We start from the raw sequence: 55,014 nt of genomic DNA, 5'->3' as shown, positions 1-55,014 counted from the left end.
GTGGCGGCGCACCGCGTACGAAATAGCCATGATTGTTGCGGATCGTCTGGCGCACCGGGCCAAAGTCCCGTGGCGGTGGGCCGCCGCGATGGTTGTTCTGCGGACCGCGGTGATCATCGCCACGATTGTCGTAATGGCCCTGTTGCTGACCGCCGCGGTCATGATCGTCGCGTTGATCGGCGCTGGCGTGCAGCAACGGGGTGGCACTGAGCATCAGCACACCCAGGCTGGCAATCAGACGTTTCGGCATTTTCATCGGGTCTTTCCTCACTGCACCTACAGCAAAAAGGGCTTCAGAACGTAGTCCTGAAGCCCTCGGTCTTGCTGTTTAGTCTGTACCGCGAGGCTCTAATTCCTCTGTATCAGGAACTTTACCTTCAGCTGACCCGGGCCTTACGCACGCCATCGGCCAGCGCCGCGCACAGGCTCAGCACGCCATCAACGGCCTGATCCGGCGTCGTCGCATTGGCGATGTGATCGATCAACGCCGACCCCACCACAACACCATCGGCCAGACGCGCAATGGACGCCGCTTGCTCCGGTGTACGAATACCGAAACCGATGCTGATCGGCAGATCGGTATGGCGGCGCAGACGCGCAACGGCTTCTTCGACATGCTCCAGCGTCGCCGCGCCGGCACCGGTTACGCCGGCAACAGACACGTAATAAACGAAACCGGAACTGCCGTTCAGAACGGTCGGCAGACGCACGTCATCGGTGGTCGGGGTGGTCAGGCGGATGAAATCCAGACCGGCAGCCTGGGCCGGGTCGCACAGCTCACCGTTATGCTCGGGCGGCAGATCGACCACGATCAGGCCATCCACGCCGGCCTCTTTGGCGTCGGCAATAAAGCGGGGGACGCCGTACATGTGGATAGGGTTGAAGTAACCCATCAACACCAGCGGCGTGTCGCTGTTGCCTTCACGGAACTCGCGAACCATTTGCAGGGTTTTCGCCAGGTTCTGTTTGGCGCCCAAGGCGCGAATGTTGGCCAGCTGGATCGCCGGGCCGTCGGCCATCGGGTCGGTGAAGGGCATGCCCAGCTCGATCACGTCGGCGCCAGCACCAGGCAAGCCTTTGAGGATCGCCAGGGAAGTGTCATAGCTCGGGTCGCCGGCGGTGACGAAGGTCACCAGGGCGGCGCGGTTTTGTTCCTTGAGTTCGGCAAAACGCGTTTGCAGGCGGCTCATCAGTGTTTCTCCTGCGTTGATTGTTCCATATGGTGCATCACGGTTTGCATGTCTTTGTCGCCACGGCCGGACAAGTTGACCACCATCAGGTGATCTTTCGGCAGGGTCGGTGCGCGCTTGAACACTTCGGCCAGGGCATGGGCGCTTTCCAGCGCAGGAATAATCCCTTCAAGACGGCAGCATTTATGGAATGCGTCGAGGGCCTCGTGATCGGTCACAGAGGTGTATTGAACGCGGCCGATATCATGCAACCAGGCGTGTTCCGGGCCGATACCCGGATAGTCGAGACCGGCGGAGATCGAGTGGGCGTCGATGATCTGGCCGTCGTCATCCTGCAGCAAGAAGGTACGGTTGCCGTGCAGTACGCCCGGTACACCGCCATTCAGGCTGGCTGCGTGCTTGCCGGTTTCGATGCCGTAACCGGCCGCTTCAACGCCAATGATCTCGACGCTTTTGTCATCAAGGAACGGGTGGAACAGGCCCATGGCGTTGGAGCCACCGCCGATGCACGCCACCAGGCTGTCCGGCAGACGACCTTCCTGAGCTTGCAGTTGGGTACGGGTTTCCTTGCCGATAACGGACTGGAAGTCGCGAACCATGGCGGGATAGGGGTGCGGACCGGCCACGGTGCCGATCAGGTAGAAGGTGCTGTCGACGTTGGTCACCCAGTCACGCAGCGCTTCGTTCATCGCGTCTTTCAGAGTGCCGGTGCCGGCCACCACCGGGATCACTTCGGCGCCCAGCAGTTTCATGCGGAACACGTTGGCTTGCTGACGCTCGATGTCGGTGGTGCCCATGTAGATCACGCAATCGAGGCCAAAACGCGCGGCCACGGTGGCGGTTGCCACGCCGTGCATGCCGGCGCCGGTCTCGGCGATGATGCGTTTTTTGCCCATGCGCCGCGCCAGCAGGATCTGGCCGATGCAATTGTTGATCTTGTGCGCGCCGGTGTGGTTCAGCTCTTCGCGCTTGAGATAAATTTTCGCGCCGCCGCAGAACTCGGTCAGACGTTCGGCGAAATAGAGTGGGCTTGGACGTCCGACGTAGTCGCGCTGGAAGTAGGCCAATTCTTCTTTGAATGCAGGATCTTCCTTGGCCGTTTCGTACTCGCGGGCCAGATCGAGGATCAACGGCATCAGGGTTTCGGCGACGTAGCGGCCGCCGAACGAGCCAAACAGGCCGTTGGCGTCGGGGCCGTTGCGCAGATTAGTCTGGGTCATGGGTCGCTCCGGTTGAATGCGTGAGATGACAATGACGCTCACTCTACCCCTGACGTCCCGAGCTGAAAACCGATAAGATCGCCGCAACCTGTCAGGAAAACTCACAGATCCCATGAGCCACGATCTTCCCCCGCTGAACGCGCTTCGCGCATTCGAAGCCACTGCCCGCCTGAACAGCGTCAGTCAGGCCGCCGAGCAGCTGCACGTCACCCATGGCGCGGTGAGTCGGCAACTGAAAGTGCTTGAAGAGCATCTCGGCGTCAGTCTGTTCGTCAAGGAGGGTCGCGGCCTTAAACTCACAGATGCCGGCGTGCGATTGCGTGATGCCAGCGCTGAAGCCTTCGAGCGTTTGCGCACGGTCTGCGCCGAATTGACCCAGAGCACCGCTGACGCCCCGTTTGTGCTCGGCTGTTCCGGAAGCCTGCTGGCGCGCTGGTTTATTCCGCGTTTGGGCCGGTTGAATGCTGATCTGCCGGACCTGCGCCTGCACCTGTCTGCCGGAGAAGGCGATCTCGATCCCCGTCGTCCGGGGCTGGACGCTTTACTGGTGTTCGCCGAGCCGCCATGGCCTGCGGACATGCAGGTTTACGAATTGGCGAGCGAACGCATCGGCCCGGTCATCAGCCCACGCTTCGCCGGTTACGAACGGCTTAAACAGGCACCAGCACGTGCATTGTTAAACGAGCCATTGTTGCACACCACTTCACGTCCGCAGGCCTGGCCAAGCTGGGCGCAGCAAAGCGGCCTCGACGCCAAAGCGTTGAAGTACGGGCAGGGTTTCGAGCATTTGTATTATTTGCTGGAGGCGGCAGTGGCCGGCCTGGGCGTAGCAATTGCCCCTGAACCATTGGTGGCCGAAGACTTGAAGGCAGGTCGCCTGGTTGCGCCATGGGGCTTCAGTGAAACTCCGGCGCAACTGGCGCTGTGGCTACCCAAGCGCGCCGCGGACGGGCGCGCTCGGCAACTGGCGCAGTGGCTCAAAAACGAACTGCGCCAAGCAGATTAGTCGCCGCGTTTGCACAGCAAGTAAGCCGCCAGCAGACCCAATGCACCGACAGCGACACCGGCTGTCGTCCAAGGGTGTTCCTGGGCGTAGTCCCGAGTGGCGATCCCGGTTTCACGGGTTTTGACTTTAACTTCCTCATACGCATCGCTGAGCAAATGACGCGAATGCTTGAGTGCGCTCTCAGCGTTGGCTTTCAACGCCTTGAGGGTTTTACGCGACTCGTCCGAGGCATCGTCTTTCAGGTTTTCCAAAGATTTCAGCAGACTCTCGATCTCGGCTTCCATGCTTTGCAATGAGGCTTTACGTAAAGAGGTGTTGGCCATGGTGGCTCTCCTGCATTGATGATGAGTGACGTGTGTTGGTTGGGACTTCAGGGGGGCGAGAAAGTGCAGTAAATCTGAACTTCTGCGCCACGAAAGCCGACAGAAGTAATACGAAAAATCACTGCTAGGCTGTATTTCACACCCTGAGGAGAACGCCATGACTGACCATCACACGTACAAGAAAGTCGAACTTGTCGGCTCGTCCACCAGCAGCATTGAAGACGCCATCAACAACGCGCTGGCCGAAGCCAATAAAAGCATCAAACACCTTGAGTGGTTCGAAGTGACCGAAACCCGCGGGCACATCAAGGACGGCAAGGCTGCGCACTTCCAGGTGACGCTCAAAGTCGGGTTCCGGATTGCCAGCAGCTGAGTTTGCGCTAGTCTTCTGAACTTGCGCGCTGGCCGAGTGCCATAGGGAATGGCAAAGCGCTACATGAGTGCATCCGGCTGATGGCTGGATGCTCCCCTTTGATCCGACCAGGGAATGCGACCGATGAAGAAGTTTATGTTGGCGGTAGGTTTGTTGAGCCTTGCGGGTGCAGCCTTTGCTGACGGCAAGCCGTGTGAAGAGCTGAAAGCCGAAATCGCCGCGAAACTGGATGCCAAGGGCGTTTCCAATTACTCACTGGAAATTGTCGACAAAGGCGCTGCGGCTGACGGAAAAGTCGTCGGCGCCTGTGAGAAAGGCACTAAAGAAATAGTCTATAAACGCGGTTGATCCCGTCCAGACGTAAAAAGCCGACGCAATGGCGTCGGCTTTTTTATGGGCGCTGTTTCAGCGTTAGCCTTTCATGACCTGCGCCAGCAGCTCGTAGGAATGCACGCGATCGGCATGTTCGTACAGGTCGCAGGTGAAAATCAGCTCATCGGCCTGGGTCTGCTCGATCAGCACGTCCAGCTTCGCCCGGATTTTCTGCGGGCTGCCCACCATCGCCAGTCCCAGGAAATCATGCACCGCTGCTTTCTCATGGGACAGCCATAGGCCATCCATGGTTTTCACCGGCGGACGCTGCACCAGGCTCTGGCCACGCATCAACGCGAGGATGCGCTGATAAACCGAAGTTGCCAGATACTCGGCCTGCTCGTCGGTGTCTGCCGCAACCAGTGGAACACCCAGCATCACGTAGGGCTTGTCCAATACCGCTGAAGGCTTGAAGTGATTGCGGTAGACGCGAATCGCCTCATGCATATAGCGCGGTGCGAAATGGGAAGCAAAGGCGTAGGGCAAACCGCGCTCACCCGCCAGTTGTGCGCTGAACAGGCTAGACCCCAGTAACCAGACCGGGACGTTGGTGCCGGTGCCAGGCATGGCGATGACTCGCTGGTCCGGCGTGCGTGGGCCGAGGTAGCGCACCAGCTCCGCCACATCTTCAGGGAAATCGTCGGCGCTGCCGGAACGTTCACGACGCAAGGCGCGGGCGGTCATCTGATCGGAACCGGGGGCGCGGCCCAGGCCCAGGTCGATCCGGCCCGGATACAGGCTTTCGAGGGTGCCAAATTGCTCGGCGATCACCAATGGCGCGTGGTTGGGCAGCATCACGCCACCCGATCCCACCCGAATGGTCGACGTGCCGCCGGCCAGATAGCCAAGCAACACCGAGGTCGCGGAGCTGGCGATGCCGTCCATGTTGTGGTGCTCGGCCACCCAGAAGCGGTTGTAGCCGAATTTTTCGACGTGCTGCGCCAGGTCCAGGGAGTTGCGCAGCGACTGGGCCGCGCTGCCGTTCTCGCGCACGGGCACCAGATCAAGGGTAGAGAATTTGATATCGGACAGTCGTTTCATAAGCCTGCTTCTCCAATTGAGGTCGCAGGTTTTTTTTCACAAACGAAAACCTGCCGAATCCATAAGCGTGCTTCATGCAATGAGGGCATATACCCGAGTTTCAATAGCCGAGGCAAAAAAACCTACGAAAACGCTAGGATTAATGAGATCAGATGAACTTTGCACCACCGTCTATCCTCAGAACCCTAGCAACCGAAAACCACGAAGGCGCGACGCTTCGCGCCGGATCTTGAGGAGGCAGACATGGCTATTACCAAGAAAGCATCAGCGCATTGGGAAGGTGACCTGAAAACCGGCATCGGCTCGATTTCCACCGAAACCGGTGTTCTCAGAGAAGCGCCCTACGGCTTCAAGGCACGTTTCGAAGGCGGTAAAGGCACCAATCCGGAAGAGCTGATCGGCGCGGCCCACGCCGGCTGTTTCTCCATGGCTTTTTCGATGATTCTGGGCGATGCCGGTCTCAAGGCTGACAGCATCGATACCAATGCCGAAGTCACACTGGATCAGGTCGACGGCGGGTTTGCGATCACTGCGGTGAAGTTGATCCTGAAGGCAAAAATCCCCGGGGCCACCCAGGCGCAGTTCGAGGAATTGAGCAATAAAGCCAAAGAAGGCTGCCCGGTGTCCAAAGTGCTGAATGCGAAGATCAGTCTGGATGCGACGCTGGTCTAGACTCGTCCAATCGCGTAAAAAAAATCGCAGCCTTCAACAGGCTGCGATTTTTTTGCGCTGAAACAAAACCCGGCTGGCGTCCCTGTGGTCGAATAAATGACAGCAGCGAAAACGCATCAACCTGTGTGCTGCCTCAAAGGAGCTTCAACCATGAAACGTTTTGCCCTGGCGATGATCTGTGGTGCGCTGGCGACTTCGGCAATTGCGGCGCCCAAAGATTGCGAAGAACTCAAGAATGAGATCGAAGTGAAGATTCAGGCGAATGCCGTGCCTTCGTACACGCTGGAGATTGTCTCGAAGGAAGAGGCCGACAAGCATGATGCAGCGATGGTCGTCGGCACGTGCGACTACGGTAGGAAAGCCATCATTTACCAGAAGAACGACCGCTGATATGCCTCACATGAGGCAATAGGACGCTCGGTCTTCAGCGACGATTTCCCGCTTGGCGTTGTACAACCGAGCGCCAGGCGTGAACGCGATCGAACGGCCTTCCAGCACATAACGCTGGCCTGCTTCGAAATGATCGTAGTTGATGGTCAGGTAGCACAACCGCTCCGAAGGACCATTCATCACACCCAAGCTCCCGCCACCGGGCACTTCAAAGTCGAATCGAACAATCAGCTCATGGCTGCCGGGGGTAACCTGGAAAAAACGGCCGTCGCGCAATCGCTGATTGTCCAGTCGTTCTGCCATCAGCAACTTATCGTTGGGGAATGGCGTGGAGAATTCGATCCAGGCCATCTGTGGATTGACCGCCGGTAACGGGCTCTGGCAACCGGCAAAGGCGCCTGCCGCGAGCAATAGCAAAAACCTGCGCATGATGAATGTCCCGATGATTGGTTATTCAGCATAGCGCCGATCAGGTGCGTTGACAGCCTGCCGGTGTGCCTTGGCCTATCACCTTTCGCTGTTGGTCATAGAGCTTGGCCCACGGCCGAAAACCGATATTCCCTGCTTGCAGCTGATATTTCTCACCCGCGTTGAAGCTGTTGAATTTCACATTCAGTTGGCAATCGCGCCATAGCGGCTCAGCGTCCGGCCCGATGTTGCTCGGCTCGACCGGGAACTGATAACGCACCGTCAACTCATGGCTGCCGGGCTGGACCTCGAAATAGCGCTTGTCGGTGGAGGCCTTGTCATCGACTTCCAGCGCCTGCAACGCGGTGTCTTGCTGCTGTGTATCGAGATCGATCCACGCTTGAGCCGGATCATGGTGGGGTAATCCGAATCCTGCACAACCTGTCAGCATCAACAGGCCTCCCGTCAGCATCATCTTGCGCATAGCGGAGCTCCAGTCAGGCGGGATAGTCTTGCGGGCAGACTCTCCAGGGATGTTTTTATTTTGATCAGGCCGCTTCCAAGCCTTGGGTTACTTGATCGCGTTTTGCGCGTTTTGTTTCCGGGTATGCTGTTTTTGTTGCTCAACGGTTGCGCCAGCGTCAGCTATTACAGCCAATTGGCCAGTGGTCAGCTGCAATTGCTGCGAGCTCGGGAGCCGGTTTCCGAAGTGATTGCCGACCCTGCTCGCGATCAAAAGCTGCGCGCGCATCTGACCCAGTCGCAAAAGGCCCGGGCGTTCGCCAGCCAGCAACTGCATCTGCCGGATAACCAGAGTTACCGTTTGTATGCCGACATTGGCCGACCGTTTGTGGTCTGGAACGTCTTCGCCACGCCGGAATTTTCCCTGACGCCGCAAAACCACTGCTTTCCCGTCGCCGGTTGTGTCGCCTACCGCGGCTATTACAAACAGAGCTCCGCCCGCGGCGAGGCAGCGTTGTTGCGACTGCAAGGTATGGACGTGTCGATCGGTGGCGTCGAGGCCTATTCGACGCTCGGCTGGTTCAACGATCCGATTATCAGTTCGATGATGGGTTGGGGCGACGAGCGGTTAGCCACGCTGATCTTCCATGAACTGGCACACCAGCGTGTTTATGTGAAGGACGACACCGAGTTCAACGAATCTTTCGCCACCTTCGTGGAACAGGAAGGCACTCGGCAGTGGCGTGCCCATCGTGGGCTGGCGCCGGACAATGGCGCCCAGGCGCAGCAACGCTATCAGTTCACTCAGTTGGTTCTGGATACGCGCTCGCGGCTTGAACGGCTGTATGCCCAGCCGCTACCCGCCGAACAGATGCGTCAACGCAAAGCAGCAGAATTCGAGCGATTAAGAGCCGAGTACCGGCAGATACGCGACAGCCAATGGGCCGGGGATAAACGCTACGACGCGTGGATCAACGCGCCGATGAACAATGCCCGGCTGTTGCCGTTTGGGTTGTATGACCAATGGGTGCCAGCGTTTTCCACGTTGTTCAGGCAGACGGGCGGGGATTGGGTGGCGTTTTATGCGGCGGTGGAGAGGCTTGGTGCGCTACCGGCCGGAGAACGAAAAGTGGCGTTGAAAGTGTTAGCGGAATTGAAAATTTCCGTTGATTGAACCGGCCTCTTCGCAAGCCCGCTCCCACAGGGATCTCCGTATGTCGCAAATCCACTGTGGGAGAGGCCTTGCCCGCGAAGGCGTACTTGCTAGCGCCGCAAAAACGCCTGGTGCATCTCATCCAGCGTTTCAAAATGATAGGTCGGCGCTTCAGCGTTCAGCTCTTCGTGGCTGCCAAAACCGTAACCCACCGCTGCCGCATCCAGCCCATTGCTGCGCGCGCCGATCAGGTCGTGCTTGCGGTCGCCGATCATCAGCGTGTTGGTCGGGTCCAGGCCTTCTTCGGCCATCAAGTGGGCGATCAACTCGACCTTATTGGTCCGCGTGCCATCCAGCTCGCTGCCGTAAATCACCTTGAAGTGTTTGGCGAAGTCGAAGTGCCGGGCGATTTCCCGGGCGAAGATCCACGGCTTGGAGGTCGCGATGTAAAGCTGGCGCCCTTGCCCGCCCAGCGTTTCCAGCAGCGGCGTGACGCCATCGAACACGCGGTTTTCATACAGACCGGTGACCTTGAAGCGCTCGCGATAGAAATTCACGGCCTCCCACGCCTTCGGTTCGTCGAAGTCGTAGAACTGCATGAACGCCTGCAACAACGGCGGGCCGATGAAGTGTTCGAGTTTGGTCAGGTCGGGCTCTTCGATACCGAGTTTGCTCAAGGCGAACTGAATCGAACGGGTGATGCCCTCACGCGGGTCGGTCAGGGTGCCATCGAGGTCGAACAAAACGGTTTGGTAATGCATGTTGAATCCTGAATAAGAGCGCCGGAGTCAGAGCTGATCGTAGCCTTCAGCCAGGTGCAGGTCCTTGAGCTTCACGTAATTCGCCGCGCTGTAGGTGAAAAAGGCTTTTTCCTTGTCCGTCAGCGGGCGGATTTGTTTCACCGGACTCCCGACATACAGAAAACCACTGTCCAGGCGCTTGCCCGGTGGCACCAGGCTGCCGGCGCCGATGATCACATCATCCGCGACCACCGCACCGTCCATGACAATGCTGCCCATGCCAATCAACACCCGGCTGCCCACGCTGCAGCCATGGAGCATGACTTTATGCGCGATGGTCACGTCGTCGCCAATCAGCAACGGAAAGCCATCGGGGTTGAACGGCCCGGCATGGGTGATGTGCAGCACACAGCCGTCCTGCACGCTGGTGCGCGCACCGATGCGGATGCGGTGCATGTCACCGCGGATCACCGTCAGCGGCCAAACGGAGCTGTCATCGCCGATTTCGACGTCGCCGATCACCACCGCCGAACTGTCGACAAAAGCGCCTTTGCCCAGCAGCGGCGTGTGGTTCTGATACTTGCGAAGGGTCACGATAGGGTTTCTCTCTGTTGCCGATAGCTGCGGTGAGCGTCGATTGTAATTAAGATGGCTGCATGTTTCTTCCAGCCAAGGTGCCAAACGTGAGCGTGAACAACCCTCTTTTGCAGTCCTACGACCTGCCGCCGTTCTCGGCGATCCGGGCCGAACACGTGCAACCGGCCATTGAACAGATCCTGGCTGACAACCGCGCCGCCATTATCGAGATCCTCAAAACCCAGGGCAAACAGCCGACCTGGGCCGGCCTGGTGCTGGCGATGGACGAACTCAACGATCGCCTCGGCGCCGCCTGGAGCCCGGTCAGTCACCTGAATGCCGTGTGCAACAGCGCCGAATTGCGTGAGGCCTACGAGTCCTGCCTGCCAGCGCTGAGCGCCTACTCCACCGAGCTGGGCCAGAACCGCGAACTGTTCGAGGCCTTCGAAGCCCTTGCCAACAGCCCGGAAGCCGCCGGTTTCGACGTCGCGCAGAAAACTATCCTGGAACACTCCCTGCGTGACTTCCGCCTGTCGGGTATCGACCTGCCAGAAGCCGAGCAAAAACGTTACGCCGAAGTACAAAGCAAGCTCTCCGAACTGGGCAGCCGCTTTTCCAACCAATTGCTCGACGCGACTCAAGCCTGGACCAAGCACGTTACCGACGAAGCCGCCCTCGCCGGACTGACCGATTCGGCCAAGGCGCAAATGGCTGCGGCAGCCCAGGCCAAAGATCTGGAAGGCTTCCTGATCACCCTGGAATTCCCGAGCTACTTCGCGGTGATGACCTACGCCCACGACCGAGCCCTGCGCGAAGAAGTCTACGCCGCCTACTGCACCCGTGCGTCGGACCAAGGCCCGAATGCCGGTCAGAACGATAACGGCCCGGTGATGGAAGAAATCCTCGACCTGCGTCAGGAACTGGCAAAACTCTTGGGTTTCGCCAGCTTCTCGGAGCTGAGCCTGGCCACCAAGATGGCCGAATCCAGCGATCAGGTGCTGAGTTTCCTGCGCGATCTGGCCAAGCGCAGCAAACCGTTCGCCGCCCGGGATCTGGAACAGCTCAAGGCCTACGCCGCCGAACAGGGCTGCCCGGACCTGCAAAGCTGGGACAGCGGTTTCTACGGTGAAAAACTCCGCGAACAACGTTACAGCGTTGCTCAGGAAGCCCTGCGCGCTTACTTCCCGATCGACAAAGTGTTGAGCGGCCTGTTCGCGATCGTTCAACGTCTGTACGGCATCGAGATCGCCGAGCAGAAAGGCTTCGACACTTGGCACCCGGACGTTCGCCTGTTCGAGATCAAGGAAAACGGCCAGCATGTCGGCCGCTTCTTCTTCGACCTCTACGCCCGCGCCAACAAGCGCGGTGGCGCTTGGATGGACGGCGCCCGCGACCGTCGTCGCACGGCTGAGGGCGTGCTGCAAAGCCCGGTGGCCAACCTGGTGTGCAACTTCACACCGGCCGACAGCGGCAAGCCTGCGTTGCTGACCCACGATGAAGTGACCACCCTGTTCCACGAATTCGGTCATGGCCTGCATCACCTGCTGACCCGCGTCGAGCATGCCGGCGTATCCGGCATCAACGGCGTGGCCTGGGATGCGGTCGAGCTGCCAAGCCAGTTCATGGAAAACTGGTGCTGGGAGCCGGAAGGTCTGGCGCTGATTTCCGGTCATTACGAAACCGGTGAGCCACTGCCCCAGGATCTGCTGGAAAAAATGCTCGCGGCGAAGAACTTCCAGTCCGGCCTGATGATGGTGCGTCAGCTCGAATTCTCGCTGTTCGACTTTGAACTGCACGCCACCCACGGTGACGGCCGCAGCGTGCTGCAAGTGCTCGAAGGTATACGCGACGAGGTCTCGGTCATGCGTCCGCCGGCTTACAACCGCTTCCCGAACAGCTTCGCGCACATTTTCGCCGGCGGATATGCGGCGGGTTACTACAGCTACAAATGGGCTGAAGTACTCTCGGCAGACGCCTTCTCGAAATTCGAAGAGGACGGCGTGCTCAATGCCGAAACCGGTCGCGCCTTCCGCGAAGCGATCCTGGCCCGCGGCGGTTCTCAGGAACCGATGGTGCTGTTCGTCGACTTCCGTGGCCGTGCACCGTCGATTGACGCACTCTTGCGCCACAGCGGCCTGAGTGAGGACGCAGCAGCATGAGCGAGGCACCTGTGAAGACGAAAAAACGCTTCATCGCCGGGGCGGTCTGCCCGGCCTGTAGTGAGCCGGACAAGTTGATGATGTGGAGCGAAGACGATGTCCCGCATCGCGAATGCGTGGGCTGCGGCTATTCCGACACGCTGAATGAACAAGGCCTGTCCGTTCCCAAGGAATTGGGGACGCGGGTCAATGTTTCGGCGCTGAAGGTACCGGACGCCAAGGTTCAGGCCGTACAGTTTTTCCCGAACCCGAAACTGAAGAAAAAGCCTGACGAGCAGCACTGAGTCATAGCCACCTTCCACTTCTGAACGAGTGGAAGGTGGTAACTATCTACCACCTCTCCCTCGCGCTTCCTTTGTAGGCTGATCGAAACCAGCCAAGTTGTTCAAGGAAGACGCCATGCCCGACACCAATCCGCTTTTACAGTCCCATTACCTGCCGCCCTGGTCGCAGGTCCGCGCCGAGCATCTGCTACCGGCCATCCAAACCATCATTGCTGACAATCGTCAGGCCCTGACCGACATCATCGAGTCCCAAGCCATGCTCCCGACCTGGGATGATCTGGTGCTGGCCGTCGATGAAACGAATGCACGGGTAGATGAAGCCATGGCCATCATCGAAATCCTCAGCACGGTCAAACAGGACAATGCCTGGGAGCAGGCGAGTACCCGGTGCAGCAACGCCGTGGCGCTTTACAAGTCCGACCTGCGGAGCAATAAGGCACTGTACCGGGCCTACCAACGGCTGGCTCAAGGCTCGGTCGCGATAAATTTCGACGAGCCTCGCAAAGCGGTACTGAACAAGATTTTGCGCAGGTTTCGCCTGTCAGGCGTCGACTTGCCTGCCGAGCAACAGCCGCAAATGGCACGCATCAACCTGGACATCAGCGCGCTGCAAAGCCTGTTTTTGACTCAACTTCAGAGCGCCACCGCAACCTGGACCAAGCGAATCGACGACATCGAGCGACTGAGTGGTTTATCCGGGGCGACAAAGGATCGCCTGGCGCTCAACGCGCAGCAGGCCGGACATGACGGCTGGCTCATGCGCCTGGACCAGAACACCTACCAGCAAGTCATGACCCGCGCCGAAGATCGGGCCCTGCGCGAAGAATACTTCGTGGCCTACACCACACGCGCTTCCGATCAAGGCCCTCACGCCGGACAATTCGATAATGGTCCGGTACTGGAGTTGCTGCTGGCCCGGCGTCACCAGAAAGCTCGCTTGCTTGGTTATGAAAACTTCGCGCAACTCAGCCTGGAAACGGAAATGGCCGAGTCAACCGCACAAGTCGACGGCTTTCTGCGACGGCAAGCAGTGCTGGCAACGCCAGACCTCGAAAAGGATGCAGAGGTGCTCAAGGCTTTTGCTTTGGAGCACGGCATCGAGCAGGTCCAACCCTGGGACCAGGAGTTTCTCGCCGAACAATGGCGCCAGCACCAGCACAACGGCGTCTTGAAAAACCTGAAGGCCTATTTTCCTCTGGACGGAACGTTACTTCGGCTTTGCCTCTTCTGCGAACGCATGTTCGGGATTCAGATCATCGAGCAGAAAGCGTTCGACCGCTGGCACAACAGTGTGCGCCTGTTTGAAATCAGAGAGCATGGGCAGGTAATCGGGCATATCTACCTCGATCCTTTTCACCGGGAGGAGGCTGCGGACTATGCCTGGACCGCGACGCCGAGAACCCGGCGAGAGAATGCCGAAGGTCAGTTGACGCTGCCGACGGCCATTCTCTTTGGCAACTTCACGCCAGGGATCGCCGATCAACCCTGCCTCCTCGTGCACCAGGACCTGCGCGTTCTTTTCCATGAGCTCGGCCATTGTTTGCAGCATGTTCTGACGCGCTCACCCCACTACACCCTTTCCGGCATTTCCCAGCGGGGACGCGACAGCGGAGAGTTCGCGGGGCAGCTGTTCGAACTGTGGTGCCTGTCGCGGGAGTTTCTACTGTGGCTCGCCGCTCACTATCAGACGGGCGAGCGTCTGACCGAAGAACGTGTCGATGCGGCGCTGGCGGCCATTCAATCGCAGAACAGTTGGCAGACTGCACAACTGTTATTGAGCGCTCTGTTCGACTTCGAGCTTCATCGCTGCCAAGGCGATGGCCGTAGCATCCAGCAGGTATTTGAAGACGTGCAGCACGTCGTTCCGCACTTGCAACTGCCATCCTATTGCCGCCTGGCCAATAGCTTTGACTATATGGTGACCGGTTACGGGGCCTCGGTTTACGCCTACAAATGGTCAGGGGTGTTGGCCAGCGAAGCCTTCAAACGGTTTCAGCGGGACTGGATCTTCAACCCCCAAACGGGACGGGCCTTTCGCGAAGCTTTTTTCTCACCGGGCGATTCGCGTTCTTTGCTGACGGCCCTTGAAGACTTCCTCGGACGGCCGATCGAGGAAGTTTTTTTCCCGAAGGCACAGACATCCGCAATGCACTGATGCGATGTTTATTGGACGTGGGCCGATTTGAACCAGCTCTTCATCGAGCAGGCCGCGAATGGACTCGTGCTGCAATCCCCGTTAGCCAGCGCAGTGCGCAGCTTCTCGACATCAGCCTGCATCATGTAGCGAATACCGTCCTTGAAGTGGGTACTGTCGCCAAAGCCACCTTGAGTCATCTCGCTCAGGGCGTCTTCCTTGCTCCAGCCCTGCACGACCACCCGGTACATGGCGGCCATCAGGCCAGTCCGGTCCGAACCGTGTTTGCAGTGCATCAGCACCGGACCTTTGGCTTCGGCAGCCTGAACGGTGCGAAGGGCCTTGAGTACATCCGCGTCATCCACGTGATTGGTGCGATAAGGCAACTGCACCTGATCGATACCGGGCGTGGCCAACCAGCTTGAGTCCGACTCGGGCAGGAAGTTGATCACGGTGGCGACCTTGAGTTTTTTCAGCAACGGGACGGCTCCGCGGTCGGGCAATGCACTGCGGTAGAGGGTTGGAGACATCTGGAAGAGGTTGTACTGCACTTCAACCGATTGAGCCCACTCCGCTGGACGGGGTGCGCCCGCGTCGTCAGCGTGGGCGAACGTCAGGTTGAGGAATGCGACCAGCGACAGGCACATCGCAGGGATAAGGCGTGGGGACATGCTCGGCGACCGTATGCTGAAGAGGCGGGATGACGCGGCCAGATTGCGCCCTGATCAGTCAAAGACCCGTGAGCCGTCTGTCAAAGAATTGTGAATCAGCCCGTTGGCAAACGATTTATCAACCATGCATGACAGTTCTTCATGCCCCCTTACAACTAGACCTGCATAAAATTTCACACAGGCTTAATTGATAAATTGATTTAAGGATTGACGATACTGGAATACGTTTTTGCCAAGGCCAACAGTTTATCCTTATCATAACTGTTGATATCGCCGTCACCGTCCACATCGCTATTGACTACGTTGATATTGAAAGACCGGCCACCATCATTTGAGGACGCCATCACGTAGACAGAGTCCACCAAAGCCTCCGTAGACAGCTCATTCACGGGATCCCACCCCAACTCCTTGCGAGCAAGTTGCATCGACACCCGGGCCTCCCGTGGATTGGCAATACTCGGCGCCAGCAATTGTAAAAAGATACCGCGTTGATTAAAGAACGACATTTATTAATTCCCTTTAATGAGTAAGTACACACAACTACGTGCAAAGCGAATACTACTTATCAAGTTAGCGCAGGGGCTATTCGATATATGTTTCCCGGCGTTGCGCCAAGTTGTACTTATCGGTCAATTGCACAGCAAATGGTTGTCCTGTTTTGCCAGAGCGCCGAACGGCACTGGTCGGTGGGCTCAACCTTCGATACTGTATGCACATACAGCTACGAGTATCGTCCGATGAGCATTCCCCTGCCACCCCGCGGCCGCGGCACCGCCACCAACCCGCACAACCGCTTCGCGCCAAACCGCTCGGTGGTGGAGGACGATGGGTGGTATCAGGAGGCGCCGACGACCCAGGGCACCGAGGTGCGCATCGAGACCGCTAAAACCATCATCACCCGCAACAACTCGCCGGACTTGCCCTTCGATCGCTCGATCAATCCCTACCGCGGTTGCGAGCACGGCTGCATTTATTGCTACGCACGGCCCAGCCACGCCTATTGGGACATGTCGCCGGGGCTGGATTTCGAAACCAAGCTGATTGCCAAGACCAACGCCGCCGATGTGCTGGAAGAACAGCTGTCCAAACGCGGCTATCAATGTGCGCCGATCAACCTGGGCTCCAACACCGATCCTTACCAGCCGATCGAACGCGAACACCGGATCACCCGCCAAACCCTGGAAGTGCTGCTGCGATACCGTCACCCGGTGACCATCATCACCAAGGGCTCGCTGATTCTTCGCGACCTGGACCTGCTGGCCGAGCTCGCCGAGCAAAGGCTGGTGGCGGTGATGATCAGCCTGACCAGCCTGGACGATGAACTCAAACGCATCCTCGAACCTCGCGCCGCTGCGCCCAAGGCTCGATTGCGCGCGATCCGGGTGATGCGTGAAGCCGGGATTCCGGTAGGCGTTCTGTGTTCGCCAATGATTCCGATGATCAACGACAGCGAACTCGAAAGCCTGCTGACCGAAGCGCACGCGGCGGGTGCTCAGAGTGCTGCGTACATGATGCTGCGCCTGCCACTGGAAGTGGCGCCGTTGTTCGAAGAATGGCTGGCGGCCCATTATCCTCAGCGGGCGGCCCATGTGTTGAGCCTGATCCGCCAAAGCCGCGGTGGCGAGCTCTACGACAGCCGGTTTGGCAGCCGGATGCGCGGCGAAGGTCCATTTGCCGACCTGCTGGCGCAACGCTTTGCCAAAACCATCAAGCGCCTGGGACTCAATCGGCGGGAAGGTTTCAATCTGGATTGCGAAGCCTTTTGTCCGCCGGGTCGCCAGATGTCGCTGATTTGAGGACAATTGGCCTATGGTTGAGGGGTGGGAAACGTGCGACGCACTTAGGCTGGTCACGTTTTTTGTGATCTGGAACACACGTTCTAGAGCGGTTCATTCAGTTTGAGTTAAGTTTCGACCGCTACCTTGTTCATCGAGTGACTGACGGGTCGATATTTCCGGCCCGGATGTTTTTTAAACAGCCACTGGCTTCACACCGGACAAAACGGGAAAATTCCCTGACTCCGCCAATGAGGATGAATTCATGAGTGACAAGGATAAACAGCCGTTGGCTGCATCGGCTTCAGCCCAGCCCGAGGCGGAAACCGCCGATGCAGCGTTGAAGCATATCGTTGACGGCTTTTTGCATTTTCATCATGAGATCTTTCCGCAGCAGGAAGAGCTCTTCAAGAAACTCGCCACCGCTCAACAGCCAAGGGCGATGTTCATTACCTGCGCCGATTCGCGCATCGTGCCTGAACTGATCACCCACAGTTCGCCTGGCGATCTGTTCGTGACCCGCAATGTGGGCAACGTCGTACCGCCTTACGGTCAAATGAACGGTGGCGTTTCCACCGCCATCGAGTACGCGGTGCTGGCGCTGGGCGTGCAACACATCATCATCTGCGGCCACTCCGATTGTGGCGCGATGCGTGCGGTGCTCAATCCCGACAGCCTGGAAAAGATGCCCACGGTCAAAGCCTGGCTGCGGCATGCGGAAGTCGCGAAAACCATGGTGCATGACAACTGCAACTGCACCGACGAAAACGAAACGATGCACATCCTCACCGAAGAGAATGTCATCGCCCAATTGCAGCACTTGCGTACTCATCCCTCGGTAGCCTCGCGCATGGCGAACGGTCATCTGTTCATCCATGGCTGGGTCTATGACATCGAAACCAGCGCAATCAAAGCTTATGACGCCGATCAGAGTCGTTTCCTGCCGCTCGATGGCAGCCATCCGACTCCGGTGGCGACGCCCAAAGCGCGCTTCTAAATTTTCCTAAAAATCTGTGTGGTTTGACCCCGGCCGCTGTTTCAGCGGCCCGGCCTCGCCATGCCTGAAGAAAACTTCGGGAGAATCAACATGCGTGCAGCGCAACTCAAAGCTGTTCTGCCACGGGAGCTGCTCGCTTCCGTGGTGGTGTTTCTGGTGGCCCTACCCCTGTGCATGGGCATCGCCATCGCCTCGGGCCTGCCACCCGCCAAAGGCCTGATCACCGGGATCATCGGTGGGCTGGTGGTGGGCTGGATCGCGGGTTCGCCGCTGCAAGTCAGTGGTCCGGCGGCAGGTCTGGCCGTTCTGGTGTTCGAACTGGTGCGCCAGCATGGCATCGCCATGCTCGGGCCTATCCTGCTGCTGGCAGGGTTCCTGCAACTGGTCGCCGGACGATTGAAGCTCGGCTGCTGGTTCCGGGTGACGGCGCCTGCGGTGGTCTACGGCATGCTGGCCGGGATTGGCGTGTTGATCGTGTTGTCACAGGTGCATGTGATGCTCGACTCAGTGCCGAAACCGTCCGGCTTGGATAACCTGGCCGCCTTCCCCGCGGCCGTGGCGCAAGCCTTGCCTTCTTTTGGATGGCAGGCCGGTTTGCTCGGGCTCGCGACGATAGCGGTGATGTGGCTGTGGGAAAAACTCCGGCCCTATTCCCTGCGCTTCATTCCGGGTGCGCTACTGGGGGTAGGTCTGGCGACTGTCGCCAGCCTGATGCTCGCCTTGCCGGTCAAACGGGTCGAAGTCCCGGCCAATCTGGCGGAAGCCATCGACTGGCTGAAACCGGCAGACTTGCTTAACCTCGCCGACCCGACCTTGCTGATTGCCGCCTTCGCCGTGGCCTTCATCGCCAGCGCCGAAACCCTGCTCTCGGCCGCAGCAGTAGACCGCATGCACAGCGGCCAACGCTCGGACTTCGACCGGGAATTGTCGGCTCAGGGTGTTGGCAACATGCTCTGCGGCTTGCTCGGTGCGTTGCCGATGACGGGCGTGATCGTGCGCAGTTCGGCCAACGTCCAGGCCGGCGCCACCACACGAATGTCGACGATATTCCATGGCCTGTGGCTGCTGGCGTTCGTGTTGCTGCTGTCGAGCGTACTGCAAAGCATTCCCGTGGCGAGCCTGGCGGGTGTGCTGGTTTACACCGGTTTCAAATTGGTGGACCTGAAAGCCTTCCGCAGCCTGGGTCGATACGGCCGGATGCCGATGTTCACTTACGCGGCGACAGCGCTGGCGATCATCTTCACCGACCTGTTGACGGGTGTGCTGATCGGCTTCGGCCTGACCCTGGCCAAACTGGCGTGGAAAGCCTCGCGGTTGAAGATCAGCCTGATCGATCTGCCCAAGGACGGAGAAATGGAATTGCGACTGATCGGAGCGGCGACCTTTCTCAAGGTGCCGGCGCTGACTCAGGTGCTGGGGACCATCCCCGCCGGCGCGACCGTGCATGTGCCGCTCAATAACCTGAGCTACATCGATCATTCGTGCCTGGAATTGCTTGAGGAATGGGGGCGGGCCAATGCGGCCAAGGGTTCGACGCTGTTGATTGAAGCGCGGGGGTTGAAGCGCAGGCTGGAAGGACGGTTGCGGACGACCACCGGAGTAGGTTCCACGGCATAAAACACCAACAATATGGGAGCGAGCCTGTTCGCGATGGCGGCGTGTCATTCAACATTAATGTCGACTGATACAACGCTATCGCGAGCAGGCTCCCTCCCTCTGGGGATGGTGTCGATTCCAAAGAATCAGGCGGCGGGCTGATCCAGCTCCAGACCCACGCCTAACCGTCGGGACATGCATGGCCAGCGCTTCCACGCGGCGCCGGTATCCGGGCTGCTGAGTTTTTCACGGTAGCTTTCCACCGACTCCAGCGCAAAGCTTTCGTCGTCGAGCATGCTGTCCACGGCGTGATGCACCGCCTCATCGAGTTGGTTGGCAAATTCCTCACCGATCAGCTGGTGAGCAATCAGGTTGGCGACAGTCATGTCCAAGGGGATCAGTGGCTGGCCAAAGTGCTTGATGTACAGGTCGTTGACCTCTTCGACAAACCGATGCGCCAGATAGGCCTCGTCCAGCAGACTGTCGAGCCCGATGTGCCCGGCCATGAGCGCTGGCGGCTGGAGGAAGTACTGCTCGGCGATTTCCAGCACCGGTTTGATCTGTGACTCGATACCCGCTTCCCTGGCAACTTCATTGGCTGCATCCAGCAGATCAGGCACTTCATTGATGTAAGCGGCGACAAAACGCGTCAGCACGCCCTTGGCATCCGCCTCCGGAAGTTGGATCGATGGGTGAAGATGAGGCAGTTTGCTTTCCAGTTGACGCGTTAGCAGGCCAGTCTCGGCCTCGTGTTGTTGGGCTTTTTGGATCTGCTCGCGCAATGCGGCGGTGTTCATGAAAACTCCAGGAAACAAAGGCAATGAAATAGGGAAGACATAACTTAGCTGGCATCCAAAAATGGCTAAGACGCATTTGTCATAAATATTTCATCCTTGAGACGTCAAAGTTATATCGATGTGCCACCACTCGCCTGCATCCTTCTCCATTCGTGACCTGGAACGCAAGCCCTAGCTGTTTCAGATGATTTACGCCCCCACATTGCGAGGTAGCAGTCGCTGTCTATACTCGGGGTGGAATGGAGTTAGCTGATGACGTCCGACTGCACACGCAGCAAGACCCGGCGATTCAAGTTCGTAGTCTGAAAAAGCCGCTCCCTTGCCGCAGGTGAAAGCCGGCGGGATAACAAGAACGATAAGGGGAACCCGCAATGATGCGACATCCACACGTCTGGATGGGCCTCCTGTTGTGGTCGATTTTCAGTCAGGCGCAAGCCGCCTGGACTGTAAATATGGCGCCGGGAGCGACTGAAATCAGTCACGCAGTATTTGACCTGCACATGACCATTTTCTGGATCTGTGTAGTGATCGGCATCATCGTCTTCGGCGCCATGTTCTGGTCGATGATCCTCCACCGCCGCTCGACCGGGCAGGTGGCCGCGAAATTTCATGAAAGCACCACCGTCGAAATCCTCTGGACCATCGTGCCCTTCATCATTTTGGTGGCCATGGCGGTACCGGCGACGGCGACCCTGATCAAGATGTACGACGCCAGTGAGCCGGATATCGATATCCAGGTCACCGGTTATCAGTGGAAGTGGCACTACAAATACCTGGGCCAAGACGTCGAGTTCTTCAGCAACCTGGCCACCCCCGCCGATCAGATTCACAACAAGGAAACCAAGGGCGAACACTACTTGCTCGAGGTCGACAAGCCGCTGGTGCTGCCGATTGGCGCCAAGGTGCGCTTCCTTGTGACCTCCGCCGACGTCATCCACTCCTGGTGGGTGCCGGCCTTCGCGGTCAAGCGCGATGCGATCCCGGGGTTCGTCAACGAAGCCTGGACCCGTATCGACAAGCCCGGCATTTACCGTGGCCAGTGCGCCGAGCTGTGCGGCAAGGACCACGGCTTCATGCCGATCGTGGTCGAGGTCAAGGAAAAGGCCGATTACGAAAAATGGCTGGGCGAGCGCAAGGCCGAGGCCCTGCAGCTCAAAGAACTAACCAGCAAGGAATGGACCCTCGACGAGCTCAAAGAGCGCGGCGACAAGGTCTATCACACCACCTGCGTGGCCTGTCACCAGGCTGAAGGTCAGGGCCTGCCACCGATGTTCCCGGCACTCAAAGGCTCGAAAATCGCCACCGGCCCGATCAAGGATCACCTGAGCATTGTCTTCCACGGCAAGCCCGGCACCTCGATGGCGGCGTTCGGCAAGCAGCTTTCGGAAGTCGATATCGCAGCGGTCGTGACCTATGAACGTAACGCCTGGGGCAACAACAAGGGCGACATGGTCACCCCTAAAGAAGTGCTGGAGCTGAAACAGGCGGAAAGCCAATGACCCGGTCTATTGCGCACCCAAGGAACCGGTCGGGGCTGTGCGCCCCGGCCCGCCCAGCCCATCTGTTTGCAGGAGACAGGCCATGAGCGCTGTAATTGATGACCACGGTCATGCCACCGACCATGCCCACGGCCCCGCCAAAGGCCTGATGCGCTGGGTGCTGACCACTAACCACAAAGACATCGGCACGCTGTACCTGTGGTTTGCGTTCTCCATGTTCTTGCTCGGCGGTTCGTTTGCGATGGTGATTCGCGCCGAGCTGTTCCAGCCGGGGTTGCAGATCGTCCAGCCGGAATTCTTCAACCAGATGACCACCATGCATGGTCTGGTGATGGTTTTCGGTGCGGTGATGCCAGCCTTCGTCGGCCTCGCCAACTGGATGATCCCGCTGATGATCGGCGCGCCGGACATGGCCCTGCCGCGGATGAACAACTTCAGCTTCTGGCTGCTGCCGGCGGCGTTCATCCTGCTGGTGTCGACCCTGTTCACTCCCGGCGGCGGGCCGAACTTCGGCTGGACGTTCTACGCCCCGCTGTCGACGACCTACGCGCCGGAAAGCGTGACGTTCTTCATCTTTGCCATCCACTTGATGGGGATCAGCTCGATCATGGGCGCGATCAACGTGATCGCCACCATCCTCAACCTGCGCGCCCCCGGCATGACGTTGATGAAAATGCCGCTGTTCGTCTGGACCTGGCTGATCACCGCATTCCTGCTGATTGCGGTGATGCCGGTGCTGGCCGGGTGCGTGACGATGATGCTGATGGACATTCACTTCGGCACCAGTTTCTTCAGTGCCGCCGGTGGCGGTGACCCGGTGTTGTTCCAGCATGTGTTCTGGTTCTTCGGTCACCCCGAGGTGTACATCATGATCCTGCCGGCCTTCGGCGCCGTCAGCTCGATCATCCCGGCCTTTTCGCGCAAGCCGCTGTTTGGCTACACCTCGATGGTCTATGCCACGGCCAGTATTGCCTTCCTGTCATTCATCGTCTGGGCGCACCACATGTTCGTGGTCGGCATTCCGCTGGTGGGCGAGTTGTTCTTCATGTACGCCACGCTGCTGATCGCGGTGCCGACCGGGGTGAAGGTGTTCAACTGGGCCAGCACCATGTGGCAAGGTTCGCTGACCTTCGAGACACCGATGCTGTTCGCCGTGGCGTTCGTGATCCTGTTTTCCATCGGCGGGTTCTCCGGATTGATGCTGGCCATCGCACCGGCGGACTTCCAGTACCAGGACACCTACTTCGTAGTCGCACACTTCCACTACGTGCTGGTGCCGGGGGCGATCTTCGGGATCTTCGCCTCGGCCTACTACTGGCTGCCGAAATGGACAGGCCACATGTATGACGAAACCCTCGGCAAGCTGCACTTCTGGCTGTCGTTCATCGGCATGAACATGGCCTTCTTCCCGATGCACTTCGTGGGGCTGGCGGGGATGCCGCGGCGGATTCCGGACTACAACCTGCAATTCGCCGACTTCAACATGGTGTCGTCGATCGGCGCGTTCATGTTCGGCGCCACGCAGATATTCTTCCTGTTTATCGTGATCAAGACCATTCGCGGCGGCGAGCCGGCACCGGCCAAACCGTGGGATGGCGCGGAAGGCCTGGAGTGGAGCATTCCGTCACCGGCGCCGTATCACACGTTCACTACGCCGCCGGAAGTGAAATGAACGCCTTCGGCCTTGCAGGAACGCCTGTGGAAGCTGGCTTGCCAGCGAAGGCTGCCTGCCTGACACACCGCGTCGGCCGCATCGCTGGCAAGCCAGCGCCCACAGGGTTCCCGGTAGGGAGTTGGAATCATGGCTGATTCTATTTCGATGAAAAAACTGGTCACCCGTCTGCTGATGGTGGTGGTGGCGATGTTTATTTTCGGGTTTGCCCTGGTGCCGATCTACGACGTGATGTGCAAGGCGTTCGGCATCAACGGCAAGACCGCCGGGCAATACGAAGGCGAGCAAACCGTCGATACCTCGCGGCAGGTACGGGTGCAGTTTCTGTCGACCAATTCCGCCGACATGTCCTGGGATTTCTACCCCAAGAGCGACGAACTGACAGCCAATCCGGGCGCGGTCAACGAGATGATTTTCATCGCGCACAACCCGACCGATAAGCCGATGAGCGCTCAGGCTGTACCCAGCATCGCGCCGAGCAACGCCGCGGCCTATTTCCACAAGACCGAATGCTTCTGCTTTACCCAGCAAGTGCTGCAGCCCGGTCAACGGATCGAGATGCCGGTACGTTTCATCGTTGACCGTGACATGCCCAAGGATGTGAAGCATCTGACGCTGTCTTACACGCTGTTCGATATCACCGCCCGACATCCACCGGTAGCTGTAAACACTGGCGGCTGAGCGTGCCCGATAAGGAGAACAATAAATGGCAACTCATGAACACTATTACGTACCGGCCCAGAGCAAATGGCCGATCATCGCCACGGTTGGCATGTTCGTCACCGTGTTCGGTCTGGCAACCTGGTTCAACGATCTGAAGGCCGCGCGGCCGGAATCCCACGGCCCGCTGATCTTTTTCGTCGGCGGCCTGCTGCTGGCCTACATGCTGTTTGGCTGGTTCGGCACGGTGATCAAGGAAAGTCGCCAGGGGTTGTACAGTGCGCAGATGGATCGTTCGTTCCGCTGGGGCATGAGCTGGTTCATTTTCTCGGAGGTGATGTTCTTCATCGCCTTCTTCGGCGCATTGTTTTATGTGCGCCATGTCTCCGGTCCGGCCCTCGGCGGGGAAGGCACCAAAGGGATCGCGCATATGCTCTGGCCGAACTTTGAGTTCGTCTGGCCACTGCTGAACAACCCCGACTCGAAATTGTTCCCGCCACCCAAGGAAGTCATCAGCCCCTGGGGCCTGCCGCTGCTCAACACCGTGTTGCTGGTGAGCTCCAGCGTCACCGTGACCATCGCCCACCACGCCTTGAAAAAGGGCCATCGCGGCGCGCTGAAAATCTGGCTGGCGATCACCGTGTTACTGGGCTGCGCGTTCCTCGGCTTTCAGGCTGAAGAGTACATGCATGCCTACCACGAACTGGGCCTGACCCTGGGTTCTGGCATCTACGGCGCGACCTTCTTCATGCTCACCGGTTTCCACGGCGCCCACGTGACCATGGGCACCATCATCCTGTTCGTGATGCTGATGCGGGTCATGCGCGGGCACTTCGATAACGAGCACCAGTTCGGGTTTGAAGCGGCGAGTTGGTATTGGCACTTCGTGGACGTGGTGTGGATCGGCTTGTTCGTTTTCGTCTACGTGCTCTAAGGCTTACCAGGGCACATGCGACACCAGCTGGCCGCTGAAAAAACCCCAGGCAATCAAGCCGACGGTAATGGCGGCCAGGGCAACACGAACACTCAAGGCAATGACGAGGCGGTTCGAGCTGCTGTCGTCCTTGACCAGAAAAAACAGGCCGCTGAACAGGCTGACAACCGTGGCAATCAGCATCAGGACGATGGCTGCTTTGAGCATGGTGAGACTCCGGGGGTAAGGCGATGCACTTGAGTATAGCTATCGCGATGACCGACTTTCTGGCGAAGCCATGAAGCGCTTTCGCCCGGGCGTCGTGCCGACGCTGGTGGTCGCATTCCTGCTGCCGCTGCTGGTGTCTCTCGGCTTCTGGCAACTGAACCGGGGGGCGGAGAAAAGCGCGCTGCTGCACACCTACGCCGAGCGCCGTGCCGCCGAACCGATGGCCAGCACCGAGCTGCAACACACCGAAGACCCAGCGTTCCGCCGCGTCCGACTGCACGGCCGATTCGATGCCGCGCACAGCCTGCTGCTGGATAACCGTCAGCGTGACGGCAAGGTCGGCGTCGAGCTGCTGCAACCGTTTCAGGATCAGGCCACCGGGCTGTGGCTGCTGGTCAATCGCGGCTGGCTGCCGTGGCCGGACCGGCGTACACCGCCGCAGTTCACCACGCCGACGCAAACGCTGAGTCTTGATGCCTGGGTCTACGTTTCGCCCGGCGCGACCTTTCAATTGCATGCTGATCCGAACACCACCACCTGGCCTGAATTAGTCACCGCCGTCGATTCATCGAAGCTCTGGAAGGCGCTGGACCGTGAAGGTTTTGCCTACGAATTGCGCGCAGAAACCGGACCCGCGACTTACCAGGCCGATTGGCCGGTGGTGGCCATGGGGCCGGAAAAACATATCGCTTATGCCGTGCAGTGGTTCGCCATGTCGATCGCCCTGCTTGGCCTTTTTATCTACCTCGGCTGGCACAACGCAAAGGAGAAACACCATGGGAGCGGCCATGAATCCACCCAGCATGTCTGAGGCGAAAACGCCGGCGAACCGGCGCAAGGGTCGCTTGCAGTTGTTGCTGATCCTGCTCGGGGTGATCGGTCCGATGATCCTCGCCACGGGCATGTACAAGTTGCAGTTCTGGGTGCCGGAGGGTCGCAGCTATCACGGCGAACTGATCGGCAACGGCCAGACCCGCGCCGACCTCGGCGTGCAGGCGCAAGAGCAACGCTGGCAGATACTGGTCACCGCGCCGAAAGATTGCTCGGTGGACTGCCAGCAACTGGTGTATCTGGCGCGGCAAATCCAGATCGGCCTCGGTCGCGATGCCTCTCGCGCCAGTCATGCATTGGCCGCCGCACAACCGCTGAGCAGCGACTACGAAGCCAAGCTGAACCGCGAATACCCGCAACTGCAGCGCTTTCCCATGGACCTGACCACCTTCAGTAAGACCACCGGCGACAAAACCGTGCCGCAACTGTGGATCATCGACCCGCACGGCAATCTGGTGCTGCGCTACGACCCGACGGTGAAGGGCAAGGATCTGCTCAACGACCTGCGCCATTTGCTGAAACTGTCGAACATCGGATAAGGGCATCGTCATGGCCAAACCTGGATTTCGCCTCGCGCTGTTTGCCACCCTGCTGGCACTGATTGTGGTGCTGCTCGGCGCCTACACCCGCCTGACCCACGCCGGCCTCGGCTGTCCGGACTGGCCGGGCTGCTATGGCTTTATCAGCGTGCCGAAAAGCGAAGCCCAACTGGCCCATGCCGAACTGCATTTTCCTGATGCACCGGTGGAAGCCCACAAGGGCTGGAACGAGATGGTCCACCGCTACTTCGCCGGTGCGCTGGGGATGATGATTGCAGTATTGGCCGGCCGCGCCTGGGTTCATCGGCGTCATCCAGGGCAACCGGTGAAGTTGCCATTGTTTTTACTGGCCGTGGTGATTGCCCAAGCGGCTTTCGGCATGTGGACGGTGACGCTCAAGCTCTGGCCGCAAGTGGTGACGGGGCATTTGCTCGGGGGTTTTGCCACGCTGAGCCTGTTGTTTCTGCTGACCTTGCGCCTGTCCGGCGTGCTGCCGGCGCTGACCGTACCGCGTCGTTTGCAGTATTGGGCCACGGCCGGGTTGCTGCTGGTGATCGGGCAGATCGCCCTCGGTGGCTGGGTCAGTTCCAACTACGCCGCCGTGGCCTGCATCGACTTTCCGACGTGCCACGGCCAATGGCTGCCACCGGCGGACTTCGCCAACGGTTTTCACCTGACCCAACACATCGGCCCCAATTACCTCGGCGGACAACTGGACAGCGATGCCCGCACCGCGATTCACGTCACTCACCGCATCGGCGCGCTGCTGGTGACGCTGGTACTGCTCGGGCTGGCGTGGCAACTGAAAGTCGTCGGCATGACCCGCCTCGCCGGGCTGGTGCTGATCGCCCTCGCCGCCCAAATCACCCTCGGCATCAGCAACGTGCTGTTCCACCTGCCGCTGCCGGTGGCCGTCGCCCACAACGCCGGCGGCGCCGCGCTGTTGCTGACGATGGTGCTGGTCAATTACCACGCGCGAACCCGTCTGGTTCGGGTCAAACAGCAATCCCCTGCGCGCTGGCGCTTCAGCCCGCGTAAACATTCAGCCGGGCCCATAACAATAAAAGGAGAGATGCCATGGCGACTCTGATCGGCGCACGTCCCAGTCAGGCGATCTGGCGTGACTACCTGGAGCTGACCAAGCCGAAAGTGGTGGTGCTGATGCTCATCACCTCGCTGGTCGGCATGTTCCTCGCGACCCGCGCCGGGGTGCCGTGGACGGTGCTGGTGTTCGGCAATCTGGGAATCGCCTTGTGCGCTGGCGGTGCGGCGGCGGTGAATCATGTGGTGGACCGGCGCATCGACGCAGTGATGGCGCGCACCCATAAACGTCCCTTGGCCGAAGGCCGGGTTTCACCGACGGCGGCACTGACGTTCGCCTTGGTGCTGGCGGTGCTGGGTCAGGCGTTGCTGCTGGCGTTCACCAACCCGCTGACCGCTTGGCTGACTCTCGCCTCCTTGCTCGGTTACGCGGTGGTCTACACCGGTTTCCTCAAACGCGCGACGCCGCAGAACATCGTCATCGGTGGCCTCGCCGGTGCCGCCCCGCCCCTGCTCGGCTGGACGGCGGCCACCGGCCACATCAGCGCCGAACCACTATTGCTGGTGCTGATCATCTTCGCCTGGACCCCGCCGCACTTCTGGGCACTGGCGATTCACCGCAAAGAAGAATACGCCAAGGCCGACATTCCGATGCTGCCGGTGACCCACGGCGAGCACTACACCAAGATTCACATCCTGCTTTATACCTTCGCACTGCTGGCCGTGAGCCTGATGCCGTACGTGATCCACATGAGCGGCATGCTTTACCTGATTTGTGCGCTGGGACTGGGCGCAAGGTTTCTGCAATGGGCCGTGGTGCTGTACCGTGGCACTCGGCCGCACGCAGCGATCAACACGTTCAAGTACTCTATTTACTACTTGTTCCTGCTGTTTATCGCGCTGCTCGTAGACCACTACCTACTGTTGAACCTATGACTCGAACCCAGAAAACCGTCTTCATCCTTGTCGCCCTGATCGCGCTGGTCCTGGGCCTGACCATCAACAAAGTGCTGTCCGGCAAAGGCCAGGGCGACCCGACCGCGTTGATTGACGCCGGGATCATCCTGTTGCCGCAAAGCCGTAATCTGCCGGACGTGACGATGACCGATCAGGACGGCAAACCGGTAGCCGTCAACGCGCTGAAAGACAAATGGAGCCTGCTGTTCTTCGGCTACACCTTCTGCCCGGACATCTGCCCGACCACCCTCGCCCAACTGCGGCAGATCAAGAGCGAATTGCCGCCTGAGGCTGTGGAAAAACTGCAGATCATTCTGGTCAGCGTCGATCCCAATCGCGACACGCCCAAGCAGCTCAAGCAATACCTGGGCTATTTCGATCCGCAATTCCTGGGCCTGACAGCGTCGTCGGTGGAAGACATTCAGAAACTGGCCAACGCGGTGAGCATTCCGTTTATTCCGGCGGACACCAGCAAGCCGAATTACACGGTTGACCACAGTGGCAACCTGGCGGTGATCGGGCCGGACGGCACACAGCGCGGGTTTATTCGCGCACCGTTGAACAACGCAAAGTTGGTGGCGCAATTGCCGGTGATGCTTAAACGCAAATAAGCGACGCGAATCCCTGTGGGAGCCCGGCTTGCCGGCGATGGCGATCTCACGGACGCCATCGCCAGCAAGCCGGCTCCTGCAAGGTCCGTGTTTCGGGCATAAAAAATGGGGCGCATTGAATGCGCCCCATTTTTCGTTACAGCTTCAAATCAGAACGCCGGCACGACCGCGCCTTTGTACTTCTCGAGAATGAAGGCTTTCACTTCCGGGCTGTGCAGCGCGGCAACCAGCTTCTTCATGTCTTCGCTGTCCTTGTTGTCCGGGCGGGCAACGAGGATGTTCACGTACGGCGAGTCGCTGCCTTCGATCACCAGCGCATCCTTGGCCGGATCGAGCTTGGCTTCCAGCGCGTAGTTGGTGTTGATCAGCGCGAGGTCGACCTGGGTCAGCACGCGCGGGATGGTCGCGGCTTCCAGTTCGCGGATTTTCAGGTCTTTGGTGTTCTCGGTGATGTCCTTGACGGTCGACAGGATGTTGTTCGAATCCTTCAACTTGATCAGGCCAGCCTTGGCCAGCAGCAACAGCGCACGGCCGCCGTTGGTGGCGTCGTTCGGGATCACCACGTTGGCGCCGCCCGGCAGTTCGGTCAGCGCTTTGTATTTGCTGGAGTAAGCACCCAGCGGTTCCAGGTGCACGCCGGCCACGGAAACCAGATGGGTGCCCTTGGCCTTGTTGAACTCATCGAGGTACGGCTGGTGCTGGAAGAAGTTGGCGTCCAGACGTTTCTCGGCCACTTGTACGTTCGGCTGAATGTAGTCGGTGAAGACTTTGACCTTCAGGTCCACGCCTTCTTTGGCCAGGGCCGGTTTCACGAATTCGAGGATTTCTGCGTGCGGGACCGGGGTGGCCGCGACGGTCAGGGTGTCGGCATGGGCGGAAAAGGCTGCAACGGCAGCAAACGCGACGAGTAGTTTTTTCATTCAGCTAACTCCTTGTGAATATCCGCTTGCGGCGCCTGTTTGCGGCGCCCGCCAGCAAATGGCCTGCTCATAAATTATTTGCGCGAAAAGTGTACGACCAACTTGTCGCCAACGGTTTGCAACACTTGAACCAGCACCAGCAGCAACACCACCGTGACGACCATCACGTCAGTCTGGAAGCGCTGGTATCCGAAACGGATCGCCAGGTCACCCAGACCACCCGCGCCGACCACACCGGCCATCGCCGTGTAGGACACCAGTGTAATAGCTGTCACCGTAATCGCCGCGAAGATGCCCGGACGGGCTTCCGGCAGCAAGGCATTGGTGATGATTTGACGTGTCGTCGCGCCCATGGCCTGGGTCGCTTCGATGATGCCGCGATCCACTTCACGCAAAGCGGTTTCCACCAGACGCGCGAAGAACGGCGTGGCACCGACCACCAACGGCGGAATCGCACCGGCGACACCCAGCGAAGTGCCGGTGATCAACACGGTGAACGGGATCATCACAATCAGCAAAATGATGAAAGGCAATGAACGCAGGATGTTCACCGCCAGCGACAACATCGCGTATACGCCTTTGGCTTCCAGCAACTGACGCGGGCTGCAGAGAAACAACAGCACGCCCAGCGGCAAGCCCAGCAAAACGGTGAACAACAGCGAACCGCCGAGCATCAGCAGGGTGTCGCCAGTGGCCAGCCAGATTTCGAACCAGTCGATATTGGAGAAGAAACTTGTCAGGGCGTCCATCAACGCAGCACCTCCATGTGGACATCAGCCGCGGTGAAGCGGGCAAACGCCGCCTCCATGTCGCCGCCGGTGACTGCCAGGGTCAGTTGCCCGTAGGGAATGTCTTTGATGCGGTCGATACGACCGGCCAGGATGCTGTAGTCCACGCCCGTTTCCCGAGCGACGGTTCCCAGCAATGGCGCGTAGGTCGCTTCGCCCTGGAAGGTCAGACGCACGATACGGCCCGGCACGTGAGCAAAATCGTCGCGCTGTTCGCTGTCGTCGATCTGCTCGTCTTCCTGCACGAAACGCTTGGTAGTCGGGTGCTTGGGATGCAGGAACACCTCGGCGACCGAACCTTGCTCGACGATCACGCCAGCGTCCATCACGGCCACCTGGTCACAGACGCGACGGATCACATCCATCTCGTGGGTGATCAGGACGATGGTCAGCTTCAACTCGCGATTGATCTCGGCCAGCAATTGCAGGACCGACGCCGTGGTCTGCGGGTCCAGGGCGCTGGTGGCTTCATCGCACAGCAGGATTTTCGGCTTGGTCGCCAGGGCGCGGGCGATGCCGACGCGTTGCTTCTGGCCACCCGACAACTGCGCCGGGTACTTTTTGGCGTGGTCGGACAGACCTACCCGCGCCAGCAACTCGGCCACACGCTGGTCGATCTCGCTGCGCGACAGTTCACCCGCCAGGGTCAGCGGCAACGCGACGTTGTCGGCCACGGTCTTGGATGCCAGCAGGTTGAAATGCTGGAAAATCATCCCGACCTGCTGACGGAAGCGTCGCAAGCCGTTGGCGTCCAGCGCCGTGACTTCTTCGCCGTCGACGATGATCTTGCCGCCACTGGCGTTCTCCAGGCGATTGATCAGACGCAGCAGGGTACTTTTTCCCGCACCGGAATGACCAATCAGGCCGAAGACCTGACCGTTCTCAATCGACAGACTGGTCGGGTGCAGGGCGGGAATATCCTTACCGGCGACGCGGTAGGTTTTGTGGACGTTTTGAAACTCGATCACGTAGCGAACCTTGTGGGGCGCGTTGAAAAAGGATCAGCGGTTAGCCGGGCGCGCATTTTAGCCTGTCCGTATAGAGGTTATTAGCATTTATTCCGCATTCAACCTTCGATTTGGCAATAACGCGATCAAAGGTCAGAAAAAAGGAACGGCTAAAAACCCCATCAGTCATTAATAAGGCAACTCGAAAACGCCCCCGGTGCCGTGCCTGGGGCCTGCATAAGCTTCCTGGCTACGGCAGGAATCGCAACGAGGAGTCTACGACTGATGAGTACTAAAAAACCTGCCGCCCCCAAAAGCGCTCTGGCCGGAACCGATACCCTGGACCGCGGCAACACCAATACCAAGCTCGACAGCCTGGAAAAATTTCGCTCCGACGCCACCGAACAGGCCTTGCGCACCAACCAGGGCGTGAAGGTGTCGGATAACCAGAATACGTTGAAGGTCGGCGCTCGCGGGCCGTCGCTGCTGGAAGACTTCATCATGCGTGAAAAAATCACGCACTTTGACCATGAGCGCATTCCAGAGCGCATCGTCCATGCCCGCGGCACCGGCGCTCATGGTTACTTCCAGAGCTATGAAAACCATTCAGTGCTGACCAAGGCTGGCTTCCTGCAGGATCCGGGCAAGCAAACCCCGGTGTTCGTGCGTTTTTCCACCGTTCAGGGTCCACGCGGGTCAGGCGATACCGTGCGCGACGTACGAGGTTTCGCCGTGAAGTTCTTCACCGACGAAGGCAACTTCGACCTGGTGGGCAACAACATGCCGGTATTTTTCATACAGGACGCAATCAAGTTTCCTGACTTCGTTCACGCGGTAAAACCCGAGCCACACAACGAGATGCCTACCGGCGGCTCGGCGCATGACACTTTCTGGGATTTTGTCTCGCTGGTGCCCGAGTCGGCACACATGGTGATCTGGGCAATGTCCGACCGGGCGATCCCGAAAAGCCTGCGCAGCATGCAGGGCTTTGGCGTGCACACGTTCCGGCTGATCAACGCCGAGGGCAAATCGCGCTTCGTCAAATTCCATTGGCGCCCGACTGCCGGCACGTGTTCGCTGGTGTGGGACGAAGCACAGAAGCTCGCCGGCAAGGACACCGACTATCACCGGCGCGATCTCTGGGAGTCCATCGAGATGGGCGATTACCCGGAATGGGAGCTGGGCGTGCAGATCATCGAAGAGGAAAACGAACACAGTTTCGACTTCGACATCCTCGACCCGACCAAACTGATCCCGGAAGAACTGGTACCGATCACGCCGCTGGGCAAAATGACGCTGAACCGCAACCCGGACAACTTCTTCGCCGAAACCGAACAAGTCGCCTTCTGCCCGGGACACATCGTGCCGGGGATCGATTTTTCCAACGATCCGTTGCTGCAAGGTCGGCTGTTTTCCTACACCGACACGCAGATCAGCCGACTCGGCGGGCCGAATTTTCACGAGATCCCGATCAACCGTCCGGTGGCGCCGTTCCATAACGGCCAGCGGGATGCGTTGCACCGCACCACCATCGACAAGGGTCGTGCGTCCTACGAGCCCAACTCCATTGATGGCGGCTGGCCGAAAGAGACGCCGCCAGCCGCTCAGGACGGCGGCTTCGAGAGTTATCCGGAACGCATCGACGCCAACAAGATCCGTCAGCGCAGCGAGTCGTTCAGCGACCACTTCTCTCAGGCGCGGCTGTTTTTCCACAGCATGAGCAAGCACGAGCAGGAACACATCATCTCGGCTTACAGTTTTGAGTTGGGCAAGGTGGAGCGAGAGCATATCCGGGCGCGCGAAGTGAACGAGATCCTCGCCAATATCGATCTGGAACTGGCCAAACGCGTGGCGCAAAACCTCGGCTTGCCCGCTCCGAAAGCCGGGACGGTCGAAGTGCGCAAAGTCACACTGGATCGCTCACCCGCGCTGAGCCAGGCGAACTTGCTACCGGGCGATATCAAAACCCGAAAAGTGGCGATTCTGGCGGCCAATGGAGTTGATGGCGCAGCTATCGATGCCATGAAGAAAGCGCTGATGGCAGAAGGCGCGCATGCCAAATTGCTTGGCCCGACTTCGGCGCCGGTGACCACCGCTGACGGCAAGTCACTGCCCGTGGATGCTTCGATGGAAGGGCTGCCTTCGATTGCATTCGACGCGGTGTTCGTGCCCGGTGGCGCGGCATCCATCCAGGCGTTGAGCGGTGATGGCGTGGCGCTGCACTACGTGCTGGAGGCTTACAAGCATTTGAAGGCAATCGCGCTGCAAGGCGAGGCGAAGCAGTTGCTGGATGTGCTGAAGCTGGAGGCTGATGCAGGGTTGATCGTGGGGACGGATGCCAAGTTGATCAAGCCGTTTTTCGCCGCGATCGGGCAGCATCGGGTGTGGGATCGGGAGCCTAAGGCCAAGGCGATTCCGGCTTAAGGTTTTGTATCGATAGCAAGGACGCTATCGCGAGCAGGCTCGCTCCCACAGGGTTACAGGTTGACCACAAATCCACTGTGGGAGCGAGCCTGCTCGCGATGCTTTCAGGGTTTACGCGGACTCAAAACCATCTGCGCCGGAATGTTGCGCAGGATCTGTTTTTCCAGATTCAGATCAAACCCCGAGTCCAGCTTCTTCACTCGCTTGGTCAACAACGTCGCCAACCAAGGGTAGTCCTGCGTACGTGGCGCCTGAATGCTGACATCACACTGATAATTCACCACATCGGCGGCGATAGCGTCGAGTTGCCGACGAAGTTTGCCCATGTCGGTGAGATTCAACGCAACCGTGGTGCTTTCAGCCGTCGGATCAATCACTTTTGCCTGCGGCTTGGCTTCGGCAGCCTTTAGCGCTGCTTCGGCTTTATCCAGTTCAGCTTTGCGCGCATTGACGATGGCATTGTTGACCCCGCCGGTCAGCGCCGGCGCCTTGGGCATCAACGCGCGAGCGCGGCTCAACGCTGTCGCGGCAGCATTCACATCACCTTTTTGCAGCACGATGCGACTGCGCAACAGGTAGGCTTCAGCCAATTGACGCTGGTATTGCTCAAGGGATTGATCGTTGGGTGACTCGGCCTGCAAGGCGCCCAATTGACCTTCGGCAGTAGCCAGTTCGCTGCTGGCGAGACTTTGCTCAAGCTGTGCGATGGCCGTGGCCCGCGCATCAGTGGCCTCGGGGGCCGCCGGTGGCGTGCTTTGGCATGCGCCCAGTAGCAGCGAAAATGCGACAAGGAGCAGATAACGGGAGGCGAACGGCTTCATTCCTGCGACTCTCTATTTGCGCAAAAAACGAGCAAGTCTACACCCCTCGACGGGGCAGGACAAAACTCAGCAGAAACAGTGCGGCGGCCGTCACAACAATCGATGGGCCCGCCGGGGTGTCCTTGAACCACGACAACGCCAGCCCGCCACACACCGCGAGCATGCCCAGCAGGCTCGCGCCCAGTGCCATCTGTTCCGGTGACCGGGCGTGACGTTGTGCCGCAGCGGCGGGGATGATCAACAGCGATGTAATCAGCAACACACCGACAATTTTCATCGCCACCGCGATCACCACGGCGATCAGCAACATCAAGGTCAGGCGCAGCGCCGGCACGGGCAAACCTTCTACCCTGGCCAGTTCTTCATGCACCGTGATCGCCAGCAATGGCCGCCACAACGTTATCAGCAAAGCCAGAACAGCGGCGCTGCCCCCGAGAATCCATGCCAGATCGGTCGGGCTGATCGCCAGCAAATCGCCGAACAGGTACGCCATCAGGTCGATCCGCACTTCGTGCATGAAGCTTAGTACGACCAGCCCCAGAGAGAGCGTGCTCGGTGCGAGAATTCCCAAAAGCGTGTCGGACGCCAGCGGCTGACGCTGTTGCAAAGTCACCAGCAACACCGCCAACAGCAAACAACCGACGGTGACCGCCACCGTCGGACTGACATCCAGCAGAAAGCCCAACGCCACGCCGAGCAAAGCGGCGTGGGACAACGTGTCGCCAAAATAAGCCATGCGCCGCCAGACCACGAACGAACCCAACGGGCCCGCCACCAGCGCCAGTGCCAGACCTGCAAGCAGGGCGTAGAGCAGAAAATCAGCCATGCTTGCAGCTATCTCCGTGAACGTGAGGTTGGGCCGACGGGGCCGCGCTGACCACCGAACCATGCAGATCATGCGCGTGGTCGTGATGGTGGTGATAAATCGCCAGGCTTTGGGCGTTCTTTCCGAACAGCTCGACGAAAGCCGGATCGCCGCTGACCTGCTCGGGATGGCCGGAACAGCAGACGTGACGGTTGAGGCAGACCACTTGATCGGTGGTGCTCATCACCAAATGCAAATCGTGGGAAACCATCAACACGCCGCAGCCGTGACGGTCACGCAGACGGGTGATCAGGCTGTACAACTCGGCCTGACCGGCCACGTCTACGCCTTGCACCGGTTCATCAAGCACCAGCAATTCAGGCTCGCGCAACAGCGCCCGGGCCAGCAGCACGCGCTGCATTTCACCGCCGGAAACGCTTTGCACCGGGCTATCGATCACCTGTTCGGCGCCGACTTCCTTGAGGGCGGCCAAGGCGCGAACACGATCCACGCCCGGCACCAGGCGCAGAAAGCGCAACACCGACAGCGGCAGCGTCGGATCGACGTGAAGTTTTTGCGGCATGTAACCAACGCGCAGTTTCGGCTTGCGCCATACGCTGCCGCTGTCCGGCTTCAACAGACCGAGCACCGCACGCACGAGGGTGGTTTTGCCGGCACCGTTGGGGCCGATCAGGGTGACGATCTGCCCCGGCTCGACGCTCAGCTCGATGTTATCCAGCACGTTTTGCCCGGCAAACGTGACAGCAACCTGCTCAAGGCGGATCAGCGCGTTGCTCATCAAACCCCCTGGCAACCCGAGCAAAGGCCGACCACTTCAACGGTCTGGCCTTCGACAACGAACCCGACATCCTTGGCGCTGGTGACAATCGCGTCGCTGATGGATTTCTGTTCGAGTTCGATGGCGGCGTGGCATTCGCGGCAGATCAGGAACTGGCCCTGGTGCGCGTGTTCCGGGTGATTGCAGCCGACAAAGGCGTTCAGCGAGGAGATGCGGTGCACGAGGCCGTTTTCCAGAAGGAAATCCAGCGCACGGTACACGGTCGGCGGCGCGGCGCGGCGGCCGTCCTGCTCACTGAGCACCGCAAGGATGTCGTAGGCACCCAACGGCTTATGGCTTTGCCACACCAGTTCCAGCACCCGCCGGCGCAGGGCTGTCAGGCGCAGGCCTTGACGTGCGCACAAGGCATCGGCCTCAGACAGTGCGCTATGCACGCAATGAGAGTGGTCGTGGGGACGGCTGGCAATCGGTGTTTTAGGCATGAGCGGCGACGAGTTTTGTGAGAGACGTTATTATGTTACCCGTTCTCGCCTCTACGAGTGGTCATCGTGTCCCGACTTTTTTCTGTATTTGTCGCATTTGTCGCCAGTTTTCTGCTGATCGGTTCTGTCCAGGCCGACGTCAAAGTCCTCACCAGCATCAAGCCGCTGCAGTTGATTGCCGCTGCGGTACAGGACGGTGTGGCGATTCCGGAAGTGCTGCTGCCGCCGGGAGCTTCGCCGCATAACTATGCGCTGCGCCCGTCCGACGTACGGAAGGTGCAGTCGGTGGATCTGTTGTACTGGATCGGGCCGGGCATGGAAGGTTTCCTGCCTCGCGTAATGAATGGTCGTACGCTACCGAGCGTTGCCGTGCAGGATTTGCCGGGACTGAAATTGCGCCGTTTCGCCGAAGACAGTCACTCGCACGCCGAAGAAGCCGACGAGCATGATCACGATCACCGTCCGGGCAGCCTGGACGCGCATTTGTGGTTATCGCCGGTCAACGCTCGGGTGATCGCAGCGAAAATGGCCGCGGACCTGAGCTCTATCGATCCGGACAACGCGGCGCGCTATCAGAGCAATCTCAAAGCATTTGATGACCGTCTCGACGCGTTGGACCTGCGCTTGAAGGCGCGGCTGGCGAGTATCGCAGGCAAACCGTACTTTGTGTTCCATGAAGCGTTCGACTACTTCGAAGACGCTTACGGCCTCAAGCACACTGGTGTGTTCAGCGTCGCCGCCGAAGTGCAGCCTGGTGCCCAGCACGTCGCGGCGATGCGCTCCCGTTTGCAGGAAGTGGGCAAGACCTGTGTATTCAGCGAACCACCGTTGCGGCCGCGCCTGGCGGAAACGCTGGTGGCAGGTTTGCCGGTGAAACTGGCGGAGCTGGATGCGCTGGGCGGGTATACGCCGGCGACTGCTCAGGGGTACGAGCACATGCTGGAGAAGTTGGGGAATGATTTGGCGGGGTGCCTGGAGTCGTTGTAGTCCAGAAAATCGTGTCGCCCCAATCGCGGGCAAGCCACGCTCCCACAGGGCCTGTGTCGTTCGCCAATATTATGAACAACACAGGCCCTGTGGGAGCGTGGCTTGCCCGCGATGCTTTTAGAGGGCGAACGGCAACGGCGTACTGACCTTCTGCCGCTGCGCCAATCGCAATTGAAACTCCATCGGATCGTGAATCAACACGTCCTGCCCGGCGAATGTCTCTGCGGCAATCAATCGCGACAGCCAAAACCGCACACAGGCCACACGCAGCATGGTCGGCCACAACTCGGCCTCGGCAGCGGTGAAGGGTCGCAACGCGGCATAAGCCCCCAGCAACGCCCGCGCTCGTGGGCCGTCGATCAACCCGTCGTCGTCCGAACACCAGTCGTTCAAGGCAATCGCCACGTCGTAGAGCATCGGCCCCGAGCACGCGTTGTAGAAGTCGATCAACCCGGTCAGGTGCGTGCCTTCGAACATCGCGTTGTCGCGGAACAGGTCCGCGTGGATGTTGGCCCGTGGCAGCGCCAGGATTTTCTCTTTTTGCTGTGTGATTTCGTCCAGCGCCCGCTGCAGCAAATCGCTCTGCTCGGCATTCAGGTGCGACAACAGCTGCGTGCCCTCTTCCAGCATCCAGTCCAGGCCGCGGTCGGTCTTGCGCTTGATCATGTTGGCCTGGGTTGCCAGATGCAGGTGTCCGAGCAACTCACCCACTTGGGCGCAATGCTGTGCGTTGGCGACCTTGATGTGCTTGCCAGCCAGACGCGGCTGCAACAACGCAGGCTTGCCGGCCAGTTCGCGCAAGGCGATGCCGTCGGTGGTGCGCAAGGCATAGGGCACCGGCAGATCGGCTTCATGCAGCACGTCCAGCAATTCGATGAAGAACGGCATCTCCTGAACCGGACCGCGCTCAACCAGGGTCAGGACAAATTCGCCCTGCTCCAGGCTGATAAAGAAGTTGGTGTTTTCGCTGCCGGCAGCAATCCCCTGGAAATCAAGCAGGCGGCCGAGGCCGTAGGGGGCGAGAAAGGTTTCCAGCTCGGGCCGAGCCAGCGGGGTGAACACAGACATGTTTTAACTGCCAGTACGGGCGCCGCTGCTTGAGCCAGCGCCGATTGAAATTAAGAAACTACTTCCACTCAAAAATCTTCCACGACGGAATCAGCATATCCGGCTGATCCGAGCGGATGAAGTTCGCATCCGACCCGTCCGCGCGTACCAGGAAATACGGCGGTGCATTCTTCGGCGTAACCTTGATCGCATACAGGAAACCGTTTTGGCGGTACTCCTGAATGACTTTGTCCCCTTCCGTGCGGATCGTGACTTCCGGCTCCGGAGTCGGTGCATCATCCGCCGCCATGACGGCCAGTGGAACGGTTGCAAACAAGCCAGCCAGCAACAGGCGATTTAGTGTGCGCATGATAACCTTGTCCCTTTGTCGTCAACGGTCCCGCTATTCTAGCGCCGGACCCGCCGAAAAGGTTGATCCTGCTCATGAGCCAAGCCCCCCTCGTCCTGGTGGACGGTTCTTCTTACCTGTACCGCGCCTTTCACGCCCTGCCACCGCTGACCACGTCCAAAGGTCTGCCGACCGGGGCGGTCAAAGGCGTGCTGAACATGCTCAAGAGTCTGCGCAAGCAGTACCCGGACAGTCCGTTCGCCGTGGTGTTCGACGCCAAGGGCGGGACATTCCGGGACGAAATGTTCGCCGAGTACAAGGCCAACCGCCCGAGCATGCCCGACGACATGCGCGTGCAGATCGAACCGCTGCATCAGAGCGTGATCGCCCTGGGCTTCCCGCTGCTGTGCGTCGAAGGCGTCGAGGCCGATGACGTGATCGGCACCCTGGCGCGCAGCAGTGCTGCCGCTGACCGCCCAGTGATCATCTCCACCGGCGACAAGGACATGGCGCAACTGGTCGACGGCCACATTACCTTGGTCAACACCATGACCGGTAGCAGCATGGACGTTGAAGGCGTGAAGGAGAAATTCGGCGTCGCTCCCGAGCAGATCATCGATTATCTGGCACTGATGGGCGATTCGTCCGACAACATCCCCGGCGTTCCGGGCATCGGCCCCAAGACCGCTTCCGGACTGTTGGTCGGCGTAAACGGCGGCCTGACCGAGCTGTATGCCCAGCTCGATATCGTCCCGACCTTGCCGATTCGCGGTGCGAAAACCCTGCCGGCCAAGCTCGAAGAGCACAAGGAGATGGCTTTCCTCTCCTATCAGTTGGCAACGATCAAGATCGACGTGCCGCTGGACATCGGCCTTGATGACCTGCAAATGGGCAAGCCGGATCACGACAAGCTCGCCGAGCTCTACACCCTGCTCGAGTTCAAAAGCTGGTTCGAAGAAAACCAGCGTGACGCCAAGCGTTCCGGCCAGGAAGTCACCGCGCCGGTGGTTGAAGAAGCGGCCGTCGAGAGCGAACTCAAATACACCACGATCCTCACCCAGGCCGATTTCGACCTGTGGCTGAAGAAACTCAACGACGCCAGGCTGATCGCATTCGATACCGAAACCACCGGCATCGATGCGCAGCAGGCGCAACTGGTCGGCCTGTCGTTCGCGGTACAAGCCAACGAAGCCGCCTACATTCCTCTGACCCATTCCTACATGGGCGTGCCGGATCAACTGGATCGCGACACCGTACTTCGCGCGCTGAAACCGATTCTGGAAGATCCGAACAAACTCAAGGTCGGCCAGCACGCCAAGTTCGACATGAACATCCTGGCCAACTGCGCCATCGGCGGCGATCAGAGCTGCGGCATCACCGTGCAAGGCATCGCCTTCGACACCATGCTCGAATCCTACGTGCTGGACTCGACCGCGACCCGCCACGACATGGACAGCCTGGCGCTCAAGTACCTGAATCACACCACCACCAGCTTCCAGGACATCGCCGGCAAAGGCGCCAAGCAGCTGACCTTTGACCAGATCTCCCTGGAACTGGCCGGCCCGTATGCCGCCGAGGATGCCGACGTAACGCTTCGCCTGCATCAAACCCTGCAGGAAAAGCTCAATGCAATTCCGAGCCTGAGCAAGGTCCTGAGCGACATCGAAATGCCGCTGGTGCCGGTGCTTGCGCGAATCGAACGTCAGGGTGCGTTGGTCGACGCCAACCTGCTGGGCATCCAGAGCGTTGAGCTGGGCGAAAAGATGGTCGCGCTGGAGCGTGAGGCATTTGCCATCGCCGGTGAGGAATTCAACCTCGGTTCGCCGAAGCAATTGGGCGTGATCCTGTACGAAAAACTCGGTCTGCCGATCCTCAGCAAAACCGCCAAGGGTCAGGCTTCAACGGCCGAAGCGGTGCTGGCGGAACTGGCCGAGCAGGATTACCCGCTGCCCAAAGTGCTGATGCAATACCGCTCGATGAGCAAACTGAAAAGCACTTACACCGACCGCCTGCCGGAGCAGATCAACCCGCGCACCGGGCGGATTCACACGTCTTATCATCAGGCTGTCGCGGCGACGGGACGTTTGTCGTCCAGCGATCCGAACCTGCAGAACATTCCGATCCGCACCGCCGAAGGTCGGCGGATTCGTCAGGCGTTCGTAGCGCCAAAAGGCTACAAGCTGCTGGCCGCGGACTACTCGCAAATCGAACTGCGAATCATGGCTCACCTGGCCAAGGACGAAGGTTTGCTGCACGCCTTCCGCAATAACCTGGACGTACACAAAGCCACCGCCGCCGAAGTGTTCGGCGTCGAGCTGGCAGAGGTCACCACTGATCAGCGCCGCAGCGCCAAGGCGATCAACTTCGGTTTGATCTACGGCATGAGTGCGTTTGGCCTGGCCAAGCAGATCGGCGTCGATCGCAAACAGTCCCAGGCGTACATCGACCGCTATTTCGCCCGCTATCCAGGCGTTCTTGAGTACATGGAGCGCACCCGCGCCCAGGCGGCCGAGCAAGGTTTTGTCGAGACCCTCTTCGGTCGTCGTCTGTACCTGCCGGAAATCAACGCGAAAAACCCGGCCCTGCGCAAAGGCGCCGAACGCACGGCGATCAATGCGCCGATGCAAGGCACGGCGGCGGACATCATCAAGAAAGCCATGGTGGCTGTGGATAACTGGCTGACCTCATCAGGTCTCGACGCCAAAGTCATCCTGCAGGTACACGATGAGTTGGTGCTTGAGGTGCGTGAAGACCTGATCGATCAGGTTCGTGAGGAAATTCGCGTGCACATGAGCGAAGCCGCGAAGCTTGATGTGCCGCTGCTGGTCGAGGTTGGCGTAGGCAATAACTGGGATGAGGCTCACTGATCTACAGGATCGTAATGCTGCGGCATAGTGCCGCGGCAGACGGGCGAAGGGCGCTTATTTCGGATAGCGATCCGGCTTATTTCAAATGGTTTCTGAAACGCCGGAACTAAACCTGTGAAGTGCCACTCAGAGTTACTGAATGGCTGGTGAAGCCCTTCAATGCTCCTATGTTGTGTTAAGTGTTGGCAGATATCTGGACCCCGCCCTAGCGGTCCGGAACTTGGACCCCGGAACTTCCCCCTCCCCATAAGAAGTCCGGGGTTTTTTTTGCCTGCGATTTACTGCTCGACGGGCTCCGCGCCCTTGTCCGCCAGCTCCATCCAGCCCGCCAGTACAGTGTAGGCGTCTTCCAGGCCCAGACGTTTTGGCGCCGAAAACAGTTGAATGGTGATCGCATCACCCCAGCCTTTGCGGATATCCGACTGCACCTTGAGCAGGACGTTTTTCGCCGCGCCGTAGGTCAGTTTGTCCGCTTTGGTCAGCAGAATGTGCATCGGCATGCCACTGGCGACGGCCCAATCGAGCATCAGCAGGTCGAAATCGGTCATTGGATGACGGATGTCCATCATCAAAATCAGGCCTTTCAAACTCTCGCGACCACCCAGATAAGCTTCCAGGTGACGCTGCCAGTGCAGCTTCAACGGGATAGGTACTTTCGCGTAACCGTAACCTGGCAGGTCGACCAGACGCCGATCATCGTCTAGCTTGAAGAAGTTCAAGAGTTGCGTGCGACCCGGGGTTTTCGAGGTCCGCGCCAGGCTGGCATGCGTCAGGGTGTTCAACGCGCTGGATTTACCGGCGTTGGAACGCCCGGCGAAGGCCACTTCAAAGCCTTCGTCGTCGGGACATTGGTCGACTTTGGCAGCGCTGAGCATGAAGGTGGACTGTTGGCACAGGCCGAGGATGGGGTTCTTGAGTTGCATGGGATTTCCGATGTGGGCGGCGCCGGGAATGGACGCGGCAAGCGGTGTCGTTTCCGTTTCAGTGACGCCAGTATATAATGCCGCAGATTTTGTGTGCGCTTTGTCCCAGCGTAGGATGAAGTTCACGAGAGCGATTGACCTTGATTGCGCATTAGAACGCACAACGCTCTCAACCCTGAAAAGGTCGTTTTATGACGAAATGGCTGCTAGCTGCCGGTGTCTTGATGCCGCTTTACAGCGCTCAGGCTACACAGGATCCGGAAGCTGTGTACAACCGTGTTTGTGGTGCCTGTCATTCCGGCCAACTCCCCATGGCGCCCAGAAAGGGCGATCAGGAAGCTTGGACGCCGAGGTTGGCGAAAGGTATGGAGACGCTGGTGCAACACGTGACCCAGGGTTTCAAGGCGATGCCGCCGCGTGGTTTGTGCATGGACTGCAGTGCCGAGGATTACCAAGTCATCATCCAGTGGATGAGCGAGTGATCCCGGTCCATAACTCTTTAACCCTTAGCCGTAGTTGGATTAGCTGATGAACAAATTGATCGTGAGTCTGCTGTTGACCGTGGGGATTTCCGGTATTGCCCATGCTGCAGGTGATGCGACTGCTGGTCAGGCGAAAGCCGCAGTATGTGGCGCCTGTCATGGCCCGGATGGCAACAGCATGGCGCCTAACTTTCCGAAACTGGCAGGTCAGGGCGAGCGTTATCTGAACAAGCAGCTGCACGACATCAAGTCCGGCAAACGCACGGTACTGGAAATGACCGGGCTGCTGACCAACCTGAGCGATCAGGACCTGGCCGATATCGCCGCCTACTTCGCCAGCCAGAAAGGCAGCGTTGGCGCCGCCGATCCGAAAGTCGTGGCTCGCGGTGAAGCATTGTTCCGTGGTGGCGACATTGCCAAGGGCCTGCCAGCCTGCACCGGCTGCCACTCGCCTAATGGCGCAGGCAACGCGGCCGCCGGCTTCCCGCACCTGGGTGGCCAGCACGCGCAATACATTGCCAAGCAGCTGACCGACTTCCGCAAGGAAGAAGGCGGTCGTAGCAACGATGGCGACACCAAAACCATGCAGACCATTGCCAAACGCCTGAGCGACGAAGACATCGCTGCGGTGTCCAGCTACATTCAGGGCCTGCACTAAGACCGGCGGATAGGGCGTTATGCGAGGTGTACATCTCCTGCAACGTTAACGCTCTATTAATCCGTCGCAGCAAGTATAAAAAGGGTGGCTCAGGCCACCCTTTTTTGTGCCTGCTGCCGTTACACTACAGAACTCAAGCCCGCCACGACCTGTCTGAAAACAGGTCGCGCGAGGCGACCAAAATTGTCCAGGAGTAAAGCATGCGTAATCTGATCATCAGCGCCGCACTCGTCGCTGCCAGCCTGTTCGGCATGACTGCCCAAGCCGCCGAAGCACCTGCCGCCCCTTATGTCGAACTGAGCAATCCGGTTCCGGTTGCAGTGCCTGGCAAGATCGAAGTGGTGGAGCTGTTCTGGTACGGCTGCCCGCATTGCTACGCGTTCGAGCCAGTGATCAACCCTTGGGTCGAGAAACTGCCTTCCGACGTGAATTTCGTGCGCATTCCTGCGATGTTCGGCGGCCCATGGGACGCACACGGCCAGATGTTCCTGACCCTCGAAGCCATGGGCGTCGAGAGCAAGGTGCACGCGGCGGTCTTCAATGCGATCCAGAAAGAGCACAAGAAACTCGTCGACAAGAATGAAATGGCCGACTTCCTGGCGGCTCAAGGCGTAGACAAGGACAAGTTCCTGGCGACCTTCGATTCCTTCGCCATCAAGGGCCAGATCAACAAAGCTCGCGAGCTGGCCAAAAAGTATGAAATCTCCGGCGTTCCAACCATGATCGTCAACGGCAAGTATCGCTTTGACGTGGGTTCTGCCGGCGGCGCCGAGCAGGCGTTGCAACTGGCCGACAAACTGGTCGACAAAGAGCGAGCCGCTAACAAGGCTGCTGCCAACTAAGCGCGGCGACTGCCATGCGCCGCTGGGGAACTGAACGCGTCGTAGGCCTGCACGATCCGCGGGTCAACGAACATCACCTGGAATCGACGGGCTTGCCCGCAGACAGCCGTCTGCGCTTGCTCAGCTTCAACATCCAGGTCGGCATCAGTACCGAGCGCTATCGGCACTACCTGACCCGGGGCTGGCAACACCTGTTGCCGCACACCGGGCGTGCCGACAATCTGCAAAAGATCGGCAATCTGTTGGGCGACTTCGATCTGGTCGCCCTGCAGGAAGCCGATGGCGGCAGCCTGCGATCCGGCTACGTCAATCAAGTGGAACACCTGGCACAACTCGGCGCCTTCCCCTACTGGTATCAACAACTCAATCGCAACCTAGGTCGCCTCGGCCAGCACAGCAATGGCGTGCTCAGCCGTCTGCGCCCGTGGGCGATCGAAGATCATCCGCTGCCGGGGCCCAAGGGTCGCGGAGCGATTCTGGTGCGCTTCGGCGAAGGTCCGGAAGCGCTGGTGGTGGTCATGATGCATCTGGCGCTGGGTGCACGTACCCGCAGCATGCAACTGGCTTATATCCGCGAGTTGATTGGCGGCTATAAACACCAGGTGCTAATGGGCGACATGAACACTCATGCCAGTGACCTGCTGCAAAACTCCGCGTTGCGAGACCTCGGTCTGCTCGCGCCGCAACTGGAGGCGACCTTCCCCAGCTGGCGCCCGCAGCGCTGCCTGGACCACATTCTGCTGAGCCCGACCCTGACACTGGAAAAGGTCGAAGTGCTGGCACAACCTATTTCCGATCACCTGCCGGTCGCGGTAGAGATTCGTCTGCCGGGTTCGCTCACGGCCGATGCATTCCCCGCGTTGAGTCCTGCCCCTCGCGGAACCCCTGAATGAGCGACGAAGCACAGCGCTGGAAAGAGAAATACCTCAAAAGCATCGAACAACAGGAAAAACTCGAGCGTCGCTGGGACGCCAGGCTCGACCTGCTGCGCCGTGGTTTGGTGCGCAGTACATTAGCGGCCGAAGGCACCGACCGCGCAGTAGACCAGTGCATGAAAGAAATGCGTGAAGTCATCCGCACCAACGATATGGATGCGGGTCTGGCGGCGCTGCTTCCACGACTGGAAAAAGCTGTACTCGACTCCGAACAGCGTCGCGAAACCCGGGTCAATCAGACCAGTGCCGCCCTGACCTCGCTGGTTGCACAACTGCAAACGTTGCCGCTGCCCCGGGAAGTGAGCCGGCCACTCAAGAACTTCGCCAAAACCCTGGAAGGACGCGTCAGCCAGGCGCGCGAGATCCCGTTGCTGCTCAGCGAACTGAGCGGCCTGCAGGGCAAAGCCTTGAGTCAGCTGGAGAATCCGGCAGAACCTGGTCGTCCGGGTTTACTGCAACGATTGTTCGGCAGTCGTGAAGCGGATGAAGCCACCCCGCAAGCGGCGGCGCCTGAGGCCCAGGTGTCCGCTCCGGTGCCTGTCGAAACCATGGCTGCTTTGCCTGCCGAGGCGCCACGAGTAACCGTCGAATCCTCGCCAGCCGTTGCAGAGCCACCAGCGACCGTGCCCGAAGCCGAAACCGCTGCCGAGCCGCAGGTGATCGAGACGCCAATAGACACCCCGCCGCCCCCGACGGTCGTGGCGTTTGTGCCACCAGTGCTTGAACCCCTGCAAGCGCCCGAACCGGAAACACCGGCACAACCGGAGGCTCAACAACCAAACCAGCCTTCACCCGCCGCAATCACACCGGTTGTCGAGGCTCAACCGACCGGCAATCCCGATGAACTGACTCCGGTGGTGTTTCTCGACAGCCTGCCACTGCCCTCGGCCATGGCCCAAGCGCTGGCCGCCATCGATCCGGAACAGCCAGAACACGATATTCTCTACGCCCTTCCGGACTCGCCCGAGCCATCCTACAGCTCAGTGGCCAAGCACATCGAAGACACGCTACTGGGACTGCTCGACGACTTGTCGCTGCCCGAGCGTCACCGCCCCCAAGCCGAAGCGATGCGTGATCGCCTGCGAAACGGTTTGAACTGGTACGAACTGCTGCCGATCCTCGATGACCTGGCAACCTTGATGCTGGCAATCAACAACAGCGGCCAGCACGAGTTCGAAGTTTACTTGCAGCAACTCAACGAACGCCTTGAGTCGTTCCAGAGCAACTTGCAAGCCGCCAGCGATGGCCATGACGATAACCGATCTGCCGCTCGGCAAATGGACACGCAGATCCGCGAGCAAGTCGACGGATTGCAGAGCAGCATGCAGGACGCCGCAGACCTGGAGGACCTCAAGCACGTGCTGGAGAACCACCTCGAAGGCCTGCTCGGTACCATGGACCAACACCAGAAACAGCGCGACGAACGCGAACAGGAAGTGGCCGTCCGCCTCAAAGGCCTGGCCGAACGGGTGGCGCACATGGAGCAGGAAGCCCAGGGTTATCGCGAACACCTCGAAGAGCAACGCCAGAAAGCCTTGATCGACCCGCTGACCGGGCTGCCGAACCGGGCGGCCTGGAGCGAACGGCTCGACCACGAAATCCAACAGTGGCAGCAGCACGGCAACACCCTTCTGCTGGCCATGCTCGACCTCGACCATTTCAAACGCATCAACGATAACTATGGCCACCTGGCGGGCGACAAAGTACTGAAAATCATCGCCACGGTGTTGCGCAAACGCCTGCGTGGGACAGATTTCATTGCCCGCTTTGGCGGAGAAGAATTTGTCCTGTTAATGCCCGCCACAGCGCCGGCCGTCGGCGCGAAACTTCTGGAAAGCTTGCGCGCGGCGATCGAAGCCTGCCCGTTTCATTTCAAAAGTGAGCCGGTGACCATCACTATTTCCATGGGACTGACAGCGTTCAAGCCCGGCGAACACAGCGATGTGGTGCTTAAAAGAGCCGATCAGGCGCTGTACCGTGCAAAACATGCTGGCCGTAACCGAGTGGAACTGGGCTGACAGCCAATTGTTCCATTTTGTTTAAAAGTTCGCGCCAACCATTCTCGCGCCAGGCAGTACGTTACACTGTTGCATTACTGTCTCGCGTGTATTGCCTTCTGCCATGAAATATCTTGCTCTCATCGTGTCGCTGATCCTGTTGGCCGGCTGCACCAGCGGTCCCCGGTTCGACACCAGCCATCCCTCTGTCAATCACGACAGCCGCATTCAGTTCGTGGTGGTGCATTACACCTCCGCCTCGCTCGAACGCTCGCTGCAATTGCTGACCCGTGGCGAAGTCAGCAGCCACTACCTGATCGGCGACGATACAAACGCCACCCTCTATAAGTTGATGGATGAAAGCCAGCGGGCGTGGCACGCCGGTGAAAGTGAGTGGCAAGGCCGTACCTGGTTGAACTCCAGCTCCATCGGCATCGAAATCGTCAATCCGGGATTCAAGGAAACCCCGACCGGCGGGCGCTACTGGTACCCCTACAGCGAAGCCCAGGTCCAGTCTCTGATCGTCTTGCTCAAAGACATCAGCAAGCGCTATGCCATCAACCCACGCAGCATCATCGGCCATAGCGACATCGCTCCGCTGCGCAAGCTTGACCCGGGGCCGCTTTTCCCCTGGAAACGTCTTGCCGCCGAAGGCCTCGGCGTCTGGCCTGACGAGCAGGCTGTGGCGCGTCAACAAACCCGTTTCGATTTACAAATGCCGAGTATCAGCTGGTTTCAGGGGCAGTTGGCCCGCCTGGGGTATGCCACGCCACAAACCGGTGAACTGGATGTGGCGACGCGTCATGTGATCGCAGCGTTTCAAATGCATTTCCGACCGTCGCGCTTCGATGGCCTGCCAGACGCGCAAACCGCCGCACTGCTTCAGGTGTTGAATCAGACAAAATAATGACGCCCGCCCGACGGTCCGGGCTTTTTCCCAATCAGCAGCTATAACTCATTGGTAATTCTTCGGATATTCCCATATGCCTGCTGCTCGAGAGACACTTCGTAGCTGGTTCTATCGCCCCTGGTTTTTGGCGATACTGGCTGCTGCCTTGAGCACGACATTGCTGATGACCGGCAGCCTTTTCATGGCCTTGCATCAGGTCGAGCAGAATGAAAGCCTGGAAATGAATGCCCAGGGCGAGCGCTTCCTTGCCCGCCTGGAACAGCTTTTCGGACAGCTGCGCGAGAGCCTGGATGATCTCGAAGCTCAACCACTGCGAAGCTGCGACGACGAAATGATCGCGACGTTGCAGCAGGTCACCTTCAATTACCGCTTCGTTTACGAAGCCGCTTATATGGATGCCTCGCGGATCTGCTCGAACCGTCCTCGCCAGGAAGGGCTGTCGCTGATCCGGGCACCGGACATCAAAGGCCCCACCTACAGCTACTGGCTGAACACCACCACCGAACCCGACGAAAACCGGGCCGCGCTGATGCTCGGGCGTGGCAATTTTCGCGTCGCGACGTCTCGCGGGCATTTGACCGACATGGTCGATCTGTCACCGGGAAGCAGCCTTCTGGTGGTACTCGACCACGGCACACGTGCGATCCCGGTTCTGGGATCGTCCCAGGTCTGGCCACCGACCGAACCCTGGCCACCGAAAAGCAGTGATGCCTTGCAGATCACTCAGAGTCACCTCATCTACCGCATGCCGACCAACAACCCAGAGTACCAATTGGTGCTGATCACCCCGCGCACCGGCAAGCATGTGGCGAGCGTCTGGTGGTGGTTACTGCCGGCCAGCCTGGCACTAGGCGTGTGTGTGGGCTTCATGGTGTTTTTGCTGGTGCGCCAGCGGCAGTCGCTGGACGCCGAATTGACCGGTGCGATACGACGAGGCGAGTTGCAGGTGTTGTATCAACCGATCTTCGACCTCGACAGCCGCAACTGTGTCGGCGCCGAAGCGTTGCTGCGCTGGCGTCGGCCGGACGGCACCCTGACCAGCCCCGATCTGTTCATTCCGATGGCGGAGAACACCGGCCAGATCCGCCAGATGACCGACTTCGTCCTGCAACGCCTGCTGGAACAGCTGGGGCAGTTGTTGCGGGCCAATCCGCAACTGTACATTTCGGTGAACCTCGCGGCGTGCGATGTCATGGTGCCGCGAATCGGTCAGGTGATGGCGCGCCTGCTGACTTTGCACCGGGTTGCGGCCAAACAGATTGCCTTTGAGGTGACCGAGCGGGGATTGATTGACGTGGTGGTGGCGCGGGAAAACCTGCAAGCCCTGCGCGATGTCGGGCATCAGGTGTTGATCGATGACTTCGGCACCGGCTATTGCAGCCTCGCCTACCTGCAAACCCTGCCAGTGGACTGCCTGAAAATCGACAAAGCCTTCATCGATGCGCTGGGGCATGACGCCGCCAGCAGTGGCGTGGCACCGCACATCATTCGCATGGCCCAGTCACTGCACCTGAAGGTGATTGCCGAAGGCATCGAGCATGAGGCCCAGGCCCAATTTTTGAGCAGTGAAGGGGTGAAGTTCGGCCAGGGCTGGTTGTTCGCCCATGCATTGAGCGCCGTTCAGTTCATCGAGCTGATTACCCGGGGTAGGCGACTGGCCGGGCGACGCCTTGATGACGAGGCGTAAACGCGCGTTAAACCGCCAGCGCCATATAGAACTGCGTGCCCTGCCCCGGCCTCGAATAAACGCCCATCCGTCCACCGTGCAACTGCACGATTTCCTTGCACAACGCCAGGCCGAGCCCTGCGCCACCCTTCTTGCGCCCAACCTGAACAAAGGGTTCGAAGATACGCCCCTGCTGGCCGTAGGCGATGCCTTCACCATTATCCTCGACGCTGATGATCACCCGCTCCCCATGACGCCGTGCCTGCAAGCGTATCTGGCCCTCAGGGCCGGTATGGCGCAGAGCGTTGTCGATCAAGTTATCGAGCACTCGCTCCAGTTGCGGCTGATCGGCCTGCAACCACGGTAACGGCCCTTGTACCTCGACCAGCAGGTCGATGCCCTTCTCTTGCGCCGAATCGGCAAATCGCGACCGGGCCTGCTCCAGCAGCTCTTCGATGGAGCACGGCGCCAGCGAGAGTTTCTGCAGTCCGTTCTGGTAGCGGGAGAAGTTCAGCAAGTCGTTGATCAACTGCATCAAACGCTGCATCTCTTCATTGACCGTGTCCAGCAGATCAGCTTCTCGCGAGTCCTGCGGGAAATGCGCGCGCTCACGGAACAGGCCGAATGCCATGTGCATCCCGGTGACCGGCGTGCGCAGCTCATGGGAAGCGCGCAACACAAACTCGCTGCGCACCCGCTCGAAAGCACGCTGCTCGGTGACGTCATGCAACACCATCACCGCGCCCAGAATATGGCCCTGAGTATGACTGACCGGTGTGAGGCTGTAGGTGAGCAACCGCGACTCGCCATCGACTTCGATACTCAGGTCCTCCGGCGCCCGCTCCAACGTACCGCCCCGCAGCACCAATTGCAGCTGTTGATCCAGCTCGGGTCGTTCGAGCGCGGTGCCCAGCCCTTGGCCAAGACGATCGGTGTCCCAACCCAACTGGCGCTGCGCCACCGGGTTGAGGTGTTCCAGATGGCCATCGCGGTCGATCATCAGCAGGCCGTCGTCGATGCTGTCGAGCACCGCCTGCAAACGCTGCTGGCCCGCGAGCAACTCGTCGATGTTGGTGGCCTGATGCTGACGCAAAGCCTCGGCCATGATCCCGAATCGCTTGGTCAGCAGGTTCATTTCCACTGCCGAGGAAATCGGCAGGGTTACCTCGAAATTGCCTTGGCCGATGTTGTCGGCGGCCTGGGCCAAGGCCTCGATCGGTTCGCCGAAACGGCGTGCAATCGCATGAGCGGTGACAAAACCGATGATCAGCACCGCCAGTCCGACCAGCCCGAGCAGGCCGGCAATCAGCAGCGCTCGTTCCCGCGCCTGACGTTGCGTTTGATTGATGTTATCCAGCGCTCGCTTGTGCTCGGTAATCAGCCCGTTGCGCAACACGTTGAATTTTTCGGTGAGGTCTTCGTTGCCACTCAGGACATGAGACGGATCGCGTGTCTGGTCAAGCGCCTCAAGAAACCGCAGGTAATCGTCTTTGGCCTTTCTGAACCCGTATGGATTGCTCGCCTGGCTCTGCTCATGGGCGATGCCTTCATCCAGCAGCTGAAAATAATGCTGTTTGGACGCTTCAAACGCTGCAGCATCGGGTTTGTCACCCAGCATGAGGATCAGTTGATCGCCCAAGGTCTGACGCATCTTCAGGCCCAGGTCCAGGGTGACGAAGTTGTTGCGAATCAGCGCTTCCTGGGTTCCCGCCATCTGCATCACGCTGACCAGGCCGAGCAGAAGTCCCAGCAGCGCTACGGTGATCAGGGCGGAAATACTCAAAAAAAGCCGAGTACGCAACTTCATCGCCAGTTTCATCGTGCAAGGCTCACAAGTTGTACTGCTTGCGTTTGCGGTAGAGCGTCGAAGCGTCGATGCCGAGCGTCTTGGCGGCTTGATCCAGGGTGTCGGCGGTAGCGAGGACCGCACCGATGTGAGCTTTCTCCAGCTCATCCAGACTCAACGCTGCGCCGATGCGTGGCGCATTGTTGACCGGAGTTTCGGCCATGCCCAAGTGGCTGATTTCGACCCGCTCCTGTGGACAAATGATGCTTGCCCGCTCGACCACGTTGCGTAACTCGCGGATGTTACCGGGCCAGCGATAGCTGAGCAGCGCTTCACGGGCTTCATCACTGAAACCCCGCGCCGGACGTGCGTATTCCTTGACGAACCGGGCCAGAAAACGGTCAGCCAGGTTCAGGATATCTTCCCGTCGTTCGCGCAGCGGCGGCAGGTGCAACGTGATGACGTTCAGGCGATAGAGCAAGTCTTCGCGGAAACGGCCGTCGCGGACCATGTCTTCAAGGTTGAGGTTGGTGGCCGCGAGGATGCGCACATCGGCGCGGCGGGTGACCGGATCGCCAACGCGCTCATATTCTTTGTCCTGGATGAAACGCAGTAATTTTGGTTGCAACGTCAGGGGAAAATCGCCGATCTCGTCGAGAAACAGCGTTCCTCCATCAGCCTGATTCACTCGCCCGAGGGTGCTTTCGCTGGCGCCGGTGAACGCGCCACGGCTGTGGCCGAAGAGCTCGCTTTCCATCAATTCGGCGGTCAGCGATGGGCAGTTGATGGTGACGCAGGATTTTTTCGCGCGTTTGCTCCAGCCGTGAATGGCCTGAGACAGTTCACCCTTACCCGTACCGGACTCGCCGAGGATCAGGATGTTGGCATCCGTGCTGGCCACCTGGCGTGCGGTTTCAAGCACCACTTTCATCGCTGGGCTGTGGGAATCCAGACCGTCCTTGGGTTTGCGCACTTCACCTTCCAGCGCCTCCAGACGTGCCGACAGTTGCCGCACTTCCAGTTGCTTGGCGGTGGCCAGGCGCAATTGATCGGGGCTGCACGGCTTGACCAGATAATCAGCGGCGCCGGCCTGAATGGCATCCACCGCGGTGTCCACAGCCGAATGTGCGGTGACGATCACCACGCGCATCCACGGCGCCTGAATGCGCATCTGCGCCAACACGTCGAGGCCATTGTCCTCACCGAGGCGCAAATCCAGGAAGCACAGGTCGAACACCTGGCGTTGCAGCAGCGCATCAGCCTGGGCCGCGCTGTTGGCAGTGGCGACGCTGTAGCCTTCGTCTTCAAGACAATATCGGAACGTTCGCAGGATGGCGGACTCGTCGTCCACCAGCAGAATGCGGCCTTGGTGCTCAGTGGCTGATTCCATTTTCCTACGCTCCTTAAAGAATGATCTTGGTTAGTCCCGGAATAATCGGGCAAGTTGCATGGTTGATTCTGGTCGATTCCGACTACAGCAGGGTAGCTCTCTCCTCACCCTACGGCTAATCGCCTGATTTTGTTGTTTTTTTATCAGATAGCCGGTTTTCAGGAGATTCCCCATCTCCCCTTGTGACATCCGCGCCCTCCCCGCAATTCAAAAAAAGTGAAAGTACCTACGGATCTATCGTGCATTACGCACGACTGTGAAAGGGCCATCGTGCAGGATGCGTCCGACACGATTTTCATAAATAACGTAACTAATTGATTTTTATAGTGTTTTTAATCATAAAAAACTGGCACGCAGGCTGCAACAACCTGAATAACCAGGGCATTCAGCAACACCTAGCCCATTACAAGATCACCACAGAAGTGGGAGGAGCTTCAGGATGAATCGCCAACGTGCCGCCCAATTGCGAATCTCGCCACTGCATATCCAGCAAGGTCTGTTTGCTGTTCTGGCGCTCTTGATCACTTTGATCGGCGGCCAGCAGTTTCAGCGTTGGGAGCAGAGCCAGCAGCAAGAAGTGCCACGCGTGCCGATTCAGCATCCGACCCAAACCCACTTCAGCGCCGTCAGCAGCAGCTTCGCCGACAGCGTCCCGATGCGAATGATGGATGTCGACCAGGCTCAGCCTGCGGACGAGATGCCACGTCACGAACGTTGGGTGTTCTAAACACACGAACTTGGCGCGCTCGCTGCGCCGGGATAAGCATCACGAGCAACACCTCTAAATAGAAGCGTAAGGAGAATCACCATGTTGAGCTGGGCAATCACATTCTTGATCATTGCCATCATCGCTGCGGTACTGGGCTTCGGTGGTATCGCGGGCACCGCCACGGGTATCG

At 59.3% G+C, this 55,014-nt stretch carries 58 protein-coding genes (2 of these 58 only partly in view); 33 read left to right on the top strand and 25 right to left on the bottom strand.

The features are described 5' to 3' along the window. From F8N43_RS28655 to trpB, 3 genes are all read right to left on the bottom strand, one after another. Window positions 1-256, bottom strand: the 5' portion of a protein-coding gene (locus tag F8N43_RS28655) for an anti-virulence regulator CigR family protein (protein WP_150630730.1). 188 nt of this gene lie to the left of the window's left edge; 256 of the gene's 444 nt are visible here — the first part of the coding sequence; the start codon lies at window positions 254-256; the stop codon falls past the left edge of the window. Between the two features lie 121 nt (window positions 257-377). Further along, a complete protein-coding gene (gene trpA / locus F8N43_RS28650; RefSeq protein ID WP_150630729.1) occupies window positions 378-1,190 on the bottom strand; it encodes a tryptophan synthase subunit alpha in 813 nt (270 codons plus the stop codon). After that, window positions 1,190-2,410, bottom strand: a complete 1,221-nt coding sequence (trpB, locus tag F8N43_RS28645) for a tryptophan synthase subunit beta (protein ID WP_150640080.1) — start codon at window positions 2,408-2,410, stop codon at window positions 1,190-1,192. The genes trpA and trpB overlap by 1 nt, the downstream gene beginning before the upstream one ends. A 112-nt stretch (window positions 2,411-2,522) precedes the next feature. Between trpB and F8N43_RS28640 the strand changes: the two genes are divergently transcribed. Beyond that, window positions 2,523-3,416, top strand: a complete 894-nt coding sequence (locus tag F8N43_RS28640; RefSeq protein ID WP_150630727.1) for a LysR family transcriptional regulator — start codon at window positions 2,523-2,525, stop codon at window positions 3,414-3,416. On the opposite strand, the gene F8N43_RS28635 is transcribed toward F8N43_RS28640, so the two are convergent. Next, window positions 3,413-3,739, bottom strand: a complete 327-nt coding sequence (locus F8N43_RS28635) for a DUF883 family protein (protein ID WP_008027738.1) — start codon at window positions 3,737-3,739, stop codon at window positions 3,413-3,415. The genes F8N43_RS28640 and F8N43_RS28635 overlap by 4 nt on opposite strands. Window positions 3,740-3,896: 157 nt before the next feature. Here F8N43_RS28635 and F8N43_RS28630 point away from each other — a divergent pair, with 157 nt between their 5' ends. Together F8N43_RS28630 and F8N43_RS28625 are read left to right on the top strand one after the other, a co-directional pair. After that, complete coding sequence (locus tag F8N43_RS28630; protein WP_010465710.1) at window positions 3,897-4,112, top strand: dodecin; 216 nt, start codon at window positions 3,897-3,899, stop codon at window positions 4,110-4,112. 123 nt (window positions 4,113-4,235) lie between these two features. Continuing rightward, on the top strand, window positions 4,236-4,460 hold the full coding sequence (locus F8N43_RS28625; RefSeq protein ID WP_150654690.1) for a DUF1161 domain-containing protein: 225 nt from the start codon (window positions 4,236-4,238) through the stop codon (window positions 4,458-4,460). A gap of 63 nt (window positions 4,461-4,523) precedes the next feature. Here the strand turns inward: F8N43_RS28625 and F8N43_RS28620 are convergent, their stop codons facing one another. Beyond that, the gene (locus F8N43_RS28620; RefSeq protein WP_150654689.1) at window positions 4,524-5,525 is read right to left on the bottom strand and encodes an LLM class flavin-dependent oxidoreductase; all 1,002 of its coding nucleotides are present in this window, start codon (window positions 5,523-5,525) and stop codon (window positions 4,524-4,526) included. Window positions 5,526-5,768: 243 nt separating this feature from the next. Between F8N43_RS28620 and F8N43_RS28615 the strand changes: the two genes are divergently transcribed. Continuing rightward, the gene (locus F8N43_RS28615) at window positions 5,769-6,197 is read left to right on the top strand and encodes an OsmC family protein (RefSeq protein ID WP_150630724.1); all 429 of its coding nucleotides are present in this window, start codon (window positions 5,769-5,771) and stop codon (window positions 6,195-6,197) included. A 150-nt stretch (window positions 6,198-6,347) separates the two neighbouring features. Then, entirely contained in the window at window positions 6,348-6,587 is a 240-nt protein-coding gene (locus tag F8N43_RS28610; protein ID WP_150630723.1) for a DUF1161 domain-containing protein, read from the top strand. 6 nt (window positions 6,588-6,593) lie between these two features. Here F8N43_RS28610 and F8N43_RS28605 read toward each other — a convergent pair whose 3' ends face one another. After that, the gene (locus tag F8N43_RS28605; protein ID WP_150630722.1) at window positions 6,594-7,016 is read right to left on the bottom strand and encodes a hypothetical protein; all 423 of its coding nucleotides are present in this window, start codon (window positions 7,014-7,016) and stop codon (window positions 6,594-6,596) included. 40 nt (window positions 7,017-7,056) lie between these two features. Further along, a complete protein-coding gene (locus F8N43_RS28600) occupies window positions 7,057-7,479 on the bottom strand; it encodes a hypothetical protein (protein WP_150630721.1) in 423 nt (140 codons plus the stop codon). A gap of 60 nt (window positions 7,480-7,539) precedes the next feature. On the opposite strand from F8N43_RS28600, the gene F8N43_RS28595 reads away from it, so the two are divergent. After that, entirely contained in the window at window positions 7,540-8,631 is a 1,092-nt protein-coding gene (locus F8N43_RS28595) for an aminopeptidase (RefSeq protein WP_150639375.1), read from the top strand. An 89-nt stretch (window positions 8,632-8,720) separates the two neighbouring features. On the opposite strand, the gene F8N43_RS28590 is transcribed toward F8N43_RS28595, so the two are convergent. After that, complete coding sequence (locus F8N43_RS28590; RefSeq protein ID WP_150630719.1) at window positions 8,721-9,371, bottom strand: HAD family hydrolase; 651 nt, start codon at window positions 9,369-9,371, stop codon at window positions 8,721-8,723. Between the two features lie 27 nt (window positions 9,372-9,398). Next, complete coding sequence (locus F8N43_RS28585; protein ID WP_150630718.1) at window positions 9,399-9,944, bottom strand: gamma carbonic anhydrase family protein; 546 nt, start codon at window positions 9,942-9,944, stop codon at window positions 9,399-9,401. 62 nt (window positions 9,945-10,006) lie between these two features. Here F8N43_RS28585 and prlC point away from each other — a divergent pair, with 62 nt between their 5' ends. From prlC to F8N43_RS28570, 3 genes are all read left to right on the top strand, one after another. Then, window positions 10,007-12,085: an oligopeptidase A gene (gene prlC / locus F8N43_RS28580; RefSeq protein WP_191623653.1), complete on the top strand. Its 2,079-nt coding sequence runs from the start codon at window positions 10,007-10,009 to the stop codon at window positions 12,083-12,085. After that, complete coding sequence (locus tag F8N43_RS28575) at window positions 12,082-12,369, top strand: YheV family putative zinc ribbon protein (protein ID WP_150630716.1); 288 nt, start codon at window positions 12,082-12,084, stop codon at window positions 12,367-12,369. The genes prlC and F8N43_RS28575 overlap by 4 nt, the downstream gene beginning before the upstream one ends. Before the next feature lie 115 nt (window positions 12,370-12,484). Beyond that, the gene (locus tag F8N43_RS28570) at window positions 12,485-14,524 is read left to right on the top strand and encodes a M3 family metallopeptidase (RefSeq protein ID WP_150654688.1); all 2,040 of its coding nucleotides are present in this window, start codon (window positions 12,485-12,487) and stop codon (window positions 14,522-14,524) included. A gap of 8 nt (window positions 14,525-14,532) precedes the next feature. On the opposite strand, the gene F8N43_RS28565 is transcribed toward F8N43_RS28570, so the two are convergent. Then, window positions 14,533-15,174 carry a tyrosine-protein phosphatase gene (locus F8N43_RS28565; protein ID WP_150630714.1) on the bottom strand — a complete coding sequence of 214 codons (642 nt, stop codon included), beginning with the start codon at window positions 15,172-15,174 and terminating at the stop codon, window positions 14,533-14,535. 200 nt (window positions 15,175-15,374) lie between these two features. Further along, complete coding sequence (locus F8N43_RS28560) at window positions 15,375-15,680, bottom strand: hypothetical protein (RefSeq protein ID WP_150630713.1); 306 nt, start codon at window positions 15,678-15,680, stop codon at window positions 15,375-15,377. 231 nt (window positions 15,681-15,911) lie between these two features. On the opposite strand from F8N43_RS28560, the gene F8N43_RS28555 reads away from it, so the two are divergent. From F8N43_RS28555 to F8N43_RS28545, 3 genes are all read left to right on the top strand, one after another. Then, window positions 15,912-16,970 carry a PA0069 family radical SAM protein gene (locus F8N43_RS28555; RefSeq protein WP_150654687.1) on the top strand — a complete coding sequence of 353 codons (1,059 nt, stop codon included), beginning with the start codon at window positions 15,912-15,914 and terminating at the stop codon, window positions 16,968-16,970. A 244-nt stretch (window positions 16,971-17,214) separates the two neighbouring features. Further along, window positions 17,215-17,946 carry a carbonic anhydrase gene (locus F8N43_RS28550; RefSeq protein WP_150630711.1) on the top strand — a complete coding sequence of 244 codons (732 nt, stop codon included), beginning with the start codon at window positions 17,215-17,217 and terminating at the stop codon, window positions 17,944-17,946. Between the two features lie 90 nt (window positions 17,947-18,036). Then, a complete protein-coding gene (locus F8N43_RS28545; protein ID WP_150630710.1) occupies window positions 18,037-19,563 on the top strand; it encodes a SulP family inorganic anion transporter in 1,527 nt (508 codons plus the stop codon). A gap of 125 nt (window positions 19,564-19,688) precedes the next feature. Here F8N43_RS28545 and F8N43_RS28540 read toward each other — a convergent pair whose 3' ends face one another. Continuing rightward, window positions 19,689-20,339: a hypothetical protein gene (locus F8N43_RS28540; protein ID WP_150630709.1), complete on the bottom strand. Its 651-nt coding sequence runs from the start codon at window positions 20,337-20,339 to the stop codon at window positions 19,689-19,691. Window positions 20,340-20,710: 371 nt separating this feature from the next. Here F8N43_RS28540 and coxB point away from each other — a divergent pair, with 371 nt between their 5' ends. The 4 genes from coxB (at window position 20,711) to F8N43_RS28520 (ending at window position 25,104) form a co-directional block, all read left to right on the top strand. Continuing rightward, entirely contained in the window at window positions 20,711-21,838 is a 1,128-nt protein-coding gene (gene coxB, locus F8N43_RS28535) for a cytochrome c oxidase subunit II (protein ID WP_150654686.1), read from the top strand. Between the two features lie 82 nt (window positions 21,839-21,920). Further along, window positions 21,921-23,510, top strand: a complete 1,590-nt coding sequence (ctaD, locus tag F8N43_RS28530) for a cytochrome c oxidase subunit I (protein ID WP_064675263.1) — start codon at window positions 21,921-21,923, stop codon at window positions 23,508-23,510. 129 nt (window positions 23,511-23,639) lie between these two features. Beyond that, window positions 23,640-24,191, top strand: a complete 552-nt coding sequence (locus F8N43_RS28525) for a cytochrome c oxidase assembly protein (RefSeq protein WP_150630706.1) — start codon at window positions 23,640-23,642, stop codon at window positions 24,189-24,191. Window positions 24,192-24,216: 25 nt separating this feature from the next. After that, on the top strand, window positions 24,217-25,104 hold the full coding sequence (locus tag F8N43_RS28520; protein ID WP_150654685.1) for a cytochrome c oxidase subunit 3: 888 nt from the start codon (window positions 24,217-24,219) through the stop codon (window positions 25,102-25,104). A gap of 3 nt (window positions 25,105-25,107) precedes the next feature. Here the strand turns inward: F8N43_RS28520 and F8N43_RS28515 are convergent, their stop codons facing one another. Further along, a complete protein-coding gene (locus F8N43_RS28515; protein WP_008152470.1) occupies window positions 25,108-25,311 on the bottom strand; it encodes a twin transmembrane helix small protein in 204 nt (67 codons plus the stop codon). Between the two features lie 70 nt (window positions 25,312-25,381). On the opposite strand from F8N43_RS28515, the gene F8N43_RS28510 reads away from it, so the two are divergent. The 5 genes from F8N43_RS28510 to F8N43_RS28490 are packed head-to-tail and all read left to right on the top strand — an operon-like array spanning window position 25,382 to window position 29,290. Continuing rightward, window positions 25,382-26,122 (top strand): SURF1 family protein, encoded by a 741-nt coding sequence (locus F8N43_RS28510; protein WP_150654684.1) that lies wholly within the window; start codon window positions 25,382-25,384, stop codon window positions 26,120-26,122. Continuing rightward, a complete protein-coding gene (locus F8N43_RS28505; RefSeq protein ID WP_150654683.1) occupies window positions 26,088-26,681 on the top strand; it encodes a hypothetical protein in 594 nt (197 codons plus the stop codon). Before F8N43_RS28510 ends, F8N43_RS28505 begins: the two co-directional genes overlap by 35 nt. A gap of 10 nt (window positions 26,682-26,691) precedes the next feature. Next, the gene (locus tag F8N43_RS28500) at window positions 26,692-27,771 is read left to right on the top strand and encodes a COX15/CtaA family protein (RefSeq protein ID WP_150639384.1); all 1,080 of its coding nucleotides are present in this window, start codon (window positions 26,692-26,694) and stop codon (window positions 27,769-27,771) included. Beyond that, window positions 27,759-28,658: a heme o synthase gene (cyoE, locus tag F8N43_RS28495; protein ID WP_150630701.1), complete on the top strand. Its 900-nt coding sequence runs from the start codon at window positions 27,759-27,761 to the stop codon at window positions 28,656-28,658. Before F8N43_RS28500 ends, cyoE begins: the two co-directional genes overlap by 13 nt. Continuing rightward, window positions 28,655-29,290, top strand: a complete 636-nt coding sequence (locus F8N43_RS28490) for an SCO family protein (RefSeq protein WP_150630700.1) — start codon at window positions 28,655-28,657, stop codon at window positions 29,288-29,290. Before cyoE ends, F8N43_RS28490 begins: the two co-directional genes overlap by 4 nt. A 149-nt stretch (window positions 29,291-29,439) precedes the next feature. Here the strand turns inward: F8N43_RS28490 and F8N43_RS28485 are convergent, their stop codons facing one another. The 3 genes from F8N43_RS28485 to F8N43_RS28475 all read right to left on the bottom strand — a co-directional run bounded on the left by F8N43_RS28485 (window position 29,440) and on the right by F8N43_RS28475 (window position 31,966). Next, window positions 29,440-30,210 carry a MetQ/NlpA family ABC transporter substrate-binding protein gene (locus F8N43_RS28485; protein WP_150630699.1) on the bottom strand — a complete coding sequence of 257 codons (771 nt, stop codon included), beginning with the start codon at window positions 30,208-30,210 and terminating at the stop codon, window positions 29,440-29,442. Between the two features lie 74 nt (window positions 30,211-30,284). Further along, complete coding sequence (locus F8N43_RS28480) at window positions 30,285-30,959, bottom strand: methionine ABC transporter permease (protein ID WP_150630698.1); 675 nt, start codon at window positions 30,957-30,959, stop codon at window positions 30,285-30,287. Further along, window positions 30,959-31,966, bottom strand: a complete 1,008-nt coding sequence (locus F8N43_RS28475) for a methionine ABC transporter ATP-binding protein (RefSeq protein ID WP_150630697.1) — start codon at window positions 31,964-31,966, stop codon at window positions 30,959-30,961. Before F8N43_RS28475 ends, F8N43_RS28480 begins: the two co-directional genes overlap by 1 nt. 264 nt (window positions 31,967-32,230) lie before the next feature. On the opposite strand from F8N43_RS28475, the gene katE reads away from it, so the two are divergent. Then, entirely contained in the window at window positions 32,231-34,369 is a 2,139-nt protein-coding gene (gene katE / locus F8N43_RS28470) for a catalase HPII (protein ID WP_150654682.1), read from the top strand. 104 nt (window positions 34,370-34,473) lie between these two features. On the opposite strand, the gene F8N43_RS28465 is transcribed toward katE, so the two are convergent. The 4 genes from F8N43_RS28465 to zur are packed head-to-tail and all read right to left on the bottom strand — an operon-like array spanning window position 34,474 to window position 37,276. Continuing rightward, window positions 34,474-35,190, bottom strand: a complete 717-nt coding sequence (locus tag F8N43_RS28465; RefSeq protein WP_150630695.1) for a PA5502 family lipoprotein — start codon at window positions 35,188-35,190, stop codon at window positions 34,474-34,476. Between the two features lie 37 nt (window positions 35,191-35,227). Beyond that, window positions 35,228-36,016, bottom strand: a complete 789-nt coding sequence (znuB, locus tag F8N43_RS28460; protein ID WP_150630694.1) for a zinc ABC transporter permease subunit ZnuB — start codon at window positions 36,014-36,016, stop codon at window positions 35,228-35,230. After that, on the bottom strand, window positions 36,009-36,794 hold the full coding sequence (gene znuC / locus F8N43_RS28455; RefSeq protein ID WP_150630693.1) for a zinc ABC transporter ATP-binding protein ZnuC: 786 nt from the start codon (window positions 36,792-36,794) through the stop codon (window positions 36,009-36,011). The genes znuB and znuC overlap by 8 nt, the downstream gene beginning before the upstream one ends. Beyond that, window positions 36,794-37,276, bottom strand: a complete 483-nt coding sequence (zur, locus tag F8N43_RS28450; protein ID WP_150630692.1) for a zinc uptake transcriptional repressor Zur — start codon at window positions 37,274-37,276, stop codon at window positions 36,794-36,796. Before zur ends, znuC begins: the two co-directional genes overlap by 1 nt. A 66-nt stretch (window positions 37,277-37,342) precedes the next feature. Between zur and F8N43_RS28445 the strand changes: the two genes are divergently transcribed. Beyond that, on the top strand, window positions 37,343-38,263 hold the full coding sequence (locus F8N43_RS28445; protein ID WP_150654681.1) for a zinc ABC transporter substrate-binding protein: 921 nt from the start codon (window positions 37,343-37,345) through the stop codon (window positions 38,261-38,263). A 117-nt stretch (window positions 38,264-38,380) separates the two neighbouring features. Here the strand turns inward: F8N43_RS28445 and F8N43_RS28440 are convergent, their stop codons facing one another. Both F8N43_RS28440 and F8N43_RS28435 read right to left on the bottom strand, forming a co-directional pair. Next, a complete protein-coding gene (locus F8N43_RS28440; protein ID WP_150630690.1) occupies window positions 38,381-39,331 on the bottom strand; it encodes a homoserine kinase in 951 nt (316 codons plus the stop codon). Between the two features lie 58 nt (window positions 39,332-39,389). Next, on the bottom strand, window positions 39,390-39,680 hold the full coding sequence (locus F8N43_RS28435) for a DUF2782 domain-containing protein (RefSeq protein ID WP_150654680.1): 291 nt from the start codon (window positions 39,678-39,680) through the stop codon (window positions 39,390-39,392). A 74-nt stretch (window positions 39,681-39,754) separates the two neighbouring features. On the opposite strand from F8N43_RS28435, the gene polA reads away from it, so the two are divergent. Then, window positions 39,755-42,526 carry a DNA polymerase I gene (gene polA / locus F8N43_RS28430; RefSeq protein WP_150654679.1) on the top strand — a complete coding sequence of 924 codons (2,772 nt, stop codon included), beginning with the start codon at window positions 39,755-39,757 and terminating at the stop codon, window positions 42,524-42,526. Window positions 42,527-42,804: 278 nt separating this feature from the next. Here the strand turns inward: polA and yihA are convergent, their stop codons facing one another. Continuing rightward, window positions 42,805-43,449, bottom strand: a complete 645-nt coding sequence (gene yihA, locus F8N43_RS28425; RefSeq protein ID WP_150630687.1) for a ribosome biogenesis GTP-binding protein YihA/YsxC — start codon at window positions 43,447-43,449, stop codon at window positions 42,805-42,807. Window positions 43,450-43,640: 191 nt separating this feature from the next. On the opposite strand from yihA, the gene F8N43_RS28420 reads away from it, so the two are divergent. From F8N43_RS28420 to F8N43_RS28390, 7 genes are all read left to right on the top strand, one after another. Continuing rightward, window positions 43,641-43,931 (top strand): c-type cytochrome, encoded by a 291-nt coding sequence (locus tag F8N43_RS28420; RefSeq protein ID WP_150630686.1) that lies wholly within the window; start codon window positions 43,641-43,643, stop codon window positions 43,929-43,931. A gap of 46 nt (window positions 43,932-43,977) precedes the next feature. Further along, a complete protein-coding gene (locus F8N43_RS28415; RefSeq protein ID WP_150630685.1) occupies window positions 43,978-44,589 on the top strand; it encodes a c-type cytochrome in 612 nt (203 codons plus the stop codon). A gap of 200 nt (window positions 44,590-44,789) precedes the next feature. Beyond that, complete coding sequence (locus F8N43_RS28410) at window positions 44,790-45,431, top strand: thiol:disulfide interchange protein DsbA/DsbL (protein WP_150654678.1); 642 nt, start codon at window positions 44,790-44,792, stop codon at window positions 45,429-45,431. Between the two features lie 14 nt (window positions 45,432-45,445). Then, on the top strand, window positions 45,446-46,324 hold the full coding sequence (locus F8N43_RS28405; RefSeq protein WP_150630683.1) for an endonuclease/exonuclease/phosphatase family protein: 879 nt from the start codon (window positions 45,446-45,448) through the stop codon (window positions 46,322-46,324). Then, window positions 46,321-48,384 (top strand): GGDEF domain-containing protein, encoded by a 2,064-nt coding sequence (locus F8N43_RS28400; RefSeq protein WP_150654677.1) that lies wholly within the window; start codon window positions 46,321-46,323, stop codon window positions 48,382-48,384. Before F8N43_RS28405 ends, F8N43_RS28400 begins: the two co-directional genes overlap by 4 nt. 103 nt (window positions 48,385-48,487) lie before the next feature. Further along, window positions 48,488-49,270, top strand: a complete 783-nt coding sequence (locus F8N43_RS28395) for an N-acetylmuramoyl-L-alanine amidase (RefSeq protein WP_150654676.1) — start codon at window positions 48,488-48,490, stop codon at window positions 49,268-49,270. Window positions 49,271-49,346: 76 nt separating this feature from the next. After that, window positions 49,347-50,960, top strand: a complete 1,614-nt coding sequence (locus F8N43_RS28390) for an EAL domain-containing protein (protein WP_150630680.1) — start codon at window positions 49,347-49,349, stop codon at window positions 50,958-50,960. A 7-nt stretch (window positions 50,961-50,967) separates the two neighbouring features. On the opposite strand, the gene F8N43_RS28385 is transcribed toward F8N43_RS28390, so the two are convergent. Both F8N43_RS28385 and algB read right to left on the bottom strand, forming a co-directional pair. Further along, entirely contained in the window at window positions 50,968-52,758 is a 1,791-nt protein-coding gene (locus tag F8N43_RS28385; protein WP_150630679.1) for an ATP-binding protein, read from the bottom strand. A gap of 10 nt (window positions 52,759-52,768) precedes the next feature. Continuing rightward, window positions 52,769-54,115, bottom strand: a complete 1,347-nt coding sequence (algB, locus tag F8N43_RS28380) for a sigma-54-dependent response regulator transcription factor AlgB (RefSeq protein ID WP_084317523.1) — start codon at window positions 54,113-54,115, stop codon at window positions 52,769-52,771. Between the two features lie 439 nt (window positions 54,116-54,554). Between algB and F8N43_RS28375 the strand changes: the two genes are divergently transcribed. Beyond that, complete coding sequence (locus F8N43_RS28375; protein WP_150654675.1) at window positions 54,555-54,842, top strand: hypothetical protein; 288 nt, start codon at window positions 54,555-54,557, stop codon at window positions 54,840-54,842. An 81-nt stretch (window positions 54,843-54,923) separates the two neighbouring features. After that, window positions 54,924-55,014 carry the 5' portion of a DUF1328 domain-containing protein gene (locus F8N43_RS28370; protein ID WP_003177151.1) on the top strand. It continues 74 nt past the right edge of the window, so only the first 91 of its 165 coding nucleotides appear in the window; the start codon lies at window positions 54,924-54,926; its stop codon lies beyond the right edge, outside the window.

The organism is Pseudomonas fluorescens, from assembly GCF_902498065.1.
In the GTDB taxonomy this organism is placed as follows: Bacteria; Pseudomonadota; Gammaproteobacteria; order Pseudomonadales; family Pseudomonadaceae; genus Aquipseudomonas; species Aquipseudomonas fluorescens_BJ.
The sequence above is the reverse complement of the archived record's forward strand: the minus strand, read 5'-3'. Positions and strand labels throughout refer to the sequence as shown.

What these genes read in the sequence shown, in the direction of transcription:
- F8N43_RS28420 (WP_150630686.1), top strand. Translation starts at nt 43,641, where the DNA reads ATGACGAAATGGCTGCTAGCTGCCGGTGTCTTGATGCCGCTTTACAGC.
- F8N43_RS28590 (WP_150630719.1), bottom strand. Translation starts at nt 9,371, where the DNA reads ATGCATTACCAAACCGTTTTGTTCGACCTCGATGGCACCCTGACCGAC.
- yihA (WP_150630687.1), bottom strand. Translation starts at nt 43,449, where the DNA reads ATGCAACTCAAGAACCCCATCCTCGGCCTGTGCCAACAGTCCACCTTC.
- F8N43_RS28435 (WP_150654680.1), bottom strand. Translation starts at nt 39,680, where the DNA reads ATGCGCACACTAAATCGCCTGTTGCTGGCTGGCTTGTTTGCAACCGTT.
- algB (WP_084317523.1), bottom strand. Translation starts at nt 54,115, where the DNA reads ATGGAATCAGCCACTGAGCACCAAGGCCGCATTCTGCTGGTGGACGAC.
- F8N43_RS28400 (WP_150654677.1), top strand. Translation starts at nt 46,321, where the DNA reads ATGAGCGACGAAGCACAGCGCTGGAAAGAGAAATACCTCAAAAGCATC.
- znuC (WP_150630693.1), bottom strand. Translation starts at nt 36,794, where the DNA reads ATGAGCAACGCGCTGATCCGCCTTGAGCAGGTTGCTGTCACGTTTGCC.
- F8N43_RS28390 (WP_150630680.1), top strand. Translation starts at nt 49,347, where the DNA reads ATGCCTGCTGCTCGAGAGACACTTCGTAGCTGGTTCTATCGCCCCTGG.
- znuB (WP_150630694.1), bottom strand. Translation starts at nt 36,016, where the DNA reads ATGGCTGATTTTCTGCTCTACGCCCTGCTTGCAGGTCTGGCACTGGCG.
- F8N43_RS28575 (WP_150630716.1), top strand. Translation starts at nt 12,082, where the DNA reads ATGAGCGAGGCACCTGTGAAGACGAAAAAACGCTTCATCGCCGGGGCG.
- katE (WP_150654682.1), top strand. Translation starts at nt 32,231, where the DNA reads ATGAGTACTAAAAAACCTGCCGCCCCCAAAAGCGCTCTGGCCGGAACC.
- F8N43_RS28395 (WP_150654676.1), top strand. Translation starts at nt 48,488, where the DNA reads ATGAAATATCTTGCTCTCATCGTGTCGCTGATCCTGTTGGCCGGCTGC.
- F8N43_RS28520 (WP_150654685.1), top strand. Translation starts at nt 24,217, where the DNA reads ATGGCAACTCATGAACACTATTACGTACCGGCCCAGAGCAAATGGCCG.
- F8N43_RS28565 (WP_150630714.1), bottom strand. Translation starts at nt 15,174, where the DNA reads ATGTCCCCACGCCTTATCCCTGCGATGTGCCTGTCGCTGGTCGCATTC.
- F8N43_RS28490 (WP_150630700.1), top strand. Translation starts at nt 28,655, where the DNA reads ATGACTCGAACCCAGAAAACCGTCTTCATCCTTGTCGCCCTGATCGCG.
- F8N43_RS28570 (WP_150654688.1), top strand. Translation starts at nt 12,485, where the DNA reads ATGCCCGACACCAATCCGCTTTTACAGTCCCATTACCTGCCGCCCTGG.
- ctaD (WP_064675263.1), top strand. Translation starts at nt 21,921, where the DNA reads ATGAGCGCTGTAATTGATGACCACGGTCATGCCACCGACCATGCCCAC.
- F8N43_RS28485 (WP_150630699.1), bottom strand. Translation starts at nt 30,210, where the DNA reads ATGAAAAAACTACTCGTCGCGTTTGCTGCCGTTGCAGCCTTTTCCGCC.
- F8N43_RS28515 (WP_008152470.1), bottom strand. Translation starts at nt 25,311, where the DNA reads ATGCTCAAAGCAGCCATCGTCCTGATGCTGATTGCCACGGTTGTCAGC.
- trpA (WP_150630729.1), bottom strand. Translation starts at nt 1,190, where the DNA reads ATGAGCCGCCTGCAAACGCGTTTTGCCGAACTCAAGGAACAAAACCGC.
- F8N43_RS28410 (WP_150654678.1), top strand. Translation starts at nt 44,790, where the DNA reads ATGCGTAATCTGATCATCAGCGCCGCACTCGTCGCTGCCAGCCTGTTC.
- F8N43_RS28550 (WP_150630711.1), top strand. Translation starts at nt 17,215, where the DNA reads ATGAGTGACAAGGATAAACAGCCGTTGGCTGCATCGGCTTCAGCCCAG.
- F8N43_RS28525 (WP_150630706.1), top strand. Translation starts at nt 23,640, where the DNA reads ATGGCTGATTCTATTTCGATGAAAAAACTGGTCACCCGTCTGCTGATG.
- F8N43_RS28375 (WP_150654675.1), top strand. Translation starts at nt 54,555, where the DNA reads ATGAATCGCCAACGTGCCGCCCAATTGCGAATCTCGCCACTGCATATC.
- F8N43_RS28610 (WP_150630723.1), top strand. Translation starts at nt 6,348, where the DNA reads ATGAAACGTTTTGCCCTGGCGATGATCTGTGGTGCGCTGGCGACTTCG.
- F8N43_RS28600 (WP_150630721.1), bottom strand. Translation starts at nt 7,479, where the DNA reads ATGCGCAAGATGATGCTGACGGGAGGCCTGTTGATGCTGACAGGTTGT.
- F8N43_RS28505 (WP_150654683.1), top strand. Translation starts at nt 26,088, where the DNA reads ATGGGAGCGGCCATGAATCCACCCAGCATGTCTGAGGCGAAAACGCCG.
- cyoE (WP_150630701.1), top strand. Translation starts at nt 27,759, where the DNA reads ATGGCGACTCTGATCGGCGCACGTCCCAGTCAGGCGATCTGGCGTGAC.
- F8N43_RS28630 (WP_010465710.1), top strand. Translation starts at nt 3,897, where the DNA reads ATGACTGACCATCACACGTACAAGAAAGTCGAACTTGTCGGCTCGTCC.
- trpB (WP_150640080.1), bottom strand. Translation starts at nt 2,410, where the DNA reads ATGACCCAGACTAATCTGCGCAACGGCCCCGACGCCAACGGCCTGTTT.
- F8N43_RS28480 (WP_150630698.1), bottom strand. Translation starts at nt 30,959, where the DNA reads ATGGACGCCCTGACAAGTTTCTTCTCCAATATCGACTGGTTCGAAATC.
- F8N43_RS28620 (WP_150654689.1), bottom strand. Translation starts at nt 5,525, where the DNA reads ATGAAACGACTGTCCGATATCAAATTCTCTACCCTTGATCTGGTGCCC.
- prlC (WP_191623653.1), top strand. Translation starts at nt 10,007, where the DNA reads ATGTTTCTTCCAGCCAAGGTGCCAAACGTGAGCGTGAACAACCCTCTT.
- F8N43_RS28385 (WP_150630679.1), bottom strand. Translation starts at nt 52,758, where the DNA reads ATGAAACTGGCGATGAAGTTGCGTACTCGGCTTTTTTTGAGTATTTCC.
- F8N43_RS28640 (WP_150630727.1), top strand. Translation starts at nt 2,523, where the DNA reads ATGAGCCACGATCTTCCCCCGCTGAACGCGCTTCGCGCATTCGAAGCC.
- F8N43_RS28560 (WP_150630713.1), bottom strand. Translation starts at nt 15,680, where the DNA reads ATGTCGTTCTTTAATCAACGCGGTATCTTTTTACAATTGCTGGCGCCG.
- F8N43_RS28440 (WP_150630690.1), bottom strand. Translation starts at nt 39,331, where the DNA reads ATGTCTGTGTTCACCCCGCTGGCTCGGCCCGAGCTGGAAACCTTTCTC.
- F8N43_RS28500 (WP_150639384.1), top strand. Translation starts at nt 26,692, where the DNA reads ATGGCCAAACCTGGATTTCGCCTCGCGCTGTTTGCCACCCTGCTGGCA.
- polA (WP_150654679.1), top strand. Translation starts at nt 39,755, where the DNA reads ATGAGCCAAGCCCCCCTCGTCCTGGTGGACGGTTCTTCTTACCTGTAC.
- F8N43_RS28605 (WP_150630722.1), bottom strand. Translation starts at nt 7,016, where the DNA reads ATGCGCAGGTTTTTGCTATTGCTCGCGGCAGGCGCCTTTGCCGGTTGC.
- zur (WP_150630692.1), bottom strand. Translation starts at nt 37,276, where the DNA reads ATGCCTAAAACACCGATTGCCAGCCGTCCCCACGACCACTCTCATTGC.
- F8N43_RS28510 (WP_150654684.1), top strand. Translation starts at nt 25,382, where the DNA reads ATGAAGCGCTTTCGCCCGGGCGTCGTGCCGACGCTGGTGGTCGCATTC.
- F8N43_RS28545 (WP_150630710.1), top strand. Translation starts at nt 18,037, where the DNA reads ATGCGTGCAGCGCAACTCAAAGCTGTTCTGCCACGGGAGCTGCTCGCT.
- F8N43_RS28465 (WP_150630695.1), bottom strand. Translation starts at nt 35,190, where the DNA reads ATGAAGCCGTTCGCCTCCCGTTATCTGCTCCTTGTCGCATTTTCGCTG.
- F8N43_RS28635 (WP_008027738.1), bottom strand. Translation starts at nt 3,739, where the DNA reads ATGGCCAACACCTCTTTACGTAAAGCCTCATTGCAAAGCATGGAAGCC.
- F8N43_RS28405 (WP_150630683.1), top strand. Translation starts at nt 45,446, where the DNA reads ATGCGCCGCTGGGGAACTGAACGCGTCGTAGGCCTGCACGATCCGCGG.
- F8N43_RS28625 (WP_150654690.1), top strand. Translation starts at nt 4,236, where the DNA reads ATGAAGAAGTTTATGTTGGCGGTAGGTTTGTTGAGCCTTGCGGGTGCA.
- F8N43_RS28415 (WP_150630685.1), top strand. Translation starts at nt 43,978, where the DNA reads ATGAACAAATTGATCGTGAGTCTGCTGTTGACCGTGGGGATTTCCGGT.
- F8N43_RS28540 (WP_150630709.1), bottom strand. Translation starts at nt 20,339, where the DNA reads ATGAACACCGCCGCATTGCGCGAGCAGATCCAAAAAGCCCAACAACAC.
- F8N43_RS28555 (WP_150654687.1), top strand. Translation starts at nt 15,912, where the DNA reads ATGAGCATTCCCCTGCCACCCCGCGGCCGCGGCACCGCCACCAACCCG.
- coxB (WP_150654686.1), top strand. Translation starts at nt 20,711, where the DNA reads ATGATGCGACATCCACACGTCTGGATGGGCCTCCTGTTGTGGTCGATT.
- F8N43_RS28615 (WP_150630724.1), top strand. Translation starts at nt 5,769, where the DNA reads ATGGCTATTACCAAGAAAGCATCAGCGCATTGGGAAGGTGACCTGAAA.